Annotated in this window: 51 protein-coding genes (1 of these 51 cut by a window edge); 32 read left to right on the top strand and 19 right to left on the bottom strand. The window is 72.4% G+C overall.

Annotation, left to right across the window (positions count from 1 at the left end; translation table 11 throughout):
* On the top strand, positions 1-799 hold the 3' portion of the coding sequence (gene sigJ, locus ACZ4WZ_RS09360) for an RNA polymerase sigma factor SigJ (protein ID WP_467887254.1). 137 nt of this gene lie to the left of the window's left edge; 799 of the gene's 936 nt are visible here — the last part of the coding sequence; its start codon lies off the left edge, out of view; the stop codon is at positions 797-799.
* Between the two features lie 458 nt (positions 800-1,257).
* Here sigJ and ACZ4WZ_RS09355 read toward each other — a convergent pair whose 3' ends face one another.
* The 3 genes from ACZ4WZ_RS09355 to ACZ4WZ_RS09345 all read right to left on the bottom strand — a co-directional run bounded on the left by ACZ4WZ_RS09355 (position 1,258) and on the right by ACZ4WZ_RS09345 (position 4,749).
* Positions 1,258-2,715, bottom strand: coding sequence for a catalase (locus ACZ4WZ_RS09355; RefSeq protein ID WP_467887400.1), 1,458 nt, complete (start codon positions 2,713-2,715; stop codon positions 1,258-1,260).
* 235 nt (positions 2,716-2,950) lie between these two features.
* Positions 2,951-3,841, bottom strand: a complete 891-nt coding sequence (locus ACZ4WZ_RS09350) for a 2-hydroxy-3-oxopropionate reductase (RefSeq protein ID WP_467887251.1) — start codon at positions 3,839-3,841, stop codon at positions 2,951-2,953.
* 74 nt (positions 3,842-3,915) lie between these two features.
* The gene (locus ACZ4WZ_RS09345; RefSeq protein WP_467887248.1) at positions 3,916-4,749 is read right to left on the bottom strand and encodes a TIM barrel protein; all 834 of its coding nucleotides are present in this window, start codon (positions 4,747-4,749) and stop codon (positions 3,916-3,918) included.
* A 125-nt stretch (positions 4,750-4,874) separates the two neighbouring features.
* On the opposite strand from ACZ4WZ_RS09345, the gene ACZ4WZ_RS09340 reads away from it, so the two are divergent.
* The 7 genes from ACZ4WZ_RS09340 (at position 4,875) to ACZ4WZ_RS09310 (ending at position 10,952) form a co-directional block, all read left to right on the top strand.
* Complete coding sequence (locus ACZ4WZ_RS09340; RefSeq protein ID WP_467887245.1) at positions 4,875-5,126, top strand: YkoF family thiamine-binding protein; 252 nt, start codon at positions 4,875-4,877, stop codon at positions 5,124-5,126.
* Complete coding sequence (locus tag ACZ4WZ_RS09335) at positions 5,123-5,527, top strand: helix-turn-helix domain-containing protein (protein WP_467887243.1); 405 nt, start codon at positions 5,123-5,125, stop codon at positions 5,525-5,527. The genes ACZ4WZ_RS09340 and ACZ4WZ_RS09335 overlap by 4 nt, the downstream gene beginning before the upstream one ends.
* A gap of 147 nt (positions 5,528-5,674) precedes the next feature.
* The gene (gene uraD, locus ACZ4WZ_RS09330; RefSeq protein WP_467887240.1) at positions 5,675-6,190 is read left to right on the top strand and encodes a 2-oxo-4-hydroxy-4-carboxy-5-ureidoimidazoline decarboxylase; all 516 of its coding nucleotides are present in this window, start codon (positions 5,675-5,677) and stop codon (positions 6,188-6,190) included.
* Between the two features lie 2 nt (positions 6,191-6,192).
* Entirely contained in the window at positions 6,193-6,597 is a 405-nt protein-coding gene (gene uraH / locus ACZ4WZ_RS09325; protein ID WP_467887237.1) for a hydroxyisourate hydrolase, read from the top strand.
* Position 6,598: 1 nt separating this feature from the next.
* Positions 6,599-7,522 (top strand): factor-independent urate hydroxylase, encoded by a 924-nt coding sequence (gene pucL / locus ACZ4WZ_RS09320; protein WP_388942900.1) that lies wholly within the window; start codon positions 6,599-6,601, stop codon positions 7,520-7,522.
* 187 nt (positions 7,523-7,709) lie between these two features.
* Complete coding sequence (locus ACZ4WZ_RS09315; RefSeq protein ID WP_467887233.1) at positions 7,710-9,113, top strand: 8-oxoguanine deaminase; 1,404 nt, start codon at positions 7,710-7,712, stop codon at positions 9,111-9,113.
* A gap of 447 nt (positions 9,114-9,560) precedes the next feature.
* Positions 9,561-10,952, top strand: a complete 1,392-nt coding sequence (locus ACZ4WZ_RS09310) for a nucleobase:cation symporter-2 family protein (protein ID WP_467887231.1) — start codon at positions 9,561-9,563, stop codon at positions 10,950-10,952.
* Positions 10,953-11,038: 86 nt separating this feature from the next.
* Here ACZ4WZ_RS09310 and ACZ4WZ_RS09305 read toward each other — a convergent pair whose 3' ends face one another.
* Positions 11,039-12,136 (bottom strand): Lrp/AsnC family transcriptional regulator, encoded by a 1,098-nt coding sequence (locus ACZ4WZ_RS09305; protein ID WP_467887228.1) that lies wholly within the window; start codon positions 12,134-12,136, stop codon positions 11,039-11,041.
* Between the two features lie 128 nt (positions 12,137-12,264).
* Here ACZ4WZ_RS09305 and ACZ4WZ_RS09300 point away from each other — a divergent pair, with 128 nt between their 5' ends.
* Positions 12,265-14,244, top strand: coding sequence for an ATP-binding protein (locus ACZ4WZ_RS09300; RefSeq protein ID WP_467887227.1), 1,980 nt, complete (start codon positions 12,265-12,267; stop codon positions 14,242-14,244).
* A gap of 381 nt (positions 14,245-14,625) precedes the next feature.
* Positions 14,626-15,693: a saccharopine dehydrogenase gene (locus ACZ4WZ_RS09295; protein ID WP_467887224.1), complete on the top strand. Its 1,068-nt coding sequence runs from the start codon at positions 14,626-14,628 to the stop codon at positions 15,691-15,693.
* Between the two features lie 6 nt (positions 15,694-15,699).
* Here the strand turns inward: ACZ4WZ_RS09295 and ACZ4WZ_RS09290 are convergent, their stop codons facing one another.
* From ACZ4WZ_RS09290 to ACZ4WZ_RS09280, 3 genes are all read right to left on the bottom strand, one after another.
* Complete coding sequence (locus tag ACZ4WZ_RS09290) at positions 15,700-16,302, bottom strand: 3'-5' exonuclease (protein WP_467887222.1); 603 nt, start codon at positions 16,300-16,302, stop codon at positions 15,700-15,702.
* A gap of 40 nt (positions 16,303-16,342) precedes the next feature.
* Positions 16,343-17,623, bottom strand: a complete 1,281-nt coding sequence (locus ACZ4WZ_RS09285; RefSeq protein ID WP_467887219.1) for a GDSL-type esterase/lipase family protein — start codon at positions 17,621-17,623, stop codon at positions 16,343-16,345.
* 277 nt (positions 17,624-17,900) lie between these two features.
* Positions 17,901-19,124 (bottom strand): glycosyltransferase 87 family protein, encoded by a 1,224-nt coding sequence (locus ACZ4WZ_RS09280; RefSeq protein WP_467887216.1) that lies wholly within the window; start codon positions 19,122-19,124, stop codon positions 17,901-17,903.
* A gap of 310 nt (positions 19,125-19,434) precedes the next feature.
* Here ACZ4WZ_RS09280 and ACZ4WZ_RS09275 point away from each other — a divergent pair, with 310 nt between their 5' ends.
* A complete protein-coding gene (locus ACZ4WZ_RS09275; protein WP_467887213.1) occupies positions 19,435-20,631 on the top strand; it encodes an acyltransferase family protein in 1,197 nt (398 codons plus the stop codon).
* 248 nt (positions 20,632-20,879) lie between these two features.
* Here the strand turns inward: ACZ4WZ_RS09275 and aceB are convergent, their stop codons facing one another.
* From aceB to ACZ4WZ_RS09260, 3 genes are all read right to left on the bottom strand, one after another.
* On the bottom strand, positions 20,880-22,508 hold the full coding sequence (gene aceB / locus ACZ4WZ_RS09270) for a malate synthase A (RefSeq protein WP_388942873.1): 1,629 nt from the start codon (positions 22,506-22,508) through the stop codon (positions 20,880-20,882).
* A gap of 251 nt (positions 22,509-22,759) precedes the next feature.
* Positions 22,760-23,461 (bottom strand): nucleotidyltransferase family protein, encoded by a 702-nt coding sequence (locus ACZ4WZ_RS09265; protein WP_467887210.1) that lies wholly within the window; start codon positions 23,459-23,461, stop codon positions 22,760-22,762.
* Positions 23,404-23,625, bottom strand: a complete 222-nt coding sequence (locus ACZ4WZ_RS09260) for a hypothetical protein (RefSeq protein WP_467887208.1) — start codon at positions 23,623-23,625, stop codon at positions 23,404-23,406. The genes ACZ4WZ_RS09265 and ACZ4WZ_RS09260 overlap by 58 nt, the downstream gene beginning before the upstream one ends.
* Before the next feature lie 89 nt (positions 23,626-23,714).
* Between ACZ4WZ_RS09260 and yczR the strand changes: the two genes are divergently transcribed.
* Positions 23,715-25,202, top strand: coding sequence for a MocR-like transcription factor YczR (gene yczR / locus ACZ4WZ_RS09255; RefSeq protein ID WP_467887205.1), 1,488 nt, complete (start codon positions 23,715-23,717; stop codon positions 25,200-25,202).
* 36 nt (positions 25,203-25,238) lie between these two features.
* Here yczR and ACZ4WZ_RS09250 read toward each other — a convergent pair whose 3' ends face one another.
* Together ACZ4WZ_RS09250 and ACZ4WZ_RS09245 are read right to left on the bottom strand one after the other, a co-directional pair.
* Positions 25,239-25,868, bottom strand: a complete 630-nt coding sequence (locus ACZ4WZ_RS09250) for a response regulator (RefSeq protein ID WP_388942860.1) — start codon at positions 25,866-25,868, stop codon at positions 25,239-25,241.
* Position 25,869: 1 nt separating this feature from the next.
* On the bottom strand, positions 25,870-27,054 hold the full coding sequence (locus ACZ4WZ_RS09245; RefSeq protein WP_467887202.1) for a sensor histidine kinase: 1,185 nt from the start codon (positions 27,052-27,054) through the stop codon (positions 25,870-25,872).
* A 134-nt stretch (positions 27,055-27,188) separates the two neighbouring features.
* Between ACZ4WZ_RS09245 and ACZ4WZ_RS09240 the strand changes: the two genes are divergently transcribed.
* Together ACZ4WZ_RS09240 and ACZ4WZ_RS09235 are read left to right on the top strand one after the other, a co-directional pair.
* Positions 27,189-28,277, top strand: a complete 1,089-nt coding sequence (locus ACZ4WZ_RS09240) for an ABC transporter permease (RefSeq protein ID WP_467887199.1) — start codon at positions 27,189-27,191, stop codon at positions 28,275-28,277.
* Positions 28,274-28,954 carry an ABC transporter ATP-binding protein gene (locus tag ACZ4WZ_RS09235; RefSeq protein WP_467887196.1) on the top strand — a complete coding sequence of 227 codons (681 nt, stop codon included), beginning with the start codon at positions 28,274-28,276 and terminating at the stop codon, positions 28,952-28,954. Before ACZ4WZ_RS09240 ends, ACZ4WZ_RS09235 begins: the two co-directional genes overlap by 4 nt.
* Here the strand turns inward: ACZ4WZ_RS09235 and ACZ4WZ_RS09230 are convergent.
* A complete protein-coding gene (locus ACZ4WZ_RS09230) occupies positions 28,932-30,467 on the bottom strand; it encodes a hypothetical protein (RefSeq protein ID WP_467887194.1) in 1,536 nt (511 codons plus the stop codon). The two genes, ACZ4WZ_RS09235 and ACZ4WZ_RS09230, sit on opposite strands and share 23 nt — an antisense overlap.
* A 136-nt stretch (positions 30,468-30,603) precedes the next feature.
* Positions 30,604-31,407 carry an IclR family transcriptional regulator gene (locus tag ACZ4WZ_RS09225; protein ID WP_467887191.1) on the bottom strand — a complete coding sequence of 268 codons (804 nt, stop codon included), beginning with the start codon at positions 31,405-31,407 and terminating at the stop codon, positions 30,604-30,606.
* Positions 31,408-31,732: 325 nt separating this feature from the next.
* Here ACZ4WZ_RS09225 and allB point away from each other — a divergent pair, with 325 nt between their 5' ends.
* Complete coding sequence (gene allB, locus ACZ4WZ_RS09220; protein WP_467887188.1) at positions 31,733-33,076, top strand: allantoinase AllB; 1,344 nt, start codon at positions 31,733-31,735, stop codon at positions 33,074-33,076.
* A 2-nt stretch (positions 33,077-33,078) separates the two neighbouring features.
* Entirely contained in the window at positions 33,079-34,206 is a 1,128-nt protein-coding gene (gene alc, locus ACZ4WZ_RS09215; protein WP_467887186.1) for an allantoicase, read from the top strand.
* Positions 34,207-34,346: 140 nt separating this feature from the next.
* On the opposite strand, the gene ACZ4WZ_RS09210 is transcribed toward alc, so the two are convergent.
* Complete coding sequence (locus ACZ4WZ_RS09210) at positions 34,347-35,081, bottom strand: SDR family oxidoreductase (protein ID WP_467887183.1); 735 nt, start codon at positions 35,079-35,081, stop codon at positions 34,347-34,349.
* Positions 35,082-35,252: 171 nt separating this feature from the next.
* On the opposite strand from ACZ4WZ_RS09210, the gene ACZ4WZ_RS09205 reads away from it, so the two are divergent.
* Together ACZ4WZ_RS09205 and ACZ4WZ_RS09200 are read left to right on the top strand one after the other, a co-directional pair.
* Positions 35,253-35,870 carry a dihydrofolate reductase family protein gene (locus ACZ4WZ_RS09205; protein WP_467887180.1) on the top strand — a complete coding sequence of 206 codons (618 nt, stop codon included), beginning with the start codon at positions 35,253-35,255 and terminating at the stop codon, positions 35,868-35,870.
* A 135-nt stretch (positions 35,871-36,005) separates the two neighbouring features.
* Positions 36,006-36,920, top strand: coding sequence for a DMT family transporter (locus tag ACZ4WZ_RS09200; RefSeq protein WP_467887177.1), 915 nt, complete (start codon positions 36,006-36,008; stop codon positions 36,918-36,920).
* Positions 36,921-37,030: 110 nt separating this feature from the next.
* Here the strand turns inward: ACZ4WZ_RS09200 and ACZ4WZ_RS09195 are convergent, their stop codons facing one another.
* Positions 37,031-38,035, bottom strand: coding sequence for a Gfo/Idh/MocA family protein (locus ACZ4WZ_RS09195; protein ID WP_467887174.1), 1,005 nt, complete (start codon positions 38,033-38,035; stop codon positions 37,031-37,033).
* Positions 38,036-38,177: 142 nt separating this feature from the next.
* Here ACZ4WZ_RS09195 and ACZ4WZ_RS09190 point away from each other — a divergent pair, with 142 nt between their 5' ends.
* From ACZ4WZ_RS09190 to ACZ4WZ_RS09135, 12 genes are all read left to right on the top strand, one after another.
* Complete coding sequence (locus ACZ4WZ_RS09190) at positions 38,178-39,197, top strand: sugar ABC transporter substrate-binding protein (RefSeq protein ID WP_467887172.1); 1,020 nt, start codon at positions 38,178-38,180, stop codon at positions 39,195-39,197.
* Positions 39,194-40,231 carry an ABC transporter permease gene (locus ACZ4WZ_RS09185; protein ID WP_467887169.1) on the top strand — a complete coding sequence of 346 codons (1,038 nt, stop codon included), beginning with the start codon at positions 39,194-39,196 and terminating at the stop codon, positions 40,229-40,231. The genes ACZ4WZ_RS09190 and ACZ4WZ_RS09185 overlap by 4 nt, the downstream gene beginning before the upstream one ends.
* Positions 40,201-41,061 (top strand): ATP-binding cassette domain-containing protein, encoded by an 861-nt coding sequence (locus ACZ4WZ_RS09180; protein WP_467887166.1) that lies wholly within the window; start codon positions 40,201-40,203, stop codon positions 41,059-41,061. Before ACZ4WZ_RS09185 ends, ACZ4WZ_RS09180 begins: the two co-directional genes overlap by 31 nt.
* The gene (locus tag ACZ4WZ_RS09175; protein ID WP_467887163.1) at positions 41,058-42,227 is read left to right on the top strand and encodes an ROK family glucokinase; all 1,170 of its coding nucleotides are present in this window, start codon (positions 41,058-41,060) and stop codon (positions 42,225-42,227) included. Before ACZ4WZ_RS09180 ends, ACZ4WZ_RS09175 begins: the two co-directional genes overlap by 4 nt.
* Positions 42,224-42,823, top strand: a complete 600-nt coding sequence (locus ACZ4WZ_RS09170) for a hypothetical protein (protein ID WP_467887161.1) — start codon at positions 42,224-42,226, stop codon at positions 42,821-42,823. Before ACZ4WZ_RS09175 ends, ACZ4WZ_RS09170 begins: the two co-directional genes overlap by 4 nt.
* Before the next feature lie 31 nt (positions 42,824-42,854).
* On the top strand, positions 42,855-43,487 hold the full coding sequence (locus ACZ4WZ_RS09165; RefSeq protein WP_467887158.1) for an MBL fold metallo-hydrolase: 633 nt from the start codon (positions 42,855-42,857) through the stop codon (positions 43,485-43,487).
* A gap of 30 nt (positions 43,488-43,517) precedes the next feature.
* Positions 43,518-44,297, top strand: a complete 780-nt coding sequence (locus tag ACZ4WZ_RS09160) for an exodeoxyribonuclease III (RefSeq protein WP_467887156.1) — start codon at positions 43,518-43,520, stop codon at positions 44,295-44,297.
* Positions 44,298-44,360: 63 nt separating this feature from the next.
* Positions 44,361-44,801, top strand: a complete 441-nt coding sequence (locus tag ACZ4WZ_RS09155; protein WP_467887153.1) for a DUF6278 family protein — start codon at positions 44,361-44,363, stop codon at positions 44,799-44,801.
* A gap of 113 nt (positions 44,802-44,914) precedes the next feature.
* Complete coding sequence (locus ACZ4WZ_RS09150) at positions 44,915-45,658, top strand: amino acid ABC transporter ATP-binding protein (protein WP_467887150.1); 744 nt, start codon at positions 44,915-44,917, stop codon at positions 45,656-45,658.
* Positions 45,659-45,669: 11 nt separating this feature from the next.
* Complete coding sequence (locus ACZ4WZ_RS09145) at positions 45,670-46,578, top strand: glutamate ABC transporter substrate-binding protein (RefSeq protein ID WP_467887147.1); 909 nt, start codon at positions 45,670-45,672, stop codon at positions 46,576-46,578.
* A 17-nt stretch (positions 46,579-46,595) separates the two neighbouring features.
* The gene (locus tag ACZ4WZ_RS09140) at positions 46,596-47,240 is read left to right on the top strand and encodes an amino acid ABC transporter permease (protein ID WP_467887144.1); all 645 of its coding nucleotides are present in this window, start codon (positions 46,596-46,598) and stop codon (positions 47,238-47,240) included.
* A complete protein-coding gene (locus ACZ4WZ_RS09135) occupies positions 47,237-48,115 on the top strand; it encodes an amino acid ABC transporter permease (RefSeq protein ID WP_467887141.1) in 879 nt (292 codons plus the stop codon). Before ACZ4WZ_RS09140 ends, ACZ4WZ_RS09135 begins: the two co-directional genes overlap by 4 nt.
* A 66-nt stretch (positions 48,116-48,181) precedes the next feature.
* Here ACZ4WZ_RS09135 and ACZ4WZ_RS09130 read toward each other — a convergent pair whose 3' ends face one another.
* The gene (locus ACZ4WZ_RS09130; protein ID WP_467887139.1) at positions 48,182-49,768 is read right to left on the bottom strand and encodes a CocE/NonD family hydrolase; all 1,587 of its coding nucleotides are present in this window, start codon (positions 49,766-49,768) and stop codon (positions 48,182-48,184) included.
* Between the two features lie 128 nt (positions 49,769-49,896).
* Positions 49,897-51,162 (bottom strand): L,D-transpeptidase, encoded by a 1,266-nt coding sequence (locus ACZ4WZ_RS09125; protein ID WP_467887137.1) that lies wholly within the window; start codon positions 51,160-51,162, stop codon positions 49,897-49,899.
* 299 nt (positions 51,163-51,461) lie between these two features.
* Between ACZ4WZ_RS09125 and murJ the strand changes: the two genes are divergently transcribed.
* Both murJ and ACZ4WZ_RS09115 read left to right on the top strand, forming a co-directional pair.
* Entirely contained in the window at positions 51,462-53,159 is a 1,698-nt protein-coding gene (gene murJ / locus ACZ4WZ_RS09120; protein WP_467887134.1) for a murein biosynthesis integral membrane protein MurJ, read from the top strand.
* 89 nt (positions 53,160-53,248) lie between these two features.
* Positions 53,249-54,517: a cytochrome P450 gene (locus ACZ4WZ_RS09115; protein WP_467887132.1), complete on the top strand. Its 1,269-nt coding sequence runs from the start codon at positions 53,249-53,251 to the stop codon at positions 54,515-54,517.
* Here ACZ4WZ_RS09115 and ACZ4WZ_RS09110 read toward each other — a convergent pair.
* On the bottom strand, positions 54,477-55,199 hold the full coding sequence (locus ACZ4WZ_RS09110) for a hypothetical protein (RefSeq protein WP_467887129.1): 723 nt from the start codon (positions 55,197-55,199) through the stop codon (positions 54,477-54,479). The genes ACZ4WZ_RS09115 and ACZ4WZ_RS09110 overlap by 41 nt on opposite strands.
* Between the last annotated feature and the right edge of the window lie 182 nt (positions 55,200-55,381).

Below are 55,381 nucleotides of genomic sequence, written 5' to 3'. Positions count from 1 at the left end.
GGAGACGTACGCCCGCTGGTACGCCATGTCCCCGCGGCAGCGGGCGGCGGTGGCTTCCCCCGCCGGCTGGCTGACCAAGGTCGCCGGCCGCGTCTGCCTCGACGTGCTCCGCTCGGCACGGGCCCGGCGGGAGCGTTACGTGGGGGAGTGGGTTCCCGAGCCGCTGCCCGAGCGCACCGAGTGGTCCACCGGCGCGATGGACGGCAGTACGGCCGATCCGGCCGACCGCATCACGCTCGACGAGTCGGTCAGCATGGCCTTCCTCGTCGTGCTGGAGGCCATGACCCCGGCGGAGCGCGTGGCGTTCGTCCTCCACGACGTCTTCCGCTACCCCTTCGCCGAAGTGGCCGGCATCGTCGGCCGCACCCCGGCGGCCTGCCGCCGGCTGGCGTTCTCGGCCCGCCGCCGGGTGGCGGCCTCGCGGGCCCCCTCGCCGCCGACCGTCCAGCAGGCCCGTGTGGTGAGGGAGTTCAAGCTGGCATGGGAGGCCCGGGACATCCGTGCCCTCATCGGCCTGCTCGACGCCGACGCCACCGCCGTCGGGGACGGCGGCGGTATCGTCACGGCCCGGCCGCACCCGATCGAGGGGGCCGAGCCCGTCGCCCGCTTCTTCGCCGAGCGGACCCTCCCGGGCCGGCTGGCGATCCGCGAGTGCACGGTCAACGGCCGGCCCGGTCTGGCGGCCCTCCTGGACGGCGCCGTTCTGTCGGTGTACGCGTTCGACATCGGGGACGCCGGGATCCGCCGCATCTGGGCCGTGCTCAACCCGGAGAAGCTGCGGCCCTGGCGGACGGACTGACGCCGACCTCACCGGCGAGCCCGTACGGACCAGCGCTCCCGTACGCGGGCGTGGAAAAGCCCCGAGTCACGGGACCGTCCGTGACTCGGGGCTGATCTGTACCGCCCGACGGGGCGAGGCTGGCGCGACAGGACGTTCGCACCGCCGGGCGGAGCGGGAAGGATCTCCTCCGTGCACGGGGGACTCTGTGCGCGGCCCCCGTGCGCGGAGGAGTTCGGCTGGGACCGTGGCGGTCGGCGACGAGAACTCCGGCATCGTCTCCCTCAGGTCAAGAGACGGGCCTCGGAACCCATTACCACCGCACTGGCTCGCACGCCCGCCACGGTCCTCACGCGGCGCCAGCCGCAAGGACTGGCGCGGTCTGCCCCCACCGCGTACCACCCCTCATCCGGGTCCGCGGTGCGGGCTCGGCACCCGGGACCTGACCTCCCGCCAGGTCCCCGGTGCGGCTCTTCGGCTCAGGCGTCGCGCAGGGCGCGGACGGCCTCCTCGACGCGGCGGCCGTAGTCGGCGTCCGCGGCGTGGAAGTGAGCCAGGTTCTTCTCGATGACGTCCTCGAGGGTGACCTGAGACAGGCCGCCGGCGATGTTCGCCACCAGACGCTGCTTCTCGGCCTCCGACATCAGGCGGTAGAGCTCACCGGCCTGGAAGAAGTCGTCGTCCTTGGTGTGGGCCGGCGCCTCGTGGGTGCCCGTGTAGCCGGAGACGGCCTGCGGGGCACCAAGGGCCATGCCGGTCTCGGCCGGGCCCTGGTACGAGTTGGGCTCGTAGTTCTTGTCGGTGCGCGAACCGTTGCGCAGCGCCATGACGCCGTCGCGGCCGTAGTTCTCGGCCTTCGTCGCCTTCGGGGCGTTGACCGGCAGCTGGGTGTGGTTCACACCGAGGCGGTAGCGCTGGGCGTCGGCGTACGCGAACAGGCGGCCCTGGAGCATCTTGTCCGGCGAGGCGGTGATGCCCGGGACGAAGTTGTTCGGGGAGAAGGCGGACTGCTCGACCTCGGCGAAGACGTTGTCCGGGTTGCGGTCGAGGACCAGGCGGCCCACGCGCTGGAGCGGGTAGTCGGCGTGCGGCCACACCTTGGTGAGGTCGAACGGGTTGAAGCGGTAGTCCGCGGCCTCGGCGGCCGGCATGATCTGGACGTAGAGGGTCCAGCTCGGGTTCACGCCGCGCTCGATCGCCTGGAGCAGGTCGGTCTGGTGCGAGTTGGCGTCCTGGCCGACGAGCTCGGCGGCCTGCTCGCCCGACAGGCAGCGGATGCCCTGGTTCGTCTTGAAGTGGTACTTGACGAAGAAGGCCTCGCCCTGGGCGTTGGTCCACTGGTACGTGTGGGAGCCGTAGCCGTTCATGTGGCGGTAGGAGGCCGGTATGCCGCGGTCACCCATCAGCCAGGTGATCTGGTGCGTGGCTTCGGGGGCGTGCGCCCAGAAGTCCCAGACGTTGTCCGGCTCCTGCTTGCCCGTGAAGGGGTCGCGCTTCTGGGAGTGGATGAAGTCGGGGAACTTGATCGGGTCCTTGATGAAGAACACCGGGGTGTTGTTGCCGACGAGGTCGTAGTTGCCCTCTTCGGTGTAGAACTTCACCGCGAAGCCGCGCGGGTCGCGGACCGCGTCCGCGCCGCCGAGGGAGTCGGCGACGGTGGAGAACCGCAGGAAGGTCTCGGTCTTCTTGCCGACCGTGTTCAGGAAGGCCGCGCTGGTGTACGCGGTGACGTCGTCGGTCACCTCGAAGTAGCCGTACGCGCCCGAGCCGCGGGCGTGCACCACGCGCTCCGGGATGCGCTCGCGGTTGAAGCGGGCGAGCTTCTCCAGGAGCTGCTGGTCCTGGATCAGGAGCGGGCCACCGACGCCGGCGGTGGCGGAGTTCTGGTTGTCGGCGACCGGGGCGCCGGACTCGGTCGTCAGCGTGCGCTTCGACATGGTGACCTTCCGTACGGGTAACTGCTGACGGAAAGCGTCTTCCGTCATGCGGAACAGCCTAATTTCGGCGTGAACGCGACGTCAACAGTTTGTTTAAAAGAAAGAGTGAGGAGAGGTGATCCGGACGGTGCCGGCGCTTGGGCGCGACAGGACAGGTGTCAGCACCGGCACCATCCGGAAACTCAGACCCCCGTCAGGGGGAGGGCGGCCCGGGCGAGCGGGCCGCGGCGGCGGATCAGATCTGGGCGCCGGAGAGGCGCTCGACCGCGCGCAGCAGGGCGGAGTGGTCCAGGCCGCCGTCGCCCTGGGCGCGCAGGGAGGCGACCAGCTGGGCGACGACCGCGCCGACGGGCAGGGCCGCGCCGACGTTGCGGGCGGCGTCGGTGACGATGCCCATGTCCTTGTGGTGCAGGTCGATCCGGAAGCCGGGCTTGAAGTCGCGGTTCAGGAAGTTGTCCTTCTTGCGGGTCAGGACCGTCGAGCCGGCCAGACCGCCGTTGAGGACGTCCAGGGCGGCCTGGAGGTTCACGCCGGACTTCTCGAGGAAGACCACGGCCTCGGCACACGCCTGGATGTTCACCGCGACGATGAGCTGGTTGGCGGCCTTCACCGTCTGGCCGGAGCCGTGCGGACCGCACAGGACGATGACCTTGCCGAGGGCCTCGAGGATCGGCAGCGCCGCGTCGAAGTCGGCCTGCTCGCCACCCACCATGATCGACAGGACGGCCTCGATGGCGCCGGCCTCGCCGCCGGACACCGGGGCGTCGAGGACGCGGATGCCCTTCTCGGCGGCGTTCTTCGCCAGGTCGACGGAGGTCTGCGGGGTGATCGACGACATGTCGATGATCAGCGCGCCGGACTTGGCGTTCTCGAGGATGCCGTTCTCGCCGTAGGCGATGGCCTCGACCTGCGGAGACGCGGGCACCATCGTGATGACGACGTCGGCGTCCGCGACGGCCTCGGCGATCGAGCCGGCGGCGGTACCGCCGGCGGCGGCCAGGCGGTCCAGCTTGTCCTGCTCCAGCGTGAAGCCGGTGACCGAGTAGCCGGCCTTCAGCAGGTTCTCGGCCATGGGGGAGCCCATGATTCCGAGGCCGATCCAGGCGATCTTGGGGAGGTTGCTCATGATGAGGTCCTTCTCTTAATGCTTCGTACGAAAAGTGCGTGGGGTGCCTGGCTGATCGCCCGGACTTTGTCCGCCTACTTGGCGGCGCGGGCCTCGGCGGGCAGCCACTCGAAGGACGCGGCGGCGTCGGCCGCCTTGTACTCGAGGCCTACGTAGCCCTCGTATCCGGCCTTCTTCAGCTGGTCCAGGAGCGCCTCGAGGGGCAGCTCGCCGGTGCCGGGGGCACCGCGTCCCGGCTTGTCCGCGATCTGGACGTGGCCGGTCTTGGCGGCGTACTTTTCGATGACCTCGGAGAGGTCCTCATCGTTCATCGCCAGGTGGTACAGGTCGAGCAGGAACTTGGCGTTCCCGAGGCCGGTGGCCTCGTTGACCTTGTCCACCACCTCGATGCCGGCCGGGGCGCTCACCAGCGGGTAGAGCGGCGACTCGGGCTTGTTGAGGGTCTCGATCAGGAGGACCGCACCCACGCGGTCCGCGGCCCGGGCCGCGACGACCAGGTTCTTCAGGGCCAGCTCGTCCTGTACGGCCGGGTCCACGCCTTCGACGCGGTTGCCGTACAGGGCGTTGAGCGCCTTGCAGCCGACCGAGGCGGCGAAGTCCGCCGCCACGTTGATGTTGGCGTTGAAGCGGTCCGACTCCTCACCGGGCACCGATACCGCGCCGCGGTCCGGGCCCGGCAGCCGGCCGGCGTAGAAGTTCAGGCCCACCAGCTGGGTGCCGGCGTCCTCAAGGGCCTTCTTGAGGGCGTCCAGCTCCTCCTGAGCGGGGGTGGGGGTCTCGATCCAGGGCCACCACAGCTCGACCGCGGTGAAGCCCGCCGCGGCGGCGGCCGCGGGGCGCTCCAGGAGCGGGAGTTCCGTGAAGAGGATCGACAGGTTCACATCGAAGCGCTGGTCCGTGTATCCCATGAGGGGTGTGCGCTCCTTCCGTATTGCGGAAGTTATTTTCTGCTTGATGGAAGACTGCAAGCCGACCGTCGTACTTGTCAAGTGCGGACTCCCGGAATCTCAGGACTGCCGGGTAGCTTGGCGACGTGCGATTGAGAGTTGAGTTCACGACCGAGCCCTTCGACCTCGAAGAGGCCCCCGCCCACGCCGTGGCCGCTCGCGAGGTCATCCAGAAGGCCCAGCTGGACGCGGTGGACGTCGGCCCCTTCGGCAACACCGCCGAGGGCGAGTCCGGCCAGGTGCTGAGCGCCGTGGCCGCGCTGCTGCGCGACTCGCTGGAGGCCGGCGCGACGCGCGTCTCGCTCCAGGTCAACGTGATCGGGGAGGACGCCTCGTGACCGAGCCCCGCGACCACCCGTTCGTCACCGCGGTCAAGCCGCTGGTGGACGCGATGGGCGGCCAGATGCTGGACCCCTCCCAGGCGCAGCCCGACGACGTCGTGCTGGCCTGGGAGGGGCAGGACCTGCTGGCCGTGCGCCTGCCGCAGCTCTCCGATTCGCTGGACCACATCCTCGCGGCGCTGGAGCGGCGCCACGGCGTACCGTTGGCGCAGCTGGACCGCAAGGCCAAGCAGGACGTGGTGCGCATACTGGAGGCGCGGGGCGCCTTCTCGGTGAGGCACGGAGTGGAGACGGTCGCGGGCGCCCTGGGCGTGAGCCGCTTCACGGTCTACAACTACTTGAACCGGGACGCCGCCGCTCAGGCGAAGCCCGGCAGGGCAGCCGGGAGTGAGGGCTGATTCACCCCTGGTGACGAGCCGCCGCCCGATTCACCCGGGCGGCGGCTTTTGTGTACGGGAAGTTTCAACAAAGTGTTGACGCCGTGTTGCCGAGGGCGTTAGCTATGCGCAGCCCGTCAAAGCAACAACAGGCCACGGAGGCCTACCGTGACTTCGAGTCCGACCCCGGGTCTCACCCGGTTCAACGCCTTGGACGACAGCGCGGCCGCGGCCGAGCTGCACGAGGTCTGCGCCAGTTCGGCGTGGGGGAGCAAGATGCTCGCCCAGCGCCCCTTCGCCACCGCCGCCGCCCTCTTCGCCGCCAACGAGTCCGCCATGGCGGAGCTCACCGCGGAGGACCTGGGCGAGGCGATGGGAGGCCACGCGCCGATCGGCCGGCCGAAGCCGGGAGACCCGACCTCCGCCCGCGAGCAGCGTGGCATGGCCGGCGCCTCTGAGGAGCTGAAGAACGAACTCCTCGAGCTGAACCTGGCCTACCAGGAGAAGTTCGGCCACGTCTTCCTCATCTGCGCCACCGGTGCGACCGGTGAGTTCATGCGGGACGCGGTGAAGGTCCGGATCGGCCACTCGCCGGAGCAGGAGCGAGAGATCGCCCGCGGCGAGCTGGTGAAGATCAACCGGATCCGCCTGACCCGACTCGTCGAACTCGCAGAAGGAGAGTGACCATGAGCACCGAGACCACCGCGTCGGTGTCCACCCACATCCTGGACACCAGCATCGGCCGTCCCGCCGAGGGCGTCGCCATCTCCCTGTCGGCCCGCGCGGGCCTCGGCGGCGAGTGGGCGGCCCTGGGCGGCAGCGCCACCGACGCCGACGGGCGCTGCAAGGACCTGCCGGCCCTGCCGGAGGGCACCACACACGTGCGTCTCGACTTCGAGACCGAGACGTACTTCAGCACCAAGCAGAGCGAAAAGAAGCAAGCCGAGGCGCAGCAGGACGCCCCCCGCGTAAGGGACAGCGGTGCGTTCTTCCCCGAGGTAACGATCACCTTCGCGGTGAACCCGGGCGAGCACTACCACGTACCGCTGCTGCTCAACCCGTTCGGCTACTCCGTTTACCGAGGGAGCTAGCATGGCCACGATTCTGGGCCAGAACCAGTACGGCAAGGCAGAGAACCGCGTCGTCAAGATCACGCGGGACGGCGACACCCACCACATCAAGGACCTGAACGTCTCGGTCGCCCTCTCCGGCGACATGGACGACGTCCACTACTCCGGCTCGAACGCCAACGTCCTCCCGACGGACACCACCAAGAACACGGTGTACGCGTTCGCCAAGGAGTACGGCATCGAGTCCGCCGAGCAGTTCGGCATCCACCTGGCCCGCTGGTTCGTGGGCAGCCAGGAGCCGATCCAGCGCGCGCGCATCCGGATCGAAGAGTACGCCTGGGACCGGATCGCCACCTCGGACGCCAACTCCAAGTTCATCGGCGCCGACGAGGTCAACCACTCCTTCGTCCGCAAGGGCATGGAGACCCGCGTCACCCAGATCACGTACGACGGCCAGAACTGGGAGGTCATCTCCGGCCTCAAGGACCTGATCGTCATGAACTCCACGAACTCCGAGTTCTGGGGTTACGTGAAGGACAAGTACACGACCCTGCAGGAGGCGTACGACCGCATCCTGGCCACCCAGGTGTCGGGCCGCTGGCGCTTCAACTGGTCGGACGACGAGCAGCGGATGCCCAACTGGGAGAAGTCCTACGCCGAGACCAAGAAGCACATGCTCCAGGCCTTCGCGGAGACCTACTCCCTGTCGCTGCAGCAGACCCTGTACCAGATGGGCTCGCGGATCATCAACCACCGTTCGGAGATCGACGAGGTCCGCTTCTCGCTCCCGAACAAGCACCACTTCCTCGTCGACCTGGAGCCCTTCGGCCTCAAGAACGACAACGAGGTCTACTTCGCCGCGGACCGCCCGTACGGTCTCATCGAGGCGACGGTCCTCCGCGACGGCGCCGACGCCCGTATCCCCGTGGACATGACCAACCTCTGAGCACGGCGCGCGCGTCCCGGGGCTCCGCAGTGGCCCCGGGGCGCGACACCCCCCCAGCTTCCTGAATCGGCACCCGGACCACCCCACGGGCCGGCAGTACTGTCAGCTGTCAAGGCCCCGGTTCCGGCACTCAAATCCCCTGGGTTTTGCCGTGCCCGCTCCGCCACTGAAAGCACGAGGAAGTCCCATGGCAGCATCGGCAGCCCATGACAGCGCCGTAGAGCGCGTCGTCATCGAGAACTGTGCGATCGCGACCGTCGACGCGAACGACACGGAGTACGCGTCGGGTCACATCGTCATCGCCGGCAACAAGATCGAGTCCATCGGCGCGGGCAGGGCCCCCGAGAACCTCGAGAACGTCGTCCGCCGCATCGACGGCACCGGGCACCTCGTGACTCCCGGTCTGGTCAATACGCACCACCACTTCTACCAGTGGATCACGCGTGGCCTGGCCACCGACCACAACCTCTTCAACTGGCTCGTCGCCCTGTACCCGACCTGGGCGCGCATCGACGAGCAGATGGCGTACACGGCGGCCCAGGGCTCGCTGGCCGCGATGGCCCGCGGCGGTGTCACCACCGCGATGGACCACCACTACGTCTACCCCAAGAACTCCGGCGACCTCTCCGGCGCGATCATCCGCGCCGCGTCCGAGATGGGCGTCCGCTTCACCCTCGCCCGCGGCTCCATGGACCGCAGCGAGAAGGACGGCGGCCTGCCGCCGGACCACGCCGTCGAGACCCTCGAGGGCGCCCTGGCGGACACCGAGGCGACCATCAAGAAGTTCCACGACGCCTCCTTCGACGCCATGACCCAGGTCGCCGTCGCCCCGTGCTCCCCCTTCTCGGTCTCCACCGAGCTGCTGAAGCAGGGCGCCGAGCTGGCCCGCCGCCTCGGTGTGCGCATGCACACGCACGGCTCGGAGACCGTCGAGGAGGAGAAGTTCTGCCACGAGCTCTTCGGCATGGGCCCGACCGACTACTTCGAGTCGACCGGCTGGCTCGGTGAGGACGTGTGGATGGCGCACAGCGTCCACATGAACGACTCCGACATCGCCGCGTTCGCCCGTACGAAGACCGGTGTGGCGCACTGCCCGTCCTCCAACGCGCGTCTGGCCGCCGGCATCGCCCGCGTGCCCGACATGCTGAAGGCGGGTGTCCCGGTCGGCCTCGGCGTCGACGGCACCGCCTCCAACGAGTCCGGCGAACTGCACACCGAGCTGCGCAACGCGCTGCTGATCAACCGTCTGAACCCGGTCCACCGCGAGGCCGCGCTCAACGCCCGCCAGGCCCTGCGCCTGGGCACCTACGGCGGCGCCCAGGTACTCGGCCGCGCCGACAACATCGGCTCGCTCGAGGCCGGCAAGTGCGCCGACCTCGTGCTGTGGAACCTCAGCACCTTCCTGCACTCCTCGATCGCCGACCCGGTCACCGCGCTGGTCTTCGGCGCGGCCGCCCCGGTCACCGCGTCGTTCGTCAACGGCAAGCAGATCGTGGAGAACAACCGGCTGCTCTTCGCCGACGAGGACGCGATCGCCGTGTCCACGCGGGAAGAGGCGCAGCGCCTGGCGCGGATCTCCGCGCAGGGCTGACCCCCCCAGCGACCGCTGGGGGGAACCCCAGGAGTCCGGTCGGGGGGGACGGCCCCCGACCGGCGGCCGCGGACCCGAGCGGGGTCCGCGGCAGCCGTTCCCGGGAAGCGCCCGAGGAGAGATCCGAGGGCGCCCCCGGGAGCGGTCACCGCTCCTTCCGTGAGCGGTGACCCGCGAGGACCGCCCGCGCGGCGGCACTCGCGACACCCGCACCTCGTGACACCCCCACCGCGGCGACGCACGCTCCGTGCCACTGCCACGGCACCACCAGCCCCCGGACGGGACTGGGCCACCGCGCGGAGCCGATTTTGGGCGAATCGTTTCCGCACCCCTTGGGACGAGAAGTGGCGACACCACAACTCCATACAGGCTCGACCAGCACCGCTTTCGCACCACCTCCCTGACACCCACGTCCCTGCCGACGTGTTTAACCGACCGGAGGAAGCCGTGGCCGCAACGCCCAGGTTTCGCAAAGATGCAGTCGCAGTACCGGAGGAGAAGCACCCGGTCGACGAGACCTTGCCTCCGCTGAAGATGTTCACGAGCGGCCTCCAGCACGTCGCCGCCATGTACGCGGGTGTCGTGGCCCCGCCCATGATCGTCGGGCCGGCGATCGGCCTCTCCGCCACCGAGACCGCCTTCCTGATGGGTGCCTCGCTCTTCACCGCGGGGCTCGCCACCCTCCTCCAGACGCTCGGGTTCTGGAAGATCGGCGCCAAGCTCCCCTTCGTCAACGGCGTTTCCTTCGCCGGTGTGACACCGATGATCGCCATCGGCAAGGGCGAGGGGGACGACGCCATCCCGATCATCTTCGGCGCGATCATCGTCGCCGGCCTGGTCGGCTTCCTCGCAGCCCCCTACTTCGGCAAGCTCGTCCGCTTCTTCCCGCCCGTCGTCACGGGCACCGTCATCACCCTGATCGGCGTGTCACTGCTCCCGGTGGCCTTCAACTGGTCGCAGGGCGGGAACCGCGCCGCCGCCGACTACGGTTCGATGCGGAACATCGGCATGGCCGCCCTCACCCTGGCGATCGTCCTGGTGATGCGGAAGTTCCTGCGCGGATTCCTCCAGCAGATTTCCATCCTGCTCGGCCTGGTCGCGGGCACGCTGATCGCCCTCCCCCTGGGCATGACCAGCTTCGACGCCGTCAGGAACGCCTCCGCCATCGGCTTCCCGACCCCCTTCCACTTCGGCGCCCCGCAGTTCCAGGTCGCCGCCATCGTCTCGATGTGCATCGTGATGCTGGTCTGCATGACCGAGTCCACCGCCGACATCCTGGCCCTCGGCAAGATCGTCGGCCGGCCGGCGGACGCACGGACCATCGAGGGCGGCCTGCGCGCCGACACCCTCGGCAGCGCGCTCAGCCCGCTGTTCAACGGCTTCATGTGCAGCGCCTTCGCCCAGAACATCGGTCTCGTCGCGATGACCAAGGTGCGCAGCCGCTTCGTGGTCGCCGCGGGCGGCGGCATCCTGATCCTGCTCGGCCTGTGTCCGATGGCCGCCTCCGTGATCGGCGTCGTCCCGCTGCCCGTCCTCGGCGGCGCCGGCGTGGTCCTCTTCGGCTCGGTCGCGGCCAGCGGCATCCAGACCCTGGCGGGCGCGGCCATGGAGAAGGGCGAGAACGCCCTCATCGTCGCCGCCTCGGTGGGCATCGGCCTGATCCCGATCGCCGCGCCGGGCTTCTACCACGCCTTCCCGGAGGACCTGCTGGTCGTCCTCGACTCGGGCATCAGCACCGGGTGCGTGGTGGCGATCCTGCTCAACCTCGCCTTCAACCACCTCGGCGCGAAGCGGAACGCGGCGGCGGAGAGCACCGCGGAACCGGCCTACGTCCACTGAGCCGGGCGGCCCCGGCCGCCGGCCGCGTCGCGCGCGGCGGCGCGTACGTCACCCACTGCGGGTGTGGCGTACGCGCCGCCGCGCGCCTACGCCGCCCCGTGCGGCCGGTCCGCCCCGTGCGGCAGGGCCTCGTCCTCGGTCCCCGGCGCCGTGGCCGTCCAGATGTCCGGCGGCACCGTCCGCACCCGCCGGCCCGTCCGGTCCAGCTCCTGCGCCTCCGACTTGCGCACGTGCAGGGCCACCACCGTGTCGGTGACGCGCAGCGCCGGCACCCTGCGCGTCAGGTCGGCGGTGTACCGGGACAGTTCCTCGATGGTGCGCAGCCGGGCGCCGATCATGAAGTTCCAGGGACCGCTGACGGACATGCAGGTCCGGGTCTCGCGCAGCCCCGCGGCCACCGCCGCGCAGTCGGCCACCTCGTGCTCGGGCACCTCCCCCCACACCGTCGCGGACACCGGCCAGCCCGTCAGCCCCGAAGCCAGCGCGCAGCTGTAGCGCAGGCTCTGCCCCGCCTCCAGCCGGCTCAGGCGCCGCCGTACGGTCGACTCGCTCATCCCCGACTCCCTGGCCAGCGAGGCCACGCTGCGCCGCGCGTCCGCGGCCAGCGCCAGCACCAGCGGACGGTCCTCCTCGGGCATCGAGGCGACCGGCGCGGGGGAGACGGCGGCCCCCTTGCGGCGTCCCCGCCCGGTCAGCAGGTCGGCCTGGGCGGGCGTCAGCTGGTCCAGGCGCCAGCGGTCGGGGGAGCAGTGCACCGCCGTGACCATCGAGGAGCGGGTACCGGTCACCCCGGGGATCCGCTGCACCCGGAAGGACAGGTACTGGTACAGCATGTGCAGGTTCGGTACGGCGACGAAGGCCAGCAGGTCACGGCCGCCCGAGGTGTGCTCCACGCCCATGGTGTGGGGATCGCCGGTCAGGGCCGCCCCCACCGCCGGAGAGGCGCCCGCCGCGCAGGTCACCTCGACCCACGCCATACAGGGCGCCTTCGTTCCGGTACGTAGCCCGATGCCCGAGATCCAGGCCTCGCCGGCGGCGGTCAGCCGCTCCCAGCGGCGGGCGAGCGTCTCGGGGCGCGCCCCGAGCACCTGCGCCAGGCGCTCCCAGCTGGCGCGCGGGGCGAGCTGGAGTGCGTGGACGAGCGCCCGGTCGGTGTCGTCGATGGCGGAAATGGCCGAGTTCATACCTTCCCCTGGTGGTTCTCCTGGCCATCGGCCGGTCAACCCTACTTTCGCCTGATCATCTCTCCTCGTAGGCCCGACCGCGGCACCGGGCGGTCGGGCGTGCCTGGAGGAGAGCGGGAGGAGGACCCGTGGGGGACCCCGGCTCGAGCCTGCGCCACGCGGTGCCGGCCGAACTGTCGAGCTTCGTGGGACGGGAGCGCGAGCTCGCCCGCACCACTGCCCTGCTCGGCACGGAACGCCTGGTCAGCCTCGTCGGACCAGCGGGAATCGGCAAGACGCGGCTGGCCGTGCGGACCGCGCGGGCCCTGGGCCGCACCCACGGCGCCGACGTGCTGTGGGCCGATCTCGCGAGCCTGCCCGACCCCCTCGGGGACGGCCTGGCACGGGAGTTGGGGCGCCGGCTCGACGGCTGCGGGGCACTGCTGGTCCTCGACGGCTGCGAGCAGCTCGGCGAGCGCGCGGGGGAGCTGGCGGGTCACCTGCTGGCGCGATCCCCCGGGGTGCGAATTCTGGCCACTTCGCAGCGGACCCTCGGGCTCCACGAGGGGGCGGAGCTCGCCGTGGGTCCGCTTCCCCTGCCACCGGAACCGCGGGATCCCGCCCGTGGGCATTCCGCCGCCGAGGCCGGGGAGGTCGCCCGGTACGCCTCCGTACGCCTCTACGCGGAGCGGGCGCGCGGTGCCGACCCCCTCTTCGAGCTCACCGACCGCAACGCCGGGGCCGTCGCCGCCCTGTGCCGCGCCCTCGACGGGATCCCCGGCGCGCTGGAACTGGCCGCCGGCCGCGCCGGCCGGTACCCCCCGGCCGAGGCGCTGCGCCGGCTGAGGTCCGACCCGCTCGGCTTCTTCGCGGAGGGCGCGGGCCGGGCCGGCGGGGCCGACGCGCTGCGCGCACACCAGCTGGCCTCGCCCGATGAGCGGCTGCTGTGGACCCGGCTGTCCGTCTTCGGGGGCTCCTTCGACGAGGCCGCCGTCGCGCAGGTGTGCGGCTTCGGCGAACTCGGCCCCGAGGAGGCCGCCGAAACCCTGCGCCGGCTCGCCCCCGCCCTGCTCGCGGAGCCGGGGGAGCCGGGCCGCTACCGGCTGCCCCTGTCCGTACGGGCCCACGAGGCCCGGCGGCTCGCGCACGAGCCCGGCGGCGCGGCGGCGCTGGCCGCCCGGCGCCACCACGAGCGGTGCCGGGTCATCGCCGAACGGGCCGCCTGGCTCTGGCGGTCGGGGGCGCAGCCGCAGGCCCGCGCCCTGGCCCTGCGGGAGCTGCCCGACCTGCGCCTCGCGATGGACCCGCTGTCCGGGACCGGCCCGGCGGGCGCCCTGGAGGTCGCCGTGTCGCTGTGGTTCCTCTGGGCGGCCTGCGGGCTGGGCACGGAGGGACGCCGGCACCTCGAGCGCGCCCTCACCCTGCACCCGGCGCCCCGGCCGGCCCGCGCCCTGTGGCTGGCGGCCTGGCTGGCGGCCGCCTCGGGCCGGCCCGAGGCGGCCGATCCGCTGCTGGCGGAGGCCTGGAGCGCGGCCGTACTGGAGGGGGAGGACGCCGTCCTGGCCTACCTCGCGCACGCCCGGGGCACCGTGGCGCTGTGGAAGGACCGGCCCGGGGAGGCCGCCGACGAGTACCGGGACGCCCTCGAACAGCTTCCGCCGGAGCCGGAGTTCGGGCCGGGCCGGGAGGTGCTGCGGGCCGCCCTGACGATGGCGCTCGCGCACACCGACCCGGCGTCCGTGCCCGTGGAGGAGGGCGTTCCGGGCGGCCCCGCCGATCTGTGGGCCCGGTCCTGGTCCGACTACGGCCACGCGGTCGTGCAGCGCCGTCAGGGCCGTCCCGCGCTGGCCCGGACCCGGCTGGTGGCCGCCCTGGAGGTCCAGCTGGCCCTCGGGGACCGGCTGGGGCAGGCCTTCTCGGCGGAGCTGCTGGCCGAACTGGAGGCCGGTCTCGGCCGCCACGAGGAGTCCGCGAAGCTGCTCGGCGCGGTCCACGCCCACCGCCCGGCCGCCGCCTCCGCCCCGCGCGCCGAGCGGATCCTGCGCCTCCGGATGACCCCGGAGGCCTTCCGCGCGGCGCACGCGGAGGGTTCCCGGGGCACGCTGAGGGAGCTGCTGCCGGAACTCTGAGCCGCGGGTCACCGGTTGGGGCGCGAGGTGCCCCGGGGCCGGGAGTTCCGGCGCCGATCCGGCGTACCGCGTCAAGGACGCGGAAAGACATCGCATAGCGCCGGGCCGGCTCCCGCGGGCCCGCCCCGAATCCCGCCGGCCCGAATCCCGCCCGAACCGCGCCAGCCCCGAACCACGCCGCCCCGAACCACGCCGCCCCGCCCCGACCCGAACCGTGCCGCCCGGTACCGCACCGCGCCGCGCGGTCGAGCACCCGGGTACGTCCGGTACCCGGGAGCCCCTCCGCCTCGCCGCGCCGGCACCGGACCGCGCGGGTCCGGCCGGCCGGACGGGGAGGGACGGCCTGCCCCCCACCCCTCTGACCGGACAGGTGGTACAGCGATGGCCGAAACCCCGCAGCTGTGGATGCGCAGCGAGACCCGCCCCACCGAACGGCGCGCCCCCCTGACCCCCGAGGACGCCGAGCGGCTCGTCCGGCAGGGCGTACGGATCACCGTGGAGGAGTCCGGCCACCGGGTCTTCCCGCTCGACGCGTACGAGGCGGCCGGCTGCCGCACCGCTCCGGCCGGCTCCTGGTCAGGGGCCGCGCCCGGATCCACGTACGTCCTCGGCCTGAAGGAACTCCCGCCGACGCCCGACCGTTTGCACCACCGGCACGTCTACTTCGGGCATGCCTACAAGGGCCAGGCGCAGGCTCCCGAGCTGCTGCGCCGGTTCGCCGCGGGCGGCGGGACCCTGCTCGACCTGGAGTACCTCGCCGACGCGCGGGGCCGCAGGCTGGCCGCCTTCGGCTACTGGGCCGGGTACGCGGGCGCCGCCCTCGCCGCGCTGCACGCCCGCGGCGCGCTCACCGCCCCGCTGGTCCCGCTGCCCCGGCCGGAGCTGGACGCCCGCCTGCGCACGGCGGCCCCCGACGGGTTGCGCGCGCTGGTCATCGGCGCGGGCGGCCGCAGCGGCCGCGGCGCCTGCGACGCCCTCGCCACCGCCGGGATCCCGGTCACCCGCTGGGACCGCACCGCGACCCGCCGCCTGGACCGCGCCGCGCTCCTCGGCCACGACATCCTGGTCAACGCGGTGCTCACCACCCGGCCCGTACCGCCCTTCCTGACCCCGGCCGATCTGGAGGGCGTCCCACGGCGGCTCTCGGTGATCGCCGACATCACCTGTGACACCGGATCAGAGCTGCACCTGCTCCCCGTGTACGACCGGCTGACCGACTGGACGGTCCCGGCGCGGCGCCTGCCGGTGGGCGGCCCGCCGCTGGACGTGATCGCCATCGACAACCTGCCGTCCCTCCTCCCGGCCGAGGCGGCCCGCGCCTTCTCGGCGGACCTGCTCCCCAAGCTCCTCGCCCTGCACGCGCCGTCCCCGGACCCGGACTGGCTCCGCTGCCGGGCGGCCTTCACCACCGCGCTGGCGGCGCTGGCGGGCCCGGAGCGGGCGGCGTAGGAGGGACTACGGGAACTCCGCGCCCGGCTGCCAGAGCATCAGGTTGCTCATCAGCTCCGCCTGCTCGATCGCGTCGTCCAGCGCGTGATGGGTGTGACGGCGCCGGGAGTGGAGTTCACGGGGCATGCGGCCCTTCACGGCGGCGCGCAGCGGGACGCGGGCCTTCGTCGCGTACAGGGTCTTCATGTCCAGGCAGCCGGAGTGGCCGAAGGGGCTGTCGTCGCCGAACTCGATCAGGTACCAGTACAGGAAGGTCCAGTCGAAGGGGGCCGGGTAGCCGCACATCACCGGCTGGGCGCCGGCGGAGACCTCCCGCACCCAGGCCCGGAAGTCCGCCATCGCCGCGGCCGGTTCGACGCCCTCGCGCAGCAGGCGTTCGCGGTCCAGGCCGCTGACGGCGAGGGCGGCGTCCACGTACCGGTCGCTGATGGGGCGCAGCTCGCGGTAGAAGGTCTGCCGCTCCGGGTCGGCGGCCGTGTACACGGCCCCGTCCTGGCGGCCGGCGACGGCCGCGCCGAAGCTGATCATCGAGTAGGGGCCGGGGATCGGGCCGTCGGCCTCGATGTCGACGGAGATGTAGAGAGAGGGACGCGCGGGACGGGCTGCCATGGCCTGATCATGACAGCCGGTCCCGCGGTCCTGCCGCGATTTACGGAGCGGCCGCCAGGAACATGCCGGTGTGGTCGCCCCCGGCGGTGTTCTTGCAGCTCTGGGCCGAGTCCGCGGGCTGGGCCACGGCCAGGGCCAGGCAGCGGCCGACGGCCAGCTGTCCGAAGTAGTTCGGGTGCATGGACTCCTGGACCAGGCCCTGCGACTCGTTGTTGTCGATCCAGCGCGCCCACTCGCTCGTCTTCGCCGAGGCGGGGACGGCGGAGCTGACCTGCTTGCTGGCCTTCGCGCAGACCTCACGCCCCTGGAGCATGTCCCGCAGGTCCAGGAACTGCACGCCCTTGGCCGCCGCGACCCCCTTGATGCGGTTCGCGATCTGCGGCACGAGCGAGTCCCGGGCCCAGTCGGAGTCCCGGTTCCAGAACGGGCATCCGCCGGTGTTGAGCCGGCTCCAGTCGCTCTGGGTGTACCGGTTCTCGGCGCCCCGGGGGATGGGGGAGGGGTAGGACTGGAGCACGATGCGGTACGAGGAGTCCGCGTACCCGGCCTGGCGCATCACGGCCCGGATCTCGTCGACCGACTTGCCGACGTCGGCCATGACGGCGTCGATCTTCCGGTCGACCCCGGCCTGCTGGTCGTCGTAGCAGTACGAGCCCCACAGGACGAAGTCGTACGCGCAGTCCTTGATGATGTCGGCGAAGCCGAGGTCGTTGCCGCCGATGGACAGCGCGATCACCTTGACGTTGCTGCTGGCGGCCACCGCCGCCAGCTGGTCGGCCTGCGGCGCCTCGCCCTTGTAGGCCACGCCGCCGTTGACGGCGCGGAAGACGTTCTGCGAGGTCGCCCCGGAACAGGCCAGGTTGACCGCCGTCTCGGCGATGGCGCCCGCGCTCAGCACCTCGGCCGAATCGGAGCGGTGGCACCCGCCCGCGGTGGTGCCGTAGACCTTGGCGGGATCGTAGGAACTGCCACTGACCCACGCCCGGTCGGTGCCGTTCCTGCTCCCGCTGTTGGTCAGGCTGTTGCCCTTCCAGCGTCCGGCCTCACCGGAGATGTAGCTGTCGCCCATGGACACCACGGCGGTGGGTCCCGTACCGGGCCCGGCCACAGCCGTCCCGGCCCCGCCGGCGAGCAGCGCGGCGGCGAGCGGCAGCACCATCCCGGCCCCGGCCAGTCGTCGCACACGACGCGGGGCGGCCCGGCCCTCGCCGGCCTTGCGGAATCCGATCACTGCGGAACTCCTGCGGTCGGCCACGCCGAAGTCGCCAACAACTTCGGTGCGTGGCTTGGAAAGTGGGGGTACCGCCGGCGCCGGTGGCATCGGAAAGGTGACACGGGCCCACTTGTTACCGCTAGGTACAGTCAGGTTACGATGCAGTAACGTCCGACCGGTCGGTCGGGCACCGCAGGGCACGCCGGCGGACCGGGGAGGGCTGACGCGGGGCTCGCCGGGGAACGCCGGTGTCCGGGGGTGCCGCTCCGCCGTCGGGCTTCGAGCCGGCCTCGGCCGGCTGTCGAACCGGCCCTGAGCGGCCGTCCGCGGACGCGACGGATCCGGGCGCGTCGGAACGGGCCCGGATCCGGTGTGCTGCGGAAGGTCAGACGAGAGAGGGTTCCGGCCGCGGCTCCGGCGCCCGGCCGGGAGCGGTGCGGGCCGGGGCCGGCCCGGCCGGGCGGCGGCCGACGGCCCGCGAGGCGAGGGCGGCGGACGAGAGCAGGTTGGTGAACAGGACCCGGTAGTTGAAGGTGTTCCCGGCGGAGACGAGCGGCAGCATCAGCCCGTTCACCATCGGGACGTAGCCGATCCAGAACCAGGGGGAGCGTGCGGCCGCACCGTGCACCACCACGGTCGCGGCCATCGGAACCAGGACGATCAGGGTGTAGTGGTCGAAGGACGGCTTGGTGCCGAGGAAGGCGGCCAGCATCAGCATGGTGCTGGTCTCGACCAGCCGCAGCCCCTCGTGGCCGCCCTTGCGCCAGCGGAGCCAGGCCAGCAGGACCATGACGGCCGCCGCGGCCGCGCCCACCGCCCCGGCCGCCCCCTCGGCGAGGCCCAGCCGGGTCAGCACGTTGGGGACCGACGCGTCGAACGGCGCGGCGAAGCCGCCCTGGCCGCCGAGCAGGTAGGGCAGCGTCTTGGTGAGGAACAGCATCGGCCGGGGCATCATCGCGCCGGCCGCCACCGCGATCACCGCCGGCACCACGATCGCGACGGCGAGGGCCTTGAACTGGCGGGCCATCAGGAAGAGCAGCGCGACGGGAGCGAGGATCGGCTTGATGCTGATGGCCACGCCGAACACCACGGCGGCCGCCACCCAGCGGCGGCCGGCGGCCAGCAGCAGGACCGCCGGGAGGGCCATCACGTAGCCGGAGGTCCAGTTGCCGATCTGTACGACGTTGGTGAACGGCACCAGGAAGCAGAGCGCGATCACGCCCAGCACGGACAGCCGGCTCAGCGCCGGGACCCGGAAGACGCGCAGCGAGAGGAACCAGCCGATGAGTATGAAGCCGATGCCGACCAGGGGCAGCAGGTGCAGCCGGGTCTCCAGGGGGAACCAGAGCCACGGCACGCCGGCCAGCACGCCCGGCGGCAGATAGAGGAAACGTTCCTCCTCGTAGGGGGGCTTGCCCTGGCTGAAGACCTCCGCGGCCTTGATGACCCACTCGTTGTCGAGGCCGACGTTGCCCGCGGTCCGGGCCTGGTAGTAGACGTTGGCCAGCAGTGCGACCGCCGCCACCATCAGGGCCATCGGCGCCCGTCCCCGGAGCCAGTCCACGAGTCGCGGGTCGGTGTCGGAAGCGCTGCCGGCGGCTCCCGCCACACGCCGTCTTCTTCCGGGCGCGCTACGCATGGGACGAGTCCATTCGGTGTCGATGTCGGCCGGTTGCCACTCGGCTGCCACCGGCGCCGTGACCAGTCGGGGCCGGCTGGAAGGGCCACCGCGGGCCACCTTACCTCCTGGCCCCGGCGCCCCGGCGAGGTGAGGCGCCGTCAGGGGCTGGGGCCCCGAGCCTTCCTCCCGCGTAGGGGTGTGGGCCGTTTGGTCATGGTTTGCCCATGGTATGCTGATCGGGTTTGTTTGATTCGTACTGAGGGGGGATCCCCCACACCGGCCCCCGAAAGCGTTGTCGATGGTCTCCCCCGTCAGTTCCCCGCCGGTCTCCGTGCCGCCGCCTTCGGCGGCCCAGCCGGGGGAGGTGCCGGGCACCGGAACAGCCGTCGCCAAGCGGCCCCGCCTCTACGTGCTGGACGGCCTCCGGCTGATCGCCGCGATGGGGGTCGTGCTCTGGCACTGGCTCGGAGTCGAGCGCTTCCCGCAGGTCTGGCACGGCAAGCCCAGCGAGCTGATGCCGACCGGTCACCTGGTCGGCGCGTACAGCTGGACCGGCGTGGAGCTGTTCTTCCTGATCAGCGGCTTCGTCATCTGCATGTCCTGCTGGGGCCGTTCGGTCGGCGATTTCGTCACCTCACGGGTGGTCCGGCTCTTCCCCGCCTACTGGGTGGCGGTACTGCTCACGGCCGGCTGCCTGCTGATCGTGCCGACCATCTGGGGCGACAACACCCAGCGGCCGACCCTCTCACGGGTCCTCACCAACCTGAGCATGGCCAACATGCCGGTCGGGGTGGACAACCTGGACCCGGTCTACTGGACCCTCTGGGCCGAGCTCCGGTTCTACCTGCTCTTCGGCGTGCTCGTCGCGATCGGCCTGACCTACCGCCGGGTGCTGGCGTTCTGCGGGATCTGGGGTGCCGCGGCGCTGGTGGCGACCGCGGCGGACTCCCCGCTGCTCACGGTGATCGCCCAGCCCACCTACGCCTGGTACTTCATCGGGGGCATCGCGATCTTCCTGATGTACCGGTTCGGCGCCAACCTGCTGCTCTGGGGCATCGTCGGATTCTGCTGGCTGATGTCGCAGGACTCCCTGCGCGGTGTGGTCGACGGCTATGAGTTCGGCGCCGAGCACCGGCTCTCCTGGACCCTCACCCTGTTCTGCACCACCGTCGCCTACGGTGTCGTCATCGCCTCCGCGCTGGGTGCGTTCAACTGGATCCGGTGGAAGTGGCTGACCGTCGCCGGGGCGCTCACCTACCCGCTCTACCTGCTGCACCAGATGATCGGCTGGCAGGTGATCACCCGTCTGCGCACGTACCTGGACCCGTATCCGACGCTGATCGCGGTGACCCTCATCATGATGGTCACGGCCTATCTGGTGCACCGGCTGGTGGAGCGCCCGCTCGCCCCCTGGATGAAGCGGAAGCTGGACGCCTCCTTCGCCCAGGTGCGCATGGACGTGCGGGCCGGAGGCCGGACGGGCCCGAAGGGCTGACCGGCCGGCCCTCGCCGACCGGTGGGGCGTCCCTCGCCCCCGAGGCCCCCTCGCCCCCGCGGCCGCTCCGGAGCGTCCTGCGGTCCGCACGACACACACCACACCACCGGCATTCCGGTCACGGAACACGGCCTGCCCGCACCTGCGCGAACAGCTCCGCCCCCGGCGCCTCGAGGGCGACGGGGGCGGAGCCGGGCTCGGCTGCTGTGCGATTCAGCCGAAGGGGGTGGCGCGGGCCGTGCGGGAGGTCAGCCGACCAGCTGGTCGTACGCGGGGAGGGTGAGGAAGTCCGCGTAGTCGGCGTCCAGGGAGACCTGGAGCAGGAGGTCGTGGGCCTGCTGCCACTTCCCGGCCGCGAAGGCCTCCTCGCCGACCTCGGCACGGATCGCGTCGAGCTCCTCGGCGGCGATCGCGCGGGTCAGTTCCGCGGTGGCGCGCACGGGTTCGCCGTCGTGCTCGAAGACGACTCCGGCGTTGATCCACTGCCAGATCTGGGAGCGCGAGATTTCCGCCGTGGCGGCGTCCTCCATGAGGCCGAAGATGCCGACGGCGCCCAGGCCGCGCAGCCAGGCCTCGATGTAGCGGATGCCGACCTGGACCGCGTTGCGCAGGCCCTCGTAGGTGGGCTTGGCGTCCAGCGAGTCGATCGCGATCAGGTCGCCGGGGGCCACGGAGACGTCCTCGCGGAGGCGGTCCTTCTGGTTGGGCTTGTCGCCCAGGACGGCGTCGAAGGAGGCCATGGCGATCGGGACCAGGTCGGGGTGGGCGACCCAGGAGCCGTCGAAGCCGTCGTTCGCCTCGCGGTCCTTGTCGGCCTTGACCTTCTCGAAGGCGACCCGGTTGGCCTCGGCGTCCTTGCGGGACGGGATGAAGGCCGCCATGCCGCCGATCGCGTGCGCGCCGCGCTTGTGGCAGGTGCGGACGAGCAGCTCGGTGTAGGCGCGCATGAAGGGGGCGGTCATCGTCACCGCGTTGCGGTCCGGCAGGACGAACTTCTCGCCGCCGTCCCGGAAGTTCTTGACGATGGAGAACAGGTAGTCCCAGCGGCCCGCGTTCAGGCCCGCCGCGTGGTCCTTGAGCTCGAAGAGGATCTCTTCCATCTCGTAGGCCGCGGTGATGGTCTCGATGAGGACGGTCGCGCGGACGGTGCCCTGCGGGATGCCGACGTAGTCCTGGGCGAAGACGAAGATGTCGTTCCAGAGGCGGGCCTCCAGGTGCGACTCGGTCTTCGGGAGGTAGAAGTACGGGCCCTTGCCGAGGTCGATGAGACGCTGGGCGTTGTGGAAGAAGTAGAGGCCGAAGTCCACGAGGGAGCCGGAGGCCGGGCCGCCCTCGAAGCGCAGGTGGCGCTCCTGGAGGTGCCAGCCGCGCGGGCGCATGACGACGGTCGCGAGCTGGTCGGCGGGCTTGAGGGCGTAGGCCTTGCCGGTGCGCGGGTCGGTGAAGTCGATGCGGCGCTCGTAGGCGTCGATGAGGTTGAGCTGGCCGAGGACGACGTTCTCCCAGGTGGGAGCCGAGGCGTCCTCGAAGTCGGCGAGCCAGACCTTGGCGCCCGAGTTGAGGGCGTTGATGGTCATCTTGCGGTCGGTCGGACCGGTGATCTCCACGCGGCGGTCGTTCAGGGCGGCCGGGGCGGGCGCGACCTTCCAGTCGCCCTCGCGGACCTGTGCGGTGTCCGGGAGGAAGTCGAGCGTGGAAGTGCGGGCGATCTCGGCGCGCCGCTCGCCGCGGCGGGCGAGGAGCTCGGCGCGGCGGGGTGCGAACCGCCGGTGGAGCTCGGCCACGAACGCGAGGGCCGCATCGGTGAGGACTTCGTCCTGCCGGGGCAGGGGCTCGGCGTCGACGATGGCCAGCGGGGACGGCGCTGGTGCGGACATATCTGTCACTCCTTCAGCGGCGGTGCCTTGCGGCCGCGGGGAATGCTCGCGCGGGACGGCACGCGGTGCCGCCGGGTGTGGAGAGTTCCTGGTAACGGTCGCGGGCGCCGTCTGGGGGTTCAGGGCGCTTCTGACCAGTGGATAGTAATTTCCTCATGGTGGAAGTTCAATGGTTTGTTGATGTCGAGATTCTCTGAGTCGACAGATTCCGCTCCCCGGTGGCCCTCAGTGCCACCGCGGTCACGCCCCGCTCAGACGAGGCGTGCCAGATCCGGCGGGGTGTCGATGTCGAAGGCGGCCGCGACGTCCCCGCACTCCACCAGCATGACCTCGGCGGCGTGTTTCCTCAGGTGGACGCGCGCGCCCCGGTCCCCGGTCGCGGTTGCCGCCACGTCCGCCCAGCGGTCCGCCCCGAACAGCACCGGATGCCCCCGCTCCCCGTCGTACGCCGCCGCCACCAGGCTCGACGGAGACCGGTACGCCTCCCGCACCCGCGCCACGGCCGCCGGCCCGATGCCCGGCTGGTCCACCAGGGACACGAGGGCCGCGCGGGCCCCCGTACCGGCCAGGGAGGCGAGGCCGGCCCGCAGCGAGGAGCCCATGCCCTCGGCCCAGTCCGGGTTGTCCACGACCACGCACCCCGCCAGGTCGGCGCGCTCGCGCACCTCGGCGGCCGAGGCGCCGAGCACCACGTGCACCGGGTCGCAGCCGGCCTCCCGCAGGACGCGCACGGCGTTCTCCACGAGCGGGCGTCCGCGGTAGGGGAGCAGGGCCTTGGGGCGGCCGCCCAGCCGGCGCCCCCCGCCGGCGGCCAGGAGCAGGCCGGCGACGAGCGGCGGGCCCTGCCCGGCCGGCCCGCCGGGAGCCTCGCCGGGGGCCGGGGCGGCGGCGGGGGTCACAGCGGCAGCGGGGCGGCCGGAGCCGGCTTCGCGGAAGTGTTCGACTGCTGACATGTCAGTGATTCTCGCCGCCCCTTCCCCCGAACGGGTGGGAATCCCGCCAGCAGCAGGCGTACGGAGGCCAGCGCGGCCCCGATCCGCAGCGGCTCGGAGATCCGGTTCTCGGCGGCGGCCGCCAGGGCCCGTTCGTCACGGTCGGTGAACACGTCATACGGCATCGGGGAGCGCTCCTTGCCAATCGGGGGCCAATACCGCGAGTCTGGACCCCGATTGGCCTGGCTGGCAGAGCCAATCGGGGGAGGTTGGCATGGCGAACGGACGAGTGGTCCACACGGCGGACAGGACGATGGGGAGCCGGCAGCTCGCGGCCCTGCTCCCGCCCGAGGTGCTGGCCCGCCCCGGCTACCGCGCCCTCGCCGACGCCGTCCGCACCCTGATCCTCGACGGCCGGATCGCCCTGCACGTCCGGCTGCCCGCCGAGCGCGAGCTCGCCGAGGCCGTCGGCGCCAGCCGCGCCACCGTCACCGGCGCGTACGACCTGCTCCGGGAGGCCGGCTACGTCCGCAGCCGGCGCGGCTCCGGCACCTGGACCGAGCTCCCCGACGGGCACGGGCCGGTCGGCGCCCACGCCCTCCTCGGGACGGGCGGCCACAGCGCCGACGGCGACCCCGGCATCGACCTCGCCATCGCCGCGATGGGAGCCCCGGACGGCAGCCTCGCCGAGGCCCTGGCCCGGGCCGCCCCGCGCCTGCCCGCCCTCACCCGCACCCCCGGCTACCACCCCTTCGGGCTGCCCGACCTGCGCGCCGCCGTCGCGGACCGCTTCACCCGTCGCGGGCTGCCCACCCGCTCCGAGCAGATCCTCGTCACCGCCGGGGCCCAGCAGGCCTTCGCCCTGGTGGTCGGCCTGCTCTGCCGGCCCGGGGACCGGGTCGTCACCGAGAGCCCCACCTACGCCAACGCCCTCGACGCCCTGCGCCACGCCCGCCTGCGCACCCGGTCCATCGCCGTCTCCGACACCGGCTGGGACATGGAGATCGCCGAGTCCACGCTGCGCCAGACCGTGCCCAGGCTCGCGTACGCGATCCCGGACTTCCAGAACCCGACGGGCGCCCTGATGCCGGAGGAACAGCGGCTGCGGCTGCTCGCGGTGACCCGGGCCACCGGCACCTGGCTGGTGGTCGACGAGACCATCGCGGACATCGCGCTGGACGTCCCCGCCCCCGCGCCCCTCGCCTCCCTCGCCCCGCGGTCGGGCGCCGACCACGTGATCACCATCGGCTCGCTCAGCAAGACGCACTGGGGCGGGCTCCGGGTGGGCTGGATCCGGGCCACCGCGAAGCTCATAGCCGAGCTGACCGCCGTAAGGGTCTCGGCGGACATGACCGGCTCCGTGCTCGACCAGCTGGTGGCGCTCCCGCTGCTGGAGGGCCTCGACCGCTCCCTGCCCGAGCGGCTCGCGCAGCTGCGCACCCAGCGGGCGGCCCTGGTGTCGGCGCTCCAGCGGCACACCCCCGAGTGGTCCTGGCAGCTGCCGCCCGGCGGCCTCTCGCTCTGGGTGGACCTCGGCGAGCCGGTCAGCTCCGCCCTCGCCGAGCGGGCGGCCGCGGCCGGGGTGCACATCGGCCGCGGGGCCCGCTTCGGCGTGGACCCGGGCACCTTCGAACACCGCCTGCGCATCCCGTACACCCTGCCGCCCGACCGCCTGGAGGAGGGCGTGCGCCGCCTCGCCGCGGCCTTCCACGACGGCGTCCCGCTGGCACCGGCGGTCGAGCGGCCGTACTGGGTGGCGTAGGCCGTCTCCTCCAGCCGCACGCGGTGAGGGGGCCCCTCACCGCGTGCGGATCAGCCGGCGGGTTGCGGCCGCCGCGACGGCGGAGGTGCGCGAGTCGACGCCGAGCTTGGCGTAGACGTGCACCAGATGGGACTTGACCGTGGCCTGGCTGAGGAAGAGCCGCTTGGAGATCTGCTGGTTGGACAGCCCGTCCGCGACCAGCTGGAGCACCTCCAGCTCACGCTTGGTCAGCGCCTCCGCCGGGGTGCGCATCCGGTCCATCAGCCGCAGCGCCACCGCCGGGGCCAGCGCCGACTGGCCGGCCGCCGCCGTACGGACCGCAGCCGCCAGCTCCTCCGGCGGGGCGTCCTTCAGCAGGTAGCCGGAAGCGCCCGCCTCCACCGCCGCCAGGATGTCGGCGTCAGTGTCGTACGTGGTCAGGACCAGCACCCGGGGCGCGCCCGGACGGGCGGTGATCGCCGCCGTGGCCGCCGAACCGTGCATCCCGGCCCCGAACTGGAGGTCCATCAGCACGACGTCCACCGGCTCGGAAGCCGCCAGCTCCACCGCCCGCTCCGCCGTGGCCGCCTCCGCGACCACCGCGAAGTCCGGCTCGGTGTCCAGCACCGCGCGCAGCCCGGCGCGCACCACGGGGTGGTCGTCGGCGAGCAGGAGCCGGATGGTCATGTCAGGCCTCCACGGGCAGCGGCAGGGTGACGGCCACGGCGGTGCCCTGGCCCGGATCCGACTCCACGGTGAACAGCCCGCCCAGCGATTCGGCCCGCGCGCGCATCGCGGGCAGGCCGAAACCGCCTCCGCCCGAGGCGGCGCCGGCGGGGTCGAAGCCCCGGCCGTCGTCGACCACGTCCAGGGTGACCGAGCCGTCCATGAAGGTCAGGGTGATCTCCGCCCGCCCCGCCGCCGCGTGCCGCACCACGTTGGCCAGCGCCGACTGCGCGATCCGCAGCAGGGCCACCTCGTACGGGGTGGGCAGCGCCCTGGGGGTGCCGCTGACCGAGAACCGCACCCGCGGGCCCGGGGCTCCCGAGCACAGCCGCTCCAGCGCTCCGGCCAGCGAGCCGTGCTCCAGGTCCGGGGGAGTGAGGGCCCGTACGAAACGGCGTGCCTCGGCGAGGTTCTCCTGTGCGGCCCCGCGGGCCCGGGCGATGTGTCCGGAGGCCGGCGCGTCCTCGGGCAGCGTCCGCTCGGCGGCCCGCAGCAGCAGCTGGATGGAGGACAGGCCTTGGGCCAGGGTGTCGTGGATCTCCCGTGCGAGCCGCTCCCGCTCCGCGAGGACCCCCGCGTTCCGCTCGGCCGCCGCGAGCTCTGCCCGGGTGGTGATGAGCTCCTCGATCAGCCGGCGGCGGCGTTCGCTCTCGCGGTACAGCGCCTGGTAGCCGAGCACCGTGGCGACGGCCACCGCCCCGCCCAGCAGCGGTCCGAGGAAGGCCCCGGGGCTGACGGAGCCGCCGCTGTGCCCGACGAAGGCGCCGATGGCGGCGCAGGCGGTCACCGCGACGGCCACCAGGCCCCAGCGCAGCCGCAGCAGGTGCAGCTCCAGGAAGTACAGCGGGAAGGCGATCCACAGCCCGTCGGGGGAGGCGGCCAGCAGCGCGGCCCACACCGCGCCCACCCCGGCCAGCCACAGCGCGGCGGCCCGGGCCGAGCGCCGCACCGCGGGGGCCCGTACGCCCGCCGCGTACACGGCGGCCAGCAGGACGCAGAGCCCGGTCACCCACCCGGCGTGCGGCGCGGAGCCGGCGAGGGCGCGGGCGGAGGCCAGCGCGAGCAGCCCGAGGAGCAGGGCGTGCAGGCACAGCCGCAGTACGCGGGAGACGGGGAGCAGGGGGCGGGAGGGCGGGGCGGCAGACATCGTCCGACCAGCGTAAGCGGGCGGTCCGGGGCCCCGGTCAACCGAAAGTTTGATGTCCGGATGCCACCTTCGATAGCAGGATGCCTCCCGTGGCGCGATGCCCCGGGCCCGCGTGCGCGACCAAGGTGGGGGACATGTTCGTCGCATGGAGAGATCTACGGTTCGCCAAGGGCCGCTTCGCCCTCATGGGCTCGGTCGTACTGCTGATCACGCTGCTGGTCGGTCTGCTGTCGGGGCTGACCGCCGGACTGGCCCGGGAGAACATCTCGGCCGTCACCGGGCTGCCCGCCTCGCGGCTGGCCTTCGCGGCGCCACCCGGGGACCAGAAGGTCTCCTTCACCCAGTCCCAGCTGCCCGAGGACGCCTGGAAGGCCTGGCGGGAGCGGGCCGGGGTGACGGCGGCGCATCCGCTCGGCATCCGCACCACCAACGCCGTCTCCGGCGGGCGCACCGCCGCGGTCTCCGTCTTCGGCGTCGAGCCGGCCGGCCCGCTCGCGCCGGCCGGGGCGGGGCTCGGCCGGGGCCGGGCGGTCCTCACCGAGAAGGCGGCGAAGGAGCTGGGCGGCCTCACCGCCGGTGCCCGCGTCACGGTCGGTCCGCTGGAGCTGACCGTGGCCGCCGTCTCGGGCACGGCCGCCTACAGCCACACCCCGGTCGTCTGGACGGACCTGGACGACTGGCAGCGCGTCGGCAACCCGGGCACCTCCCCGGACACCGTCGCCACCGTCATCGCCCTCGACGGCTCCGGGGGCGTGGACTGGGCCGCCGGTGACCGGGCGGCGGGTACGAGGGCCCTGACGGTCGACGAGGCCCTGGGCGCCATGGGGTCGTACCAGGCGGAGAACGGTTCGCTCCAGCTGATGCGCGGCTTCCTCTTCGCCATCTCGGCCCTGGTCATAGGGGCTTTCTTCACCGTCTGGACGATCCAGCGCAGCGGTGACATCGCGGTGCTGAAGGCCCTCGGCGCCTCCACCCCCTACCTGCTCAGGGACGCCCTCGGCCAGGCCGTGGTGATGCTGGGGATCGGCACCGGTGCCGGTACGGGGCTCGCGGCCGGCGCCGGAGTCCTGATCAGCGGCGGCGAGGTGCCCTTCGTCCTCGACGCGGCCACCGTGCTGGTTCCCGCCGGAATCATGATCGTGCTCGGCGCGCTCGGCGCGGCCCTGTCCATCCGGCGGATCACCGCCGTCGACCCGCTGACCGCCCTGGGGAGCGCCCGATGACCCTGCTCGTCGACGACGTCACGCTGACCTACCCCGACGGCGACGGCCGTCTCACCGCGCTCGACGCGGTGTCCCTGGAGGTGCCCGCCGGCTCCCTCACCGCGATCGTGGGGCCCTCGGGCTCCGGGAAGTCCAGCCTGCTGGCCGTGGCGGCCACCCTGGTCACCCCGGACTCGGGCCGGGTCGTGGTCGCGGGCCGGGACACCACCCGGCTCGGCCCCGCCGAGAAGTCGGCGCTGCGCCGGGACCGGATCGGCATCGTCTTCCAGCAGCCCAACCTGCTGGCCTCGCTGACCGCCGCCGAGCAGCTCCAGGTGATGGCCCACCTCTCGGGCCGCCCCTCGCGGCAGCTACGCCGCCGTGCCCTGGAGCTGCTGGAGGCGGTGGGCCTGGCCGACAAGGCCGACAAGCGCCCGCACCAGCTGTCCGGCGGCCAGCGCCAGCGCGTGAACATCGCCCGGGCCCTGATGAACGAACCGGCCGTCCTGCTGGTGGACGAGCCGACCAGCGCCCTCGACCACGAGCGCGGCGCGGCGGTCCTCGACCTGCTGGTCGCCCTCACGCGCGAGCGTTCGACCGCCACGGTGCTGGTCACGCACGACCGGGCCCACCTGGACCGGACGGACCGTACGGCGGTCATGGCCGACGGCCGCCTCACCGCGTCGGTTCCCGCGTAGCTCCCCCGGGCCCGTCGGGCCGCGCCGCGGGGGACAGGTAGGCCAGGTGGCCGCGCCGGCCCGGGAAGCCGGGCAGGGGCAGCGGCCGCCAGCCCCGCGCCCACGCGGGCGGTGGCGACCCGCCCGCCACCAGCACCGCGGCGGGCCGGGTCCGGGCCAGGGCGGCGAGCCCGTCCGCGGAGATGCTGCCGTCGTGGCCCCCGTAGACCTGGCGCGAGGCGCACCGGGCGAGGAACGCGACCCGGACCGCCTCCTCGCCGCTGACCAGGCAGGGCGGCCGTACCCCCTCGCGGCGCAGTTCGGCGGCGACGGCGGTGAAAGCCGTCCGGTTGGCCCTGCCGCGCGCTCCCAGCGTGGCGGTGAGGGCGAGGTGGAGCGCGAGGTGCGCGGCCAGCGCCAGGCAGAGCGCCCCCAGGGCGAACGGGCGGGCGCGGGCCAGGCCGAACAGCCGGGCCAGACACAGGGCGACGGGCAGGGAGAGCAGGGCGTACGCGGGCAGCAGGAAGCGGGGCGCGGCGTATCCGATCATCAGCAGGTACGGCGCCGCGAGCGACAGCGCGGCCGCCGTGGGGACGAGGACCCGGCGCAGCCGCCCGGCCCGGTACGCGGCGACCAGCCCGCCCGCGGCCGCCGGCGGCAGGACGAACCACCACAGGGCGGTGAGGGGGTGGGACCCGGGCACGTCGCACGGGCGGCAGAGCGTACGCCCGCCCAGGGCGCGCAGGTGGTCGCCGAACGCGGGGTGCCAGCCGACGCCGCCCTGGATCTCGCCGGCGCGGTGCAGCCGGGTGACGAGGCCGCCGTAGCGGAGCTCGGCTTCGACGATCCACTCGGCGGCTCCGAGCAACGCCCCCACGGCGAGCGCCGCGACCAGCGCGAACCGCCTCCCGGTGCGGACGGCGCACGCGGCGCACGCCAGGGGCAGGACGAGCCACACCGCGTCGGAAGGGCGCATGAGCGCGGCGAGGGCGGTCCCGGCGGCGGTCCCGGCGAGGGCGAGGCGGTCGCCGGGATCGCGGGCGGCCCGCAGGAAGCAGCCCACGGTGAGGAGGGCGGCGAAGGCCACCCAGAGATTCGGCATGGCCTGCGGGCCGTAGAACAGGGTGGGCCACAGGCCGGTGAAGAGCACCCCTGCCAGGGCGAGGACGGGCGCGGGGAGCAGCCGCCGCCACACCCAGAGGCAGAGCAGGAGCGTCCCCGCCGACAGCAGCACCAGATAGATGCGCAGGGCCGTGACGGAGGGGGTGAGGGCGGCGACGGGGGCGACGAGGTAGGTGATCCCGCGGGCGCGGGGGGCGCTGAAGAACGCGGCGGGGGCATCGCGCGAGACCTGGCTGACGTACACGGTCTCGTCCCAGCCGAGTCCGGTGCCCGGCACGGCCAGGAGCAGCTGGGCGAGGGCGTACGCGGCGGCGACGGGCGCCAGGAAGGCGAGATCGCGCCGCCCCGGGCGGGGGCCGGACCTCGGCGTGGCATCGGGCGGGCTCGGTGCCGTGACGGGGTTCGTGGTCATGGGCGGACCTCGGGGCGGGGAGGCGGGCAGTTGCCTCCCCACGCTGCCCCGCCGGGCCGCACCCTGCCATCGCGGCCACGGCAGTCGGCCCAGCGCCGCCGGCCCCGCCCTTACGCGGAGCCCTCCGAACGGATTCCTACGCCGGGGCCTGGCTCTGCAGGGCCACCGACAGCTCGGCGGCGACGCCCTGCAGGATCGGTACGAAGGACTCGGCCACGGCCTGGGTCACCCGGCCCGCCGGACCGGAGATGGAGATCGCGGCGGCGGTCGGCGAGTCGGGCACCGACACGGCGAGGCAGCGGACTCCTATTTCCTGCTCGTTGTCGTCGACCGCGTAGCCGACCCGGCGGACCTGCTCCAGGGCCTCCAGGAAGCCCTCGGGCGTGGTGATGGTCTTCTCGGTCGCGGCGGGCATCCCCGTGCGTGCCAGCAGGGCGCGGACCTCGTCGGCCGGGGTGTGGGCGAGCAGGGCCTTGCCCACGCCGGTGGAGTGCGGCAGCACCCGGCGGCCGACCTCGGTGAACATGCGCATGGAGTGCTTGGACGGGACCTGGGCCACGTAGACGATCTCGTCGCCGTCGAGCAGGGCCATGTTCGCCGTCTCGCCGGTCTCCTCGACCAGGCGAGCGAGGTACGGGCGGGCCCAGGTGCCCAGCAGCCGCGACGCGGACTCGCCGAGGCGGATCAGGCGGGGCCCGAGGGAGTACCGTCGGTTGGGCTGCTGGCGGACGTACCCGCAGGCGACGAGGGTCCGCATCAGGCGGTGGATGGTGGGCAGCGGCAGGCCGCTGGCGGCCGAGAGCTCGCTGAGACCGACTTCGCCGCCGGCATCGGCCATGCGTTCGAGCAGATCGAAGGCGCGCTCAAGGGACTGGACGCCACCGCCGCCGGCGGTGGGCTTGGCGGAAGCGTCGGTGGTGCTGGCGCTGGACGTCGGCACGGCGCGGTCCTTTCGGTGCTGGCAGGCAAGGGAGCAGCCTACCGGTCGGCCGGCTTCGGCCCTAGAGCCGGGCCTCGCCGTCCTCGCCGGTCAGAGGTGGTTTGTCCCGGTGGTGGACGTCCTCGGAAGTTACCCGCCCGGATGCCCGTGGCGGTAGCTACATTCTGGATGGTGAAATCTTAATTCCATCCTGTGGAAACATCCAATCGGGGCGCGAACGGGCCGACGGTCCGTCCGGACGCTCTTGACTGGCCCCGGATCGGGGTGAAGACTCCGTCAACAGAACGTTGAATTTCGCTCTGTGGAAGTAGATGGGGAGGTTCCGGTGGCCGACGCCGCAGTGGAACTGGTACTGCGCTCGACGCGCGTCATCACCCCCGAGGGGACGCGTGCCGCCTCGGTGGCCGTCGCCGCGGGGAAGATCACGGCCGTGCTGGCGCACGACGCGGAGGTACCGGCCGGGGCCCGGCTCGAGGACTTCGGCGACGACGTGCTGCTCCCCGGCCTGGTGGACACGCACGTCCACGTGAACGACCCCGGCCGCACCGAGTGGGAGGGCTTCTGGACGGCCACCCGCGCCGCCGCGGCCGGTGGCATCACCACCATCCTCGACATGCCGCTCAACTCCCTGCCGCCCACCACCACCGTGGAGAACCTCCGCGTCAAGCAGGAGGTCGCCCGGACGAAGGCGCACGTGGACGTCGGCTTCTGGGGCGGCGCCCTTCCGGACAACGTCAAGGACCTGCGCCCGCTGCACGACGCCGGCGTCTACGGCTTCAAGTGCTTCCTGTCGCCCTCCGGCGTGGACGAGTTCCCCCAGCTGGACCAGGAGCAGCTGGCCACCTCCCTCGCCGAGATCACCGGCTTCGGCGGCCTGATGATCGTGCACGCCGAGGACCCGCACCACCTGGAGTCCGCCCCCCAGAAGCCGGGCCCCAAGTACGCCGACTTCCTGGCCTCGCGCCCCAAGGACGCCGAGAACACCGCGATCGAGAACCTGATCGCCCAGGCCAGGCGGCTCAACGCCCGCGTGCACGTCCTGCACCTGTCGTCCTCCGACGCGCTGCCCCTGATCGCCGCCGCCAAGGCCGAGGGCGTGCGGATCACCGTCGAGTCCTGCCCGCACTTCCTCACCCTCACCGCCGAGGAAGTCCCGGACGGCGCCACCGAGTTCAAGTGCTGCCCGCCCATCCGCGAGGCCGCCAACCAGGACCTCCTGTGGGACGCGCTCGCCGACGGCACCATCGACTGCATCGTCTCCGACCACTCGCCCTCCACCGCGGACCTGAAGACCGGCGACTTCGCCACCGCGTGGGGCGGCATCTCCTCCCTCCAGCTGGGCCTGCCCGCCATCTGGACCGAGGCGCGCGAGCGCGGCCGCACCCTCGAAGAGGTCGCGCGCTGGATGTCCACCGCCCCGGCCGCGCTGGCCGGCCTGGCGGCCAAGGGCGCCATCGAGGCCGGCCGTGACGCCGACTTCGCGGTCCTGGCCCCCGAAGAGACCTTCACCGTGGACCCGGCCGAGCTGCACCACCGCAACCAGGTCACGGCGTACGCGGGCAAGACCCTGCACGGCGTCGTGAAGTCCACCTGGCTGCGCGGCAGGCAGATCGCCGACCACGGCACCCCGACCGAGCCCACGGGCCTCCTCCTCGAAAGGCAGAACTGACAGTGGCACAGCGTTCGACTGGACTGACGTCCTTCACCGGCAACGCGAACCCGTACGGGGGCGGCGACCCGTTCGCGGACTACCGCACCGCGGAGTTCCCCTTCACCCAGTACGCGAACCTCGCGGCCCGCGAGCTGGGCGCCGGCGTCATCGCCGCCAACGACGAGTTCTTCGCCGAGCGGGAGAACCTGCTCATCAGCGAGGCCCCGCACTTCGACCCCGAGCACTTCGGGCACAAGGGCAAGGTCATGGACGGCTGGGAGACCCGCCGGCGCCGCGGCGTGTCCGCCGAGCAGCCCTGGCCGACCGCCGAGGACCACGACTACGCCCTGATCCGGCTCGGCGCCCCGGGCGTCATCCGCGGCATCGTCGTCGACACCGCCCACTTCCGCGGCAACATGCCCCAGGCCGTATCGGTCCAGGGCGCCTCGGTCCAGGGCTCCCCGACCGCGGAGGAGCTGCTCTCCGAGGACGTCAAGTGGACGACCCTCGTCGAGCGCACCCCCGTCGGCGGTCACGCGGCCAACGGGTTCGAGGTCAACGCCGAGCAGCGCTTCACGCACCTGCGCCTGAACCAGCACCCGGACGGCGGCATCGCCCGTCTGCGCGTCTACGGCGAGGTCCGCCCCGACCCGCGGTGGCTCGCCGCGCTGGGCACCTTCGACGTCGTCGCCCTGGAGAACGGCGGCTCGGTCGAGGACGCGTCCAACCGCTTCTACTCCCCGCCCACCAACACCATCAACCCGGGCCGCTCCCGCAAGATGGACGACGGCTGGGAGACGGCCCGCCGCCGCGACAACGGCAACGACTGGATCCGCTACCGGCTCGTCGCCGAGTCCGAGATCCGCGCCGTGGAGATCGACACCGCCTACCTCAAGGGCAACTCGGCCGGCTGGGCCTCGCTGTCCGTCAAGACGGGCGAGGAGGGCGAGTGGAGGGAGTTCCTGCCGCGCACCCGCCTGCAGCCCGACACCAACCACCGCTTCGTGCTGGACGCCCCGGCGGTCGGCACCCACGTGCGGATCGACATCTTCCCGGACGGCGGCTTCTCCCGCCTGCGCCTCTTCGGTTCGCTGACGGAGGGCGGCGCGGCCGCGCACGCCGCCCGCCACCAGGAGCTGGGCGGCTGATCCGCCCCGGCCGACCGCTCCGGGGGCCGACACCCCCGGGGCACGGGCACGGCCCTGTGGGGCGCACCGCACGCGGTGCGCCCCACAGGCGTTTCCGGGCCGGCCCCGTTCGCACGGCAGGGCAGGATCCCGCGCCCCGTTCAGGCGGCGTGGCCGCCGTCCACCGAGAACTCCGCCCCGGTGACGTACGCGGCGTCCGGCCCGGCGAGGAAGGACACCATGGCGGCGACCTCCTCCGGGGTGCCGTAGCGTCCGAGGGCCGTCATCGACCGCTGCGGGTCCGCGTACGGACCGCCGGCCGGGTTCATGTCGGTGTCCGTGGGACCGGGGTGCACCAGGTTCGCGGTGATGCCGCGCCCGCCCAGCTCCCGGGCGAGGGACTTCGTCAGGCCCGACATGGCCGCCTTGCTCATCGCGTACAGCGTGCCGCCGGGGCCGGGGACCCGCAGCGCGATGCAGCTGCCGATGGTGACGATCCGTCCGCCGGGCCCCATGCGCCCGGCCGCGGCCTGCGCCGCCAGGAAGGCGCCCCGGACGTTGACCCCGAGGACCCGGTCCACGTCGGCGGTGCCGAGCGTGCCGATCGGGCCGAGCACGCCGACGCCGGCGTTGTTGACCAGGACGTCGAGCCGCCCCAGCGCCCGTACGGTCTCCTCCACCGCGGTGCGCGGGCCCTCGGCGTCGCCCGCGTCCGCCCGTACGGCGAGCCCCCTGCGGCCGAGCGCCTCGATCTTGCCCACGACCGCGGCCGCGGCCGCGGCGCCGCTGACGTAGGTGAGCGCCACGTCGAAGCCGTCCTCAGCCAGGCGCAGCGCGGTCGCCGCCCCGATGCCCCGGCTGCCGCCCGTCACCAGTGCCACCGTGTTGCCGTTCATGTGGTTCCTCCCGGGTCCATTTGGTTGCGGGTTCAATGAAATCTGGGGGAGGCGGACGGCGCTGGCGGGAATCCGACCCGGCGTTCACGCGCGCCGCACCGATGAGCCCAGGCGCCGGCGGGAGTCTGAACCGACAACGGGACCAGCCACCGACACAAGGAGCGCCGAGCCATGGGCAAGCTGACCCTCACCACCTTCCTGACCCTCGACGGAGTGATGCAGGCCCCCGGCGGGCCCGACGAGGACCGCAGCGGCGGATTCGAGTACGGCGGCTGGCTCGTGCCCTTCGCCGACGAGGGCATGGGGGAGTTCGTGAACGAGCTCTTCGGCCGGGCAGGGGCCTTCCTCCTCGGGCGCCGGACCTACGAGATCTTCGCCTCGTACTGGCCGCGGCACGACGACCCGGCCGACCCGGTCCCGAACAAGCTCAACCGCCTGCCGAAGTACATCGCCTCGACCACCCTCAAGGACCCGGCCTGGGGCCCCGCCACCGTGATCGACGGGGAACAGCTCCAGTCGGAGATCGTCCGCGTTAAGGACGCCCTGGACGGGGAGCTCCAGGTGCACGGCAGCGGCCGGCTCGCCCAGTGGCTGCTCGCGCGCGACCTCGTCGACGAGCTGAACCTGCTGGTCTTCCCCGTCTTCCTCGGCGCGGGCCGCCGCCTGTTCCCCACCGGCGGACTGCCCACGGCCTTCGAGCTGACCGCCTCCCGCACCACCGGCAGCGGCACCGCCATCCACACCTACCGCCCCACGGGCCGCGCCTCGTTCGGCACCTTCGAGGACTGAGTCCGGGCGCGGGCGGCGGAGCGTCCGGATACCGGGATATCCGGTCGACGGGCAAGATCCGGACGGTTACGGTGGGCCCGCACCCGTGCGAGCCGCCGCCGTCTCCACGCCCTTCCCGCCGTCGGAGCCGCCCCGGTGTCCACCCTCGCCACCCCCGCGCCCGCGCTCGCCCCCCGCCGCGCCTGGCTCGCGGACCTGCCCGTGTTGCTCGTCGCCGTCGTCTGGGGCGGCAGCTACCTCGCGGCCAAGGGCATCACCGCCACGCACACCGTGATCGCGGTCCTCGTGCTGCGCTTCGCGCTGGTGCTGCCCGCCCTCGTCCTCGCCGGCCGCCGGCGGCTGCGCGCGCTGAGCCCCGCCCAGCTGCGCGGCGGCGCGGCGCTGGGACTCGTACTCGGCGGGATCTTCCTGCTGGAGACCTACGGGGTGGTGCACACCTCCGCCACCAACGCCGGTCTCATCATCAGCCTGACCATGATCTTCACCCCGCTGGCGGAGTCCGCCGTACGCCGCCGGGCGCCGTCGGCCGGCTTCCTCGGGGCCGCCGCCGTCTCGGTCGCCGGGGTCGTGCTGCTCACGCAGGGCGCCGGCTTCACCGTGCCCGGCACCGGCGACCTGCTGATCCTCGGCGCCGCCCTGGCCCGCACCGCGCACGTCCTGCTGATGGCGCGGATCAAGGCCGTCCAGGACGCCGACCCGCTGTCCCTGACCACCGTCCAGCTCGGCGGCGCCGTCCTGGTCTTCGCGCTGCTGGCGGTCGTGCCCGGCACCGGCGACGGCCCCTGGGAGACGGCCGCCGGTTTCGGCCCCGCCGAATGGGCCGGGCTCGTCTTCCTCTCCGTCTTCTGCACCCTCTTCGCCTTCTTCGTGCAGATGTGGGCCGTACGCCGCACCTCGCCCTCCCGCGTCAGCCTGCTCCTCGGCACCGAACCGCTGTGGGCGGCCGCCGCGGGCATCGCCATCGGCGGCGAACACCTCGGGGCCGCGGGCCTCGCCGGCGCGGCGCTCGTCCTCGCCGGCACCGCCTGGGGGCGCCGCGCGGCGGGCTGAACGTGCCCCTGCGCACAGGGCCGGGCCGGGCGCCGAATGGCCGGTAAACGGCTCCTGCGGGCTTGATCACGGGCCCTACTCTGGCCCGCATGCCCGCCAGCGCGTCCGCCCTACAGGTCCGGGAGCTCCTCCAGCCGTACGGGGCGGCGCTCGCGCCGGGAGCGCTCGCACGCCTCGGCCACGCGGAACGCGGCGAGCGCCTGGAACCCGTCGCAGGGATTGTCCCCCTCGCCGCGCACCAGCCGTACGAAGGCCGCCAGCTCGGCCTCGTACGCGGGCCCGAACCGCTCCAGGAAGCCGGTCCACGGCTTGCTCGCCGGGGGCGGTCCGTGCGGCTCCGTCGAGGCGATCGGCGTGCGGTCGTCCAGCCCGGAGGAGACCTGGTCCAGCTCCCCGGCCAGCTCCATCCGCACGTCGTACCCCGCGCCGTTGCAGCGGGTGCCGGTGCTGGTGACCAGGGTTCCGTCGTCCAGGGTCAGGACGGCCGCCGCCGTGTCGATGTCCCCCGTCTCGCGGAACCGGGCCGGACCCCCGTCGGAGCCGGCCGCGTACACCTCGGCCACCTCGCGCCCGGTCACCCAGCGGACGATGTCGAAGTCGTGCACCAGGCAGTCCCGGTACAGGCCCCCGGAAACCGCCAGGTACCCGGCCGGCGGCGGAGCCGGATCGGCGGTCATCGTGCGCACCGTGTGCAGCCGCCCCAGGGCACCCGACCGGACCAGCTCGCGCGCGGTCCGGTAGCCCGCGTCGAAGCGGCGCATGAAACCGACCTGGAGCACCCCGCCGACGCCCCTCACCTCGCGCAGCACCGCCAGGGTGCGGGCCAGGTCCGGGGCCAGCGGCTTCTCGCAGAACACCGGCAGCCCGCCGCGCACCGCCCGTACCACCAGGTCGGCGTGGCCCTCCGTGGAACAGGCCACCACGACGGCGTCCACGCCCCAGGTGAAGACCTGGTCGACCGTCGGCGCGGCGGTGGCCCCCAGCCGGTCCGCGAGCCGCGACGCCCGCCCCGGGTCGGCGTCGGCCAGCAGCAGCGAGCCGGCGTCCGGGTGGCGGGCCAGTGCGGCCGCGTGGAAGGAACCGATCCGGCCCGTTCCGATGAGCCCGATGCGCATGCACTCAACGTGACCCCGTACGGGGGACCTGTCAATCTGCCCGGGCATGCCCCGATGACCCTCCATGGTCCACTGTGGCGGATACTGGGCGGCTGAAACCGGAATGACCGATTGATGACGGACGAGGGAAGGGCACGGGGACGTGGCTAGGGTTCGGACAGGGGTACGCGTCGTCGGCGCCGTGCTCGCGGCGGTACTGGGGGCCTCCCTCGCCGGCTGCAGCAGCACGGGCGGCAAGCGCGCCGAGGAACGGGCGAAGGCCGCGGAGGCGGGCCGGCCCGCCGTGTCCACGCCGCGCTGGACCTTCGCGATGATCACCCACGCGGGCGACGGCGACACCTTCTGGGACATCGTCCAGAAGGGCGCCAAGGAGGCCGCGGCGAAGGACAACATCAACTTCGTCTACTCGCACGACGACCAGGCGCAGCAGCAGGCCCAGTTCGTGCAGAACGCCATCGACCAGAAGGTCGACGGGATCATCGTCAGCCTCGCCAAGCCCGAGGCCCTCAAGGACGTCGTCGGCAAGGCCGTCAAGGCCGGCATCCCGGTGATCACGGTCAACTCCGGCTCCGCCCAGTCGGCCGAGTACGGGGCGCTCACCCACATCGGGCAGGACGAGCAGATCGCGGGCGAGGCCGTGGGCACCGAGCTGGCGAAGCGGGGCCGGAAGAAGGCCGTCTGCGTCCTGCACGAGCAGGGCAACGTCGGCCACGAGCAGCGCTGCGCCGGGGCGAAGAAGACCTTCGCCGCCGCCGGCGGGGTCATGGAGAACCTGTACGTCGAAGGCACCAACATGCCGTCCGTGCAGGCCGCCGTCCAGGCCAAGCTCCAGGCGGACCCCACCGTCGACTCCATCGTCACCCTCGGCGCGCCCTTCGCCCCCACCGCCGTCAAGGCGAAGAACGCGGCGGGCAGCAAGGCCGAGGTGGACACCTTCGACCTCAACGAGTCCGTCGCCCGCGACCTGAAGTCGGGGACCCTCGGCTTCGCGGTGGACCAGCAGCCCTACCTCCAGGGCTACGAGGCCGTGGACCTGCTGTGGCTCCACCGCTACAACGCGGACGTCCTCGGCGGCGGCCGCCCCGTGCTGACCGGCCCGCAGATCGTCACCGGGGCCGAGGCCGCCGAGCTGGAGGAGTACATCAAGCGGGGCAGCCGATGAGCACCCCCGCCGCCCCGGCCGCGGACGAACGCCTCGCGCCCGCCTCGTACGCCCGCCGGCTGCTGGGCCGCCCCGAGCTGGGCGCGGTCGTCGGCGCCGCCGCGGTCTTCGTCTTCTTCTGCTTCGCCGCGGACAGCTTCCTGAAGCCGTCCAGCCTCAGCACGGTCCTGTACTCGGCCTCCACCATCGGCATCATGGCGGTCCCGGTCGCCCTCCTGATGATCGGCGGCGAGTTCGACCTGTCCGCGGGCGTCATGGTCACCACGTCGGCCCTGTTCAGCTCGATGTTCAGCTACCAGATGACCGCCAACGTCTGGGTCGGCGTCCTCGTCTCCCTGCTGGTCACCCTGGCCATCGGCTTCTTCAACGGGTTCATGCTGACCCGCACCAGGCTGCCCAGCTTCATCATCACGCTCGGCACCTTCCTGATGCTGACCGGCCTGAACCTCGGCTTCACCAAGCTGATCAGCGGCTCGGTCTCCACCAGGACGATCGCCGACATGGAGGGCTTCTCCTCCGCCCGGGCCCTGTTCGCCTCGCAGTGGAACATCGGCTCGGTCACCCTCAAGGTCACCATCCTGTGGTGGCTTGCCCTGGTCGCGGTCGCCACCTGGATCCTGCTGCGCACCCGCGCCGGGAACTGGATCTTCGCCGTGGGCGGCGGTGCCGACGCGGCCCGCGCCACCGGCGTCCCGGTCGTCAAGACCCGGATCGGCCTCTACATGGGCGTCGCCCTGTGCGCCTGGATCTCCGGGCAGCACATCCTCTTCTCCTTCGACGTCGTCCAGTCCGGCGAGGGCGTCGGCAACGAGTTCCTCTACATCATCGCGGCCGTCATCGGCGGCTGTCTGATGACCGGCGGCTACGGCTCCGCGATCGGATCGGCCGTCGGCGCCTTCATCTTCGGCATGACCAGCAACGGCATCGTCTACGCGCAGTGGAACCCGGACTGGTTCAAATTCTTCCTGGGCGCCATGCTGCTGCTCGCCACGCTGCTGAACGCATGGGTCCGCAAGCGGGCGGAGGCGAAGTGACCGCGCTGGTGAAGCTGACGGACGTCAGCAAGTACTACGGCAACATCCGTGCCCTCCAGGGAGTCTCCCTGGAGGTGTCGGCCGGCGAGATCACCTGCGTGCTCGGCGACAACGGGGCCGGCAAATCCACCCTCATCAAGATCATCGCGGGGCTGCACCGGCACGACGCCGGCAGCTTCGCGATCGAGGGCGAGGAAACGGAGCTCGCCAACCCCCGCGCCGCCCTCGACCGCGGCATCGCCACCGTCCACCAGGACCTGGCCGTCGTCCCCCTCATGCCGGTGTGGCGCAACTTCTTCCTCGGCTCCGAGCCCACCAAGGGGCGCGGCCCCTTCCGCCGCCTCGACGTGGAGCTCATGCGCGAGACCACCCGCACCGAGCTGCTGCGCATGGGCATCGACCTGCGCGACGTCGACCAGCCGATCGGCACCCTGTCCGGCGGCGAGCGGCAGTGCGTGGCCATCGCCCGCGCCGTGTACTTCGGCGCCAAGGTCCTCGTACTGGACGAGCCCACCGCCGCCCTCGGCGTGAAGCAGTCCGGCGTGGTCCTCAAGTACGTCGCCGCCGCCCGCGACGCCGGCCTCGGGGTGGTCCTGATCACCCACAACCCGCACCACGCCTACCTGGTCGGCGACCGCTTCGTCCTCCTCAAGCGGGGCGCCATGGCGGGCAGCCACGACCGCGACTCGATCACCCTGGACGAGCTCACCCGGCAGATGGCCGGCGGCTCGGAGCTGGAGGAGCTGAGCCACGAGCTGGAGCGGGTGGCAGAATCAGGGGCGACCACCCCTTCCGCTCCGGCCACCGACAGGGACGAAACGACTCGATGAGCACGTACCGGGACTTCACGCTCGCCCACCGGGGGGCGGCGCGGGGCACCGTCCTGCGGACCGTCGGGACCCGTGAACGCCGCTCGCTGCGCACCGCCCCGCGCGTCCCGACCGTCGGCATCGACATCGGCGGCACCAAGGTGATGGCCGGCGTGGTCGACGCCGACGGGGTCATCCTGGAGAAGATCCGCACCGAGACCCCGGACAAGTCCAAGAGCCCCAAGGTCGTCGAGGACACCATCGTCGAGCTGGTCCTCGACCTCTCCGACCGGCACGACGTGCACGCCGTCGGCATCGGGGCCGCGGGCTGGGTCGACGCCGACCGCTCCCGCGTCCTGTTCGCCCCCCACCTGGCCTGGCGCGACGAACCGCTGCGCGACGCCCTCCAGTCCCGGCTCGCGGTCCCCGTCATGGTGGACAACGACGCCAACACCGCCGCCTGGGCCGAATGGCGCTTCGGCGCCGGCCGCGGCGAGGACCACCTCGTCATGATCACCCTGGGCACCGGCATCGGCGGGGCCATCCTGGAGGGCGGCCAGGTCAAGCGCGGCCGCTACGGCGTGGCCGGCGAGTTCGGACACATGCAGGTCGTCCCCGGCGGACACCGCTGCCCCTGCGGCAACCGCGGCTGCTGGGAGCAGTACAGCTCCGGCAACGCCCTGGTCCGCGAGGCCCGCGAGCTGGCCGCCGCCGACTCCCCGGTCGCGTACAACATCATCGCCAGGGTCGGCGGGAACGTCCACGAGATCACCGGTCCCCTCATCACCGAGCTGGCCCGCGAGGGCGACGCCATGTGCGTCGAGCTGCTCCAGGACATCGGCCAGTGGCTCGGCGTGGGCATCGCCAACCTCGCGGCCGCGCTGGACCCCTCCTGCTTCGTCATCGGCGGCGGCGTCAGCGCCGCCGACGACCTGCTCATCGGCCCCGCCCGGGACGCCTTCCGCCGCCACCTCACCGGCCGCGGCTACCGCCCCGAGGCCCGCATCGCCAAGGCCCAGCTCGGCCCCGAGGCCGGCATGGTCGGCGCCGCCGACCTCGCCCGGCTCGTCGCCCGCCGCTTCCGCCGCGCCACGCGCCGGCGCGTCGAGCGGCACGAGCGCTACGCGCAGCTCGGCCGGCGCGGCGCCGGGGGCCCCACGGACCCCAAGGATCAGGAACCGCAGTGACACCGCCCTCCCTGCCCCGCCAGGCCTCCTCCCCCGAAGCGGGAGGCGACCGGCCGCCCACCCCCGAGGAGCGCGAGGACCGCCGCCGCACCGTACGGCGCCGCTGGGTCACCGCGATCATCATCCTGCTGCTCATCGGCGTCCCGGCGGGCTACCTGTTCGTCTCGGCCCAGCAGAGCCGCCAGAGCGGCAGGGACAAGGCCGCCCGGGTCGGCGCGGTCAAGGTGCGCACCGACTGGCCCTCCCGGGTGCAGCGCAGCATCTACGAGGTGCCGATCCCGCTGATGGCCTCCCACGTCGGCTACCTGGAGACCAACAACTGGCGCACCAGCCGGCTGTACGTCCAGTTCCAGGTGACCCCCGGGCAGCTGGACGCCTTCCTGGCCGACGCCGGGACCAGCAGGGAGGCACTGACCCCCGGCGTGTCCGTCTCCGACCGCGACGCCGCGGTCGCCGGCTGGAGCTGGAGCCCGCAGCACACCTGGTCCGGGGTGACCCTGGAGGCGAAGGACCCGCGCCCCACCCGGGACATCACGGTCGACTCCACCAATCCGGCCGCTCCCCGCGTGTACGTGGTCTCCACCGCCGTTCCGTAAACCGCCTCCGGACACGGCCTATGGTGGGATCATGAAGCTCACCAAGCGGCTGCATTCCTGCGTCCAGTTGGAGAAGGACGGGCGCGTGCTCGTCATCGACCCGGGCGCGTTCAGCGAACCGGACGCGGGCCTCGGGGCGGACGCCCTGCTGGTCACCCACGAGCACCCCGACCACTTCGACGAGGGCCGGCTGCGCGCGGCGCTCGACGCCAACCCGGCCGCCGCCCTGTGGACCCTGCGCAGCGTCGCGGACCGGATGGCCGCCGCCTACCCGGGCCGGGTGCACACCGTGGGCCACGGCGACGCCTTCACCGCCGCCGGGTTCGAGGTCCAGGTCCACGGCGAACTGCACGCCGTGATCCACCCCGACATGCCGCGGGTCACCAACGTCGGCTACCTCGTCGAGGGCTCCCTCTTCCACCCCGGGGACGCGCTGACCGTGCCGGACGCCCCGGTGGAGACGCTGATGCTGCCGGTGCACGCGCCCTGGAACAAGATCGCCGAGGTGATCGACTACGTCCGCGAGGTCAAGCCCGCCCGGGCGATCGACATCCACGACGCCTACCTCGCGGACATCGCCCGGCCGGTCTACGACATGGCCCTGGACAACTTCGGCGGAGCCCCGCACGGCCGTCTCGGCGCAGGTGAGAGCGCCGTACTCTGACTGTCGGTGCCGGGCGGTAGGTTGGTGTACATGCGTATCGCCACGTACAACGTCAACTCGATCACCGCCCGGCTGCCGCGCCTGCTGGCCTGGCTGGAGAGCTCCGGCACGGACGTGCTCTGCGTCCAGGAGACCAAGTGCTCCGTGGAGCAGTTCCCCGCCGCCGAGCTGCGCGAGCTGGGGTACGAGTCGGCCGTCAACGCCACCGGCCGGTGGAACGGCGTCGCCCTGCTCTCCCGCGTCGGGCTGGAGGACGTGGTCATGGGGCTGCCCGGCGGCCCCGACTACGAGGGCGTGCAGGAGCCCCGCGCCATCTCCGCCACCTGCGGCGGGGTGCGCGTCTGGTCGGTGTACGTGCCCAACGGCCGCGAGGTCGAGCACGACCACTACGGCTACAAGCTGAGGTGGTTCGGCTCCCTGGCCACCGCCATCGCCGAGGACGCGGCGGGCGTCCGCCCCTTCGCGGTGCTCGGCGACTTCAACGTGGCGCCGACCGACGAGGACGTGTACGACCCCGCGGTCTTCGCGGGCCTCACCCACGTCACCCCCGCCGAGCGGGCCGCCCTGGACGCGCTGCGGGTCGCCGGGCTCTCCGACGTCATGCCGCGCGCCCTGAAGTACGACCGCCCGTACACCTTCTGGGACTACCGCCAGCTCGCCTTCCCCAAGAACCGGGGCATGCGCATCGACCTGGTGTACGGGAACGAGCCCTTCGCGAAGGCGGTCAAGGACGCCTACGTCGACCGCGAGGAGCGCAAGGGCAAGGGCGCCTCCGACCACGCCCCGGTCGTGGTCGACCTGGACGTCTAGAAGACGGAGGGATCAAGGCGCGCCCTGTGGCCAGTCGGGGATCCGGGTGTCAGGGTGGTCGGTATGAACATCCCTTTCCTGGCCAACTGGCTGAACCGGCACGAAACGGAACAGGGTGCGGGGCTCGCCGCCGCTCTCGTGGATGATCCCGAGGGCGTCGCCGAGCTGTTCGCGGAGTGCCAGCTGCTGCGGTCCCAGGCGAGGGCGGCCGGGCTGGAACTCGACCAGACCCCGGCCTCGTTGGAGGCCCTGGACCAGCTGATGCCGCGCTGGCGCCGGGATCCCGAGGCGGTGCCCTGGCTGGGCAACGACGCCGGGTTCTACCTCGGGACCGTGATCGTGCGCAGTCTGCCGGGTGCCGGCTGGCAGGTCTGGCCCAACGGCCAGCCGGTGATCCGGCTGGCCTCGGGGCGGGAGCTCAACGTCATCGAGTCGGGGCTGTCCTGGGCGGTCACCGGGTCCCCCGAGCTCAGTCAGGCCTATGCCGAGGCCTCCGAAGGCTGAATAAAGGGCCAATGTACTTTATGTGCCTTTTAAGCGTGTCGAGATGAAGTCCCCTTCGACGGCTGGATAGTTTGCGCTGACCTCGACACACCGACAAGTGGGCAGGGCAGCGTATGGCCGTCGATCCGTTGATCGAGCTGCGGGACGTCAACAAGTACTACGGGAAGTTGCACGTCCTCCAGGACATCAACCTCACCGTCGGCCGCGGCGAGGTGGTGGTGATCATCGGACCGTCCGGGTCCGGCAAGTCCACCCTCTGCCGCACCATCAACCGGCTGGAGACCATCGAGTCCGGCACCATCACCCTCGACGGGCGGCCGCTGCCCGACGAGGGCAAGGAGCTGGCGGCCCTGCGGGCCGAGGTCGGGATGGTCTTCCAGTCGTTCAACCTCTTCGCGCACAAGACCGTCCTGGCCAACGTCTCGCTCGCCCAGCTCAAGGTCAGGAAACGCAAGAAGGAAGAGGCCGACAAGCGCTCCCGGGAACTCCTGGACCGGGTGGGCCTCGCCAGTCAGGCGGACAAGTACCCCGCCCAGCTCTCCGGCGGCCAGCAGCAGCGCGTGGCCATCGCCCGCGCGCTCGCCATGAACCCCAAGGCGCTGCTCTTCGACGAGCCGACCTCCGCCCTCGACCCGGAGATGATCAACGAGGTGCTGGAGGTCATGCAGCAGCTCGCCCGCGACGGGATGACCATGGTCGTGGTCACCCACGAGATGGGCTTCGCCCGCTCCGCCGCGAACCGCGTCGTCTTCATGGCCGACGGCCGGATCGTCGAGGACCGCACCCCGGAGGCCTTCTTCACCGCCCCCGAGAGCGACCGGGCCAGGGACTTCCTCTCCAAGATCCTCAAGCACTGACGGGCGGCCCGATGAAGCACACCCTGCGCGCGCTCGCCCTGGCCGCCGCCCTCCTCCTCGCCACCGCCGGCTGCGGCAAGTCCGGCAGCCCCCCGGTCAAGGGCCCCCAGCCCGAGGACCTGCCCGTCTACCAGGTCGACGCCGGCTTCTCGCTGCCCCAGTCCCGCACCTGGGAGAAGGCCAGGAAACGCGGCCATCTCGTGGTCGGCGTCAAGGAGGACCAGCCCTACATGGGGGAGAAGGACCCCGCGACCGGCCGCTACTCCGGCTTCGACATCGAGATCGCCAAGATGATGTCGGCCTCGCTCGGCTTCGACCCCAAGACCATCGAGTTCAGGACGATCGCCTCCGCCAACCGCGAGACCGCCCTGCAGAACGGCCAGATCGACTACTACGTGGGCACCTACACGATCAACGACAACCGCAAGAAGCAGGTCGGCTTCGCCGGCCCCTACTTCATGGCCGGCCAGTCCCTGCTCGTCCGCAGGAAGGAGGAGGACATCAAGGGCCCCGAGGACCTCGACGGCAAGAAGGTCTGCTCGGCCGCCGGCTCCACCCCCTACCAGCGGCTGCAGAGGGAGTTCCCCAAGGCCGTCCTCGTCGCCTACGACACGTACTCGGTCTGCGTGGACAACCTGCTGACCTACCAGGTCGACGCCGTCTCGACCGACGACTCCATCCTCCTCGGCTACGCCGCGAAGGTCCCCGAGGAGCTCAAGGTCGTCGGCAAGCCCTTCTCCGAGGAGCCCTACGGCATCGGCGTCCCCCGCGGTGACAACGCCCTGCGCTTCGCCCTCGACGACGCGCTGGCCGCGCACGAGAAGAACGGCTCCTGGAAGAAGGCCTACGAGGCCACGCTCGGCCTCTCCGGCCGGCCCGCCCCCAAGCCGCCCGCCATCGACCGCTACCCGGCGGGCTGAGGGGAGAGCACACCTCCATGGACGTACTCACCGAGAACTTCGCGCTCTACGGCAAGGGCTTCCTCGGCACGGTCGAGCTGACCGTCTACGCCTCGCTCGTCGCCCTGGTCCTCGGCTTCCTGATGGCCTCCTTCCGCGTCGCGCCCGTCGGCTCCTTCCGCGTCTTCGGCACGGTTTGGGTGACCGTGCTGCGCAACACCCCGCTCACCCTGCTCTTCTTCGCCGTGCTCCTCGGGCTGCCGCGCTTCGGGCTGGTCCTGCCCTTCCAGCTCTTCGCCGTCCTCGCGCTCGGCTGCTACACCTCGGCCTTCATCTGCGAGGCACTGCGCTCCGGCATCAACACCGTGCCCAAGGGGCAGGGGGAGGCGGCGCGCAGCCTGGGCATGTCCTTCGGGCAGACCCTGGGCACGGTGGTGCTGCCGCAGGCCTTCCGCTCCGTCATCCCGCCCATCGGCTCGACCCTGATCGCGCTCGCGAAGAACTCCGCGATCGCCGGTGCCTTCAGCGTCACCGAGCTGCTGGGCACGTACAAGAACCTCAACGAGCTGGGCTACAGCATCATCTGGACCTTCGTCTGGATCGCCGTCGGCTACCTGATCATCACCCTGTCCATCAGCGCGCTCTTCAACGTGCTGGAGAAGCGCTACGGAGTCGCCCGATGACCGCGCACGCGCTGCACGGGGACCTGGGGTCCACCGCCCTCTACGACCTGCCCGGCCCCCGGGCCCGGCGCCGCCACTTCCTCTACGGGATCGCCTCGACGGTGGTGATCCTCGCCCTGCTGGCGTGGGTCCTCCACCTGCTCTTCGACACCGACCAGTTCACCACCGGCAAGTGGCGGCCCTTCGCGTACGAGGGCATCCAGGAGCTGCTGCTGGAGGGGCTCGGGAACACCCTGAAGGCCTTCGCGTACGCCTCGGTGCTCTCGCTCGCGCTCGGCGCCGTGCTCGCCACCGGCCGCCTCTCGGCGCACCGGCCGGTGCGCTGGCTGGCGACGCTGTGCGTGGAGTTCTTCCGGGCCATGCCGGTCCTGGTGATGATCTTCTTCATCTTCGTGGCGCTGAAGGTCCAGCCCCTGCCCGCGCTGGTGGCCGGGCTGACCCTCTACAACGGATCGGTGCTCGCCGAGGTCTTCCGCTCGGGCATCAACTCCGTGGAGAGGGGCCAGCGCGAGGCGGCGTACGCGCTCGGGATGCGCAAGACGCAGGTGATGACCTTCGTGCTCGCCCCGCAGGCGGTCCGCGCGATGCTGCCCACGATCATCAGCCAGCTCGTGGTGGCCCTGAAGGACACCTCGCTGGGCTTCCTGATCACCTACGAGGAGTTCCTGCACGCGGGCAAGCTGATCGCCTCGAACCTGGACTACGACCTGCCGTTCATCCCCGTCGTGATGATCATCTCGCCGATCTACATCGGGATGTGCATGCTGCTGTCCTGGTTCGCCACCTGGGTCGCGCGGCGGGAGCGGCGCAACCCGAAGACCCGGGCCGTCGAGGTCGCCCCCGCCGAACCGGGCACGGTGCTGCCGGGGAGGTAGGCGCGGAGCCCTCCTTCCCCCCACGCCCGGGGGCGTGGGGGCCACCCCACCGGCGGCAGCCGCGGATCACTGCTCGCGCAGCGGTACCGAGACGTACGAGGGATCGGTGCGCGGCGAGGAGAAGGTCAGCTGCGCGCCGGTGGGGTTGTGCTCGATGTAGAGGGGGTCGACCGTGTCGACGACGAGCGCGAGCCGGTGGCCCCGGGGTATGTCGTAGGCGGTGGAGAAGAGGTCCAGGTCGACCCCGAAGGACTGGCCCGGGGTCTTCCCGTGGAAGGTGTACGGGGCGTTGCTGACGAGCTTGCCGACGCCGAGCGGGCCGACGTCGTAGAGGTAGGCGACGAAGGTGCCGTCGCCCTGGGTGGGCGTGACGGTGGTGTGCAGGCGTACGGTGCCGCGGATCCGGCGCTCCTCCTCGTAGCGCGGCGACTGCCAGACGGCGGCGAAGGCGCGGGGGAGCAGGGGGACCGACGCGGTCGGCGGCGCCTTCGCGAACTGGTCGAGGACGCTGGAGAGGAAGAGGATCCCGCCGTTGGCGCCGGAGTCGACGTTGGCCCAGACGTGCTCGCTGTCCGCGAGCGGGAGCTTCTCGGTGCCGCCGGAGCCGACCGACGCCCAGTCGGCGTAGCCCTCGTAGCCTTCGGCGGAGCGGGACTTGATCTGTACCGGGGCCTCGGTGTCGACCCCGTTGCGCTCGCCCTTGAGGTAGCGGTCGAACCAGCGGTGGGCGTTGGTCCAGGTGTCGTTGGGCAGGCCGAGCAGACCGGTGGCCTCGGCGGTGGCGTGGTCTCCGGGGCGGAACTCCAGGCGCTTGGGTCCGGTGAGCCTCTCGAAGAACTTCGCGTACTGGTTGGGCGGGAAGATGGTGTCGCCCCAGGCGTTGCCCAGCATGATCGCGGCGCCGTTGGCGTTGATCCGGTCCACCTGCTCGGAGGCGGAGCGCTTCCTGCCCCATTCGATCATCGCCTGCTCGCTCTCCAGCTTCGATCCCAGGAAGTCGCCGAGGATGCGCTGGAGTTCGGGCCCGGGCCGGCCGGTGAGGTAGCCGGCGGCGCCCAGCATCCCGGCGGCCTGGAGGTGCTGCGTGCGGCCGGAGTAGATGGACTCGATGAGGTCCGCCCACCCGCTGAGGGCGACCACGGCCTTGATCCGGGGGTCGTGCGCGGAGGCCAGCAGGCTGATGCCCGCGCCGTACGAGACGCCGCCGAGGCCGATGCGGCCGGGATCGGCGGGGGAGTTGGCGAGGGCCCAGTCGATGACGGCGGAGACGTCGGCGATGTCCGCCGGCCCGGCGGTCTCGATCTGTCCGCCGGAGAGCCAGAAGCCGCGGGAGGTGTAACTGACCACGACGTACCCGGAGTCGGCGAGCTGCTTGGCCTGGGCGATGTATTCGATCTGCGGCATGCCCCAGCTGGTGGGGAGCACGATCAGCGGGTATGTCCGGCCGGGTTCGGCGCCGGCCGGGGTGAAGACGTTGCCCTTGAGGGTGATGCCGCCGGAGCCGGGGATGTCGTGGAAGCGCACCTGTGAGGAGGCGTCCGTGCGTGACGCGGTGGCGGCGGGGGCCGCCTGGGCCTGGTGGGGGGCCAGGCCCAGGACGGCTGCCGCGAGCAGCGCGGCCACCGCCGTCGCGGTGGTGGGGCGGGTTCTCATCGGGGGCTCCTCGCGTACGCCGGTGTCCGAAAGTGACCCGACGGTAACCGGAGGGGCTTACCCGGGGTAACCCATGGGTAAGTTACGTAGCGGTAACAATTGTGGACGGGGCGGGCGTGCCCCCGCCGTCAGCTCTGCGGGGAGCCGCCGCCGGTCAGGGCGCTCTTCGCCTTCCACTGGTCCCACGGCAGGTTCCACTCGCCGTACCCGTTGCCGAGGTCGGCGTTGCCCTTGGAACCGCTGCCGACGACCTCGAAGGGGTCGCCGACCTGGACCCGCTCGTAGAAGGTCCTGGCGTCGGCGTCGCTCATGCCCACGCAGCCCGAGCTGCTGTTGGCGCGGCCGAAGTTGGCGGCGTTCCACGGGGCGGCGTGCGCGTACATGCCGGACCAGGTCAGGCGCATCGAGTAGTCGACCATCTTGTCGTAGGAGTCGCCCAGGCCCACCGTCTGGGAGTCCATCCGGATGGTGCCCTCCTTCGACATCAGCACCATCTTCCCGGACCAGGAGGCCTTCTGGCCGCCGGGCGTGCCCGCCGAGACCGGGATCGTCCTGACCGCCTGGCCGTCCTCGGTCACCGTCATCTTCTTGGTGTCGAGGCTGACTTCCATCCGGCGGTCCTTTCCTATCTTGAACTCGGTGGTGTAATCGCGGGCGAAGAGGCCGCCTCCGGGGCCCGAGTCCACGCCGTTCAGGTTCATGTCGACCTTGACGTCGGTGCCGGACTTCCAGTACTCCTTCGGCCGCCAGTCCACCCGGTCCTTGCCGGAATAGTCCTTGAACCAGCCCCAGGAACCCTCGGTGCCGTTCGAGCTGGTGACCTTCAGCTGCTTCTCGACCTCGGCCTTGTTCTTCACCGGATTGTCGAAGACGAGCGAGACGGGCATCGCGACGCCCACCGTGCTGCCCTTCGGGATGTTGATGGAGACCTTGTTCACCTTGTCCGCGGGCGAGGTCTTGAACTGGGTGCTCGCGCTCTGGCTGGCGGTGTTCTGCGCCTCGACCCGGTAATCGGTGCCGGGGGAGGCGTTGCGCTCCGAGGTCCAGGTCCGGCCGTCGGCGGATATCTGCCCGGGCAGTTCCCCGCCCTTGCCGTCCGTCACCTTGACCAGCGAGAACTTCCCGTCGGCCAGGGTCACCCTGACCGGCTCGCCCGCCTTGACCTGCTCGCCCGTGAGGTTCACCGAGATCGCCATGTCCGGGCCCTTCTTCGGGTCCGCCCCCTTGCCGTCACCGTCCCCGTTCCCGCCGGAGCCACCGCCCCCGCAGGCGCTCAGCGCCAGGGTGAGGAGCGCGGTGCCCGCCAGCACCGTGTGACGGGTGCGGCGGCGCGGAAGTGCGGTGCGGCGTGTACGGCTCAACGAAAACCCCTCCGGAATAACGGTCGTCCTCATATGAGGAGCGAACTCGGCCACTTCAGGTTGCGCATTCCCCGGAAAATCTCCTCCAGGCGGTTGTGACATGGGCCGCAGCGGAACCGTTGCCATCCGGTCACATACGGAAGCCATGCGGAAGCCGGCCGTCCGGAATTCGCCCACCGGCGGACCCGGAACCGGAAAAGGACCTTCCGCACCCGGCGGGGGGTCAAAAGTCTCTACCGCCCCGGCGAATTCACCGCGGCCGCCCGGCCGCCCGGACGTTCCGGCGGCCGGGATACCCTCGACCTTCGGCCCGGCGAAGGAGAAACACCCCGATGTACGGATCCACCAGCAGCGCGGAGCGGGAGCAGGCTCCACCGCGACCGGAAGCCGGTGGCGCCCCGGCGGCGGAGCCCGCGCCCGTGGCCGCACCGGCACCGGCGAAGACCTCGGTGCTGCGCAGCGGAGCGCTGATGGCGGCCGGCTCCGTCGTCTCCCGCGCCACCGGCTTCGTCCGCTCGGCCGTGGTCCTCGCCGCGCTGGGCGCCGGGTTCCTCGGCGACGGCTACACCGTCGCCAACACCATCCCGAACATCATCTACATGCTGCTGGTCGGCGGCGCCCTCAACGCCGTCTTCGTCCCCGAACTGGTGCGCGCCGCCAAGGAGCACCGCGACGGCGGCGCCGCGTACACCGACCGGCTGCTGACCGCCTGCACCGTGGCGCTCCTCGCACTCACCGCCACCGCCGTCCTCGCCGCACCGCTCATCGTCGACGCGTACACCCCCGAGGCGTACACACCGGCCCAGCGGAGCACCGTCATCGCCCTGGCCCGCTTCTGCCTGCCGCAGATCCTCTTCTACGGGCTCTTCACCGTGCTCGGCCAAGTACTGGGCGCTCGCGGCCGCTTCGGCGCCATGATGTGGACCCCGGTCCTCAACAACCTCGTCATCATCGGCGTCTTCGGCCTCTTCCTCTACACCTCCCACGGCGGCCGCGACGCCCTCAGCGCCGCGGACACCCGGCTGCTCGGCATCGGCACCACCGCCGGCATCGTCGTCCAGGCCCTCGCCCTCCTCCCCTCGCTGCGCGCCGCCCGCTTCCGCTGGCGCCCCCGCTTCGACTGGCGCGGCAGCGGCCTCACCCGGCCCCTGCGCAACGCGGGCTGGCTGGTCCTGCTCGTCCTCACCAACCAGATCGCCTACTGGGTGGTGACCGTCCTCTCCACCACCGTCGGCCACCGGGCCGGCGGCTTCGGCTACGCCGCCTACACCAGCGCCTACCAGCTGTGGATCGTCCCCCAGGGCATCATCACCGTCTCCCTGGTCACCGCCCTCATGCCCCGGATGAGCTCGGCCGCGGCCGACGGGGACCTCGGCGCCGTCCGCGAGGACGTCTCGTACGCGCTGCGCTCCAGCGCCGCCCTCGTGGTGCCCGCCGCCGCGCTCTTCGCCGCGCTGGCCCCCTGGGTGATGGACTGCGTCTCCGGATACGGGAAGGTCACCACCGCCGAGGTCGCCGCCATGGCCGGCATGCTCACCGCGTTCGCCCCCGGCCTGGTCGCCTTCTCCGCCCAGTACGTGCTGGCGCGCGGCTTCTACGCGCTCTCCGACACCCGCACCCCCTTCTTCCTCAACCTGGTGATCGTCGTCTGCAACGCCGGGCTGTCGTACGCCGCCTACCTCCTGCTGCCGGCGCGCTGGGCCGTCACCGGCATGGCCGCCGCCACCTCCCTCGCCTTCACGGCGGGCGCCGCGGTCACCGCGTACGCCCTCTCCCGCAGGCTCGGGCCGCGCGCCGGCGGCCGTACCGCCACGGCGCTGCGCACCCACCTGCGGCTGCTGGCCGCCTGCCTGCCCGCGGCCGCCGCCGCGTACGGGGCCGCCCGGGCCGCCGACGGCCTCGGCGCCTTCACCGCCGCGGCGGCGGGAACCGCCGCGCTGGCCCTGGTCGTCGTACTCCTCGCCCGGCCGCTGCGCCTGGCGGAGATCACCGACCTGCTGGACTCCCTGCGCCGGAAGGCCGGACGGTAGCGGGAGGAAAGCTCACGGAACGTCCTGGAGCACGGGCCGGTGCGACGGCCCCTTGCGGAGGCCCCCGGTGTCCCGCCACCGTGTGGACCATGGAACGCGCCGCCCGGCCCCCCGGCATCCCCGACGTCTTCGACCCCCGCCTCTACGCCGAGGGCGTCCCGCACGAGCGCTACCGCCTGCTCCGCGACCGCCACCCGGTGGCCTGGCAGGAGGAACCCGAGGTCCGGGGCTGGCCCGCCGGACCCGGCTTCTGGGCCGTGACCCGGCACGCCGACGTCGTCCGCGTCCTGCGCGACCACGCCTCGTACTCCTCCTGGCTCGGCGCCACCCAGATCCGCGACCCCGACCCCGCCGACCTGCCGTTCCTGCGCAGCACCATGCTCAACCAGGACCCGCCCGACCACGGCCGGCTGCGCCGCCTGGTCTCCCGTGCCTTCACCCCCGCACGCGTCGACGCCTTCGCGGACCGGGTCCGGGAACGCGCCCGCGCCCTCCTCGCCGCAGCGCGGGACGGCGCCGAGGACGGGACCGCCGACGTGGTGCGCGCCGTCACCGACGAGTACGCCCTGCTCAACCTCACCGACCTGCTGGGCGTCCCGCCCGCCGACCGGGGCCTGCTGCTGGAGTGGACCGTACGGATCATCGGCTACCAGGACCCCGAGGACGCGCCCGCGCCCCTCCTCGGCCCGGACGGCAAGCCGCTCGACCCGCGCTCCCCGGCCCTGCTCGGAGAGATGTTCGGGTACGCCCGCGAACTGGCCGCGTACAAGCGCGCCCACCCCGGCGACGACGTCATGACCGCCCTCGCGCGGGCCGGACTGGAGCCCGCCGAACTGGAGATGTTCTTCTTCCTGCTGACCGTCGCCGGCAACGACACCGTACGCAGCGCGGCGCCGGGCGGCCTCCTGGCCCTGGCCCGCCACCCCGACGCCTACCGGCGCCTCGCCGACGGCACCGCCCCGGCCGGCCGGGCCGTGGAAGAACTGCTGCGCGTCCACCCGCCCGTGCTCAGCTTCCGCCGCACCGCCGCCCGCGACACCGAACTCGCCGGCACCCCGATCCGGGCCGGGGACAAGGTGGTGGTCTTCCACGCCTCCGCCAACCACGACGAGCGGGTCTTCACCGACCCGCACCGGCTCGACCCGAACCGCACCCCCAACCCCCACCTCTCCTTCGGCGACGGCCCGCACGTCTGCCTCGGCGCCCACTTCGCCCGGCTCCAGCTGCGCACCCTCTACGAGGAGTGGCGCGCCTCCATGCCCGCTCCGGAACTCGCGGGCCCGCCCCGCCGGCTGGTCTCCAACTTCATCAACGGCATCACGCGACTGCCGCTGCGGGTGTCCGGGCCGCGACGGTGACGTCGGCGACCAGTTCGGTCACGTCCGGACCGTAGGCATCGGAGTTGACGACTTTCAGCACGAGGCAGAAGGACTTCCCGCGGTGGTCGCGCGCCAGCTGCCGGTGGTTGCGGGCAAGGTAACGGGCCGCGGCCTGGTTGCTGTTGGCGGTCTGCCCGGACAGCAGGAACACCGGCCGCGACCCCTGCTCCGTCGTGAGCCGCGCCAGCAGCACGTACTCGACCAGGCCCGGCTCCCAGCGGTACGCCTCCCCGCCGACGGTGATCATCCCCCGGTCGGGGCCGCGTTCGGAGGACACGTCGACCCGGACCCCGGGGAGCAGGGAGTGGAGGTGGGCCACCGTACGGGAGTTGGACGCGGGACCGCCGACGCAGAACTCGGCGCGCTCGCCGAAGCCCTGCCGCGCCTCGTGGGTCACGATCTGCACCGTCGCCCCGCAGTCCTTGATCAGGGACGATATCTCCAGCAGCGCGAAGGCGTCGTTGCGGTGCAGCGAGGATTCCGTACCGCCCATCTGGCGGTTCACCACGAACAGGCAGTCGGAGCCGGCCGGGAGCCCGAAGAAGGCCTGCTTGCGGCGGAGCGCACGGCGCCACACGTACGTCCGCGTGAACCAGCCGAAACCACCGCTGAGGGCCGTGGCCACCACTCCGAGCACGATGTTGCGGACGTCGTCGTTCATGCGGCGGATGGTAGCCGCCGCGCCGCCTTCCTGACGCGGGGGGCGGGGCGGCACTAGGCTGCCGGGCCTGGGACCTGGGGGGGGGGGGGGGGGGGGGGGGGGGGGGGGGGGGGGGGGGGGGGGGGGGGGGGGGGGTGAGGGGGGGGGGGGGGGGGCATGCGTGGGCTCCATTCCCTCCCGCT

The sequence above is a fragment of the Streptomyces sp. NPDC029122 genome, assembly GCF_055569445.1.
This window is presented reverse-complemented; position numbering and strand designations above follow the sequence as displayed.

Excerpts from the sequence above, each read along its gene's own strand:
- ACZ4WZ_RS09355 (WP_467887400.1), bottom strand. The coding sequence starts at position 2,715 with ATGTCGAAGCGCACGCTGACGACCGAGTCCGGCGCCCCGGTCGCCGAC.
- ACZ4WZ_RS09350 (WP_467887251.1), bottom strand. The coding sequence starts at position 3,841 with ATGAGCAACCTCCCCAAGATCGCCTGGATCGGCCTCGGAATCATGGGC.
- ACZ4WZ_RS09345 (WP_467887248.1), bottom strand. The coding sequence starts at position 4,749 with ATGGGATACACGGACCAGCGCTTCGATGTGAACCTGTCGATCCTCTTC.
- uraH (WP_467887237.1), top strand. The coding sequence starts at position 6,193 with ATGAGCACCGAGACCACCGCGTCGGTGTCCACCCACATCCTGGACACC.
- pucL (WP_388942900.1), top strand. The coding sequence starts at position 6,599 with ATGGCCACGATTCTGGGCCAGAACCAGTACGGCAAGGCAGAGAACCGC.
- ACZ4WZ_RS09315 (WP_467887233.1), top strand. The coding sequence starts at position 7,710 with ATGGCAGCATCGGCAGCCCATGACAGCGCCGTAGAGCGCGTCGTCATC.
- ACZ4WZ_RS09305 (WP_467887228.1), bottom strand. The coding sequence starts at position 12,136 with ATGAACTCGGCCATTTCCGCCATCGACGACACCGACCGGGCGCTCGTC.
- ACZ4WZ_RS09295 (WP_467887224.1), top strand. The coding sequence starts at position 14,626 with ATGGCCGAAACCCCGCAGCTGTGGATGCGCAGCGAGACCCGCCCCACC.
- ACZ4WZ_RS09290 (WP_467887222.1), bottom strand. The coding sequence starts at position 16,302 with ATGGCAGCCCGTCCCGCGCGTCCCTCTCTCTACATCTCCGTCGACATC.
- ACZ4WZ_RS09285 (WP_467887219.1), bottom strand. The coding sequence starts at position 17,623 with ATGCCACCGGCGCCGGCGGTACCCCCACTTTCCAAGCCACGCACCGAA.
- ACZ4WZ_RS09275 (WP_467887213.1), top strand. The coding sequence starts at position 19,435 with ATGGTCTCCCCCGTCAGTTCCCCGCCGGTCTCCGTGCCGCCGCCTTCG.
- aceB (WP_388942873.1), bottom strand. The coding sequence starts at position 22,508 with ATGTCCGCACCAGCGCCGTCCCCGCTGGCCATCGTCGACGCCGAGCCC.
- ACZ4WZ_RS09265 (WP_467887210.1), bottom strand. The coding sequence starts at position 23,461 with ATGTCAGCAGTCGAACACTTCCGCGAAGCCGGCTCCGGCCGCCCCGCT.
- ACZ4WZ_RS09260 (WP_467887208.1), bottom strand. The coding sequence starts at position 23,625 with ATGCCGTATGACGTGTTCACCGACCGTGACGAACGGGCCCTGGCGGCC.
- yczR (WP_467887205.1), top strand. The coding sequence starts at position 23,715 with ATGGCGAACGGACGAGTGGTCCACACGGCGGACAGGACGATGGGGAGC.
- ACZ4WZ_RS09250 (WP_388942860.1), bottom strand. The coding sequence starts at position 25,868 with ATGACCATCCGGCTCCTGCTCGCCGACGACCACCCCGTGGTGCGCGCC.
- ACZ4WZ_RS09245 (WP_467887202.1), bottom strand. The coding sequence starts at position 27,054 with ATGTCTGCCGCCCCGCCCTCCCGCCCCCTGCTCCCCGTCTCCCGCGTA.
- ACZ4WZ_RS09240 (WP_467887199.1), top strand. The coding sequence starts at position 27,189 with ATGTTCGTCGCATGGAGAGATCTACGGTTCGCCAAGGGCCGCTTCGCC.
- ACZ4WZ_RS09235 (WP_467887196.1), top strand. The coding sequence starts at position 28,274 with ATGACCCTGCTCGTCGACGACGTCACGCTGACCTACCCCGACGGCGAC.
- ACZ4WZ_RS09230 (WP_467887194.1), bottom strand. The coding sequence starts at position 30,467 with ATGACCACGAACCCCGTCACGGCACCGAGCCCGCCCGATGCCACGCCG.
- ACZ4WZ_RS09210 (WP_467887183.1), bottom strand. The coding sequence starts at position 35,081 with ATGAACGGCAACACGGTGGCACTGGTGACGGGCGGCAGCCGGGGCATC.
- ACZ4WZ_RS09205 (WP_467887180.1), top strand. The coding sequence starts at position 35,253 with ATGGGCAAGCTGACCCTCACCACCTTCCTGACCCTCGACGGAGTGATG.
- ACZ4WZ_RS09195 (WP_467887174.1), bottom strand. The coding sequence starts at position 38,035 with ATGCGCATCGGGCTCATCGGAACGGGCCGGATCGGTTCCTTCCACGCG.
- ACZ4WZ_RS09185 (WP_467887169.1), top strand. The coding sequence starts at position 39,194 with ATGAGCACCCCCGCCGCCCCGGCCGCGGACGAACGCCTCGCGCCCGCC.
- ACZ4WZ_RS09180 (WP_467887166.1), top strand. The coding sequence starts at position 40,201 with ATGGGTCCGCAAGCGGGCGGAGGCGAAGTGACCGCGCTGGTGAAGCTG.
- ACZ4WZ_RS09175 (WP_467887163.1), top strand. The coding sequence starts at position 41,058 with ATGAGCACGTACCGGGACTTCACGCTCGCCCACCGGGGGGCGGCGCGG.
- ACZ4WZ_RS09165 (WP_467887158.1), top strand. The coding sequence starts at position 42,855 with ATGAAGCTCACCAAGCGGCTGCATTCCTGCGTCCAGTTGGAGAAGGAC.
- ACZ4WZ_RS09160 (WP_467887156.1), top strand. The coding sequence starts at position 43,518 with ATGCGTATCGCCACGTACAACGTCAACTCGATCACCGCCCGGCTGCCG.
- ACZ4WZ_RS09155 (WP_467887153.1), top strand. The coding sequence starts at position 44,361 with ATGAACATCCCTTTCCTGGCCAACTGGCTGAACCGGCACGAAACGGAA.
- ACZ4WZ_RS09150 (WP_467887150.1), top strand. The coding sequence starts at position 44,915 with ATGGCCGTCGATCCGTTGATCGAGCTGCGGGACGTCAACAAGTACTAC.
- ACZ4WZ_RS09145 (WP_467887147.1), top strand. The coding sequence starts at position 45,670 with ATGAAGCACACCCTGCGCGCGCTCGCCCTGGCCGCCGCCCTCCTCCTC.
- ACZ4WZ_RS09140 (WP_467887144.1), top strand. The coding sequence starts at position 46,596 with ATGGACGTACTCACCGAGAACTTCGCGCTCTACGGCAAGGGCTTCCTC.
- ACZ4WZ_RS09135 (WP_467887141.1), top strand. The coding sequence starts at position 47,237 with ATGACCGCGCACGCGCTGCACGGGGACCTGGGGTCCACCGCCCTCTAC.
- ACZ4WZ_RS09130 (WP_467887139.1), bottom strand. The coding sequence starts at position 49,768 with ATGAGAACCCGCCCCACCACCGCGACGGCGGTGGCCGCGCTGCTCGCG.
- ACZ4WZ_RS09125 (WP_467887137.1), bottom strand. The coding sequence starts at position 51,162 with ATGAGGACGACCGTTATTCCGGAGGGGTTTTCGTTGAGCCGTACACGC.
- murJ (WP_467887134.1), top strand. The coding sequence starts at position 51,462 with ATGTACGGATCCACCAGCAGCGCGGAGCGGGAGCAGGCTCCACCGCGA.
- ACZ4WZ_RS09115 (WP_467887132.1), top strand. The coding sequence starts at position 53,249 with ATGGAACGCGCCGCCCGGCCCCCCGGCATCCCCGACGTCTTCGACCCC.
- ACZ4WZ_RS09110 (WP_467887129.1), bottom strand. The coding sequence starts at position 55,199 with ATGAACGACGACGTCCGCAACATCGTGCTCGGAGTGGTGGCCACGGCC.